The following is a 57,671-nucleotide window of genomic DNA, read 5'->3' as shown; positions in this document are numbered from 1 at the left end:
CTGACAAAATTCGCATCCCTGTCTTTCTGACGCACGGTGAAAGCGATTTAGCCGTTAGGTTTGATCAATACATAAGGATGAAACGGCGGCTGGAAAGTGCGGGCGTGGACGGAACGTATATGAGCTTCGAGGACGAAGATCATTACATGTCCAATCAAGCCAATCGTCAGGCCATGCTCAAAGGGATCGAAGCGTTCCTGATCAAAGTGAACGGGGAAAGTCCGTTCATTAAATGATAAATCTAAGGCGGGGTAACGCGCTCGGCGAAGGGCTCAAAACGCCGCGTAACAGGGATGAGAAAGCGCGATAATTTGCGACAGCGCAGAAATAGATTTGCGCTGACGATCCCACCGTCTCCGGCTTTACAGGGCTTAGGTTATATTGCTACGCAAGCGTGTATTTGTGAAACAATGAGGTTTTCGATGGGACGCTTTAAGTTGGGTTTAGCCACTCTCGTGAGCGCGGCTTTAATCGCTGTATCGACAGGCATGACAGTCGCCGCTGCACCAGATGCAGCCCAATTTGGACAACTTCCTGCGGGCTATGATGCGGCGATCTCGCCGGATGGAACGCGGGTCGCGATTATTCGAGCGGTTAACGGGGAGTATGTCGTTCAAATCGTGTCTTTGGATGGTGAATCCCTTGACGACAATGGGGCGCTGACGCTCGGTGAGGGAGCCAAGCCAAAATGGATTAAGTGGGCCAATAATGACCGCGTTTTCGTATCACTCTGGGGGTCTGTCGAAGTCGGTGGCACACGTAGAACAACGGGCAGTCGGCTATAAAACGCGGCTTTCAATAGCACGCAGAACGAACTCGCTATTACGGTAAGTTCGATTTATTCGATCGACGCCGATACGCTTGAGGGACGGATACTGGTTCGGCCACAAGGATTCAGACAATATAATGACGTTGTTCTCGACTGGTTGGAAGATGATCCAAACCATATTCTTATGGAGTTTGCAGGCGACGACTCTAACCAGATTTATCCGGACGTGCGTAAAGTCAATGTTGCGACCGGTCGTGACCGTGTGGTGCACAAAAATAAATTTAGTATCACGGATTGGGTCACGACAACGGATGGTCAAGTCATTGCGGGGTCTGGTTTTACGGGCTCCAGCGGAGCAACCCCACAAACGATTGTGCGTGATCCTCAGTCCGGAGAATTTGAAGATATTTCAAAATATAAGGGATTAAACCTTGATGTGGATATTGTCGCTGGTTTTCCCGATATGACGCGATTGGTCGTGCGGGCTTACCGCGATCAGAACACACGCGGTTTGCATATTTATGATCTGGTCGAGCGTGCGTTCACCGAAACGATTTTCCAAAACGACACGTTTGATGCGCGCGGCCCACTATTCTCATCCGACGGGACAAAGATTGTTGGTGCGACCTATGCGTCGGACGTGCCTGTTAGAACTCTATTGCCCGGATATGGTCAAGTTCTCCTCGAAGCTGAAAGCAAATTGGATGGCTACGCGGTCCAGCTGATCGATCAATCGAAAGACGGACAGATTATTTTGATCCGAGTCAGCAACCCCTATGATCCGGGCGGACTTAATGTTTACCAATCGGGACAGCCTTTTTCGTTGCTGACGCTGAACTATCCTGGGGTCGATTCGCAATCGCTTGGGAATGTTGTCTCGGTCAAATACACGACACGCGATGGCTCGAAAATACCGGCCTATGTGACGTTGCCGACGCAGGTTCGAGACAATTCTCAGATCAAGGATTTGCCCTTTATCGTCTTGCCTCATGGTGGGCCCTATGCGCGGGATTTCAAGACGTTTGACTGGATGGCGCAACTCTTTGCGGCGCATGGTTACGGGGTCTTGCAGATGAATTTTAGGGGTTCGACTGGATACGGCGAAGCGTTTGAACGCGCCGGACGGGAAGATTGGACACTGATTCAAGACGATGTGGAAGACGGCACGCGGTATCTAATCGAAAAAGGTTACGCAGACCCTGACCGAATCTGTATCGCCGGGTGGTCATTTGGCGGTTATGCCGCCTTGATGGGGGCGGCGAATGATCCGGAACTTTACCAATGCACAATCGCAGTCGCGGCTCTCACAGATGTGAAGAGTTTCTATCAGGACCAGCAAAAATTTGCCTTTGGCAGAGGCAGCGCCCGTCGCTTTTTAGGGACTATGCTGGAGGATAATACACTCCGGCGTGCGAACAGCCCCGTCGATCGGGCGGAGGATATTAAGGGCCCCGTTTTGCTCGCCCACGGGACGCTCGATTCCGTCGTGAATTATGACCAATTCATCAGTATGGATCGCGCCCTTGCGGGCGGACGTGGGCATGAACGGTTAAGCTTTGAGGGCGACGATCATTACCTCAGCATTCAGAGGTGCCGTCAGGAGCTGGCGGAAGCCATGATCGACTTTGTTGAAGATAACCTTGGAGAAAGTTCGCTGGGGGCTGAGTAGCCTTAAGCCGAACAGCTGGCCCCGCCGAGGACGCAGAATTTGGCGCAGTGCGGATGGTTGAGAGAGACCGTCTGCGCCGCCTCATCCAGCGTAGCGCCCATGTCGAATTGCACGTCATCCCAGAGTAGGGTGCAAGCCAGAACGCGCGCTTTGGGTTCGCCTTTGCGTCGGACGACCATGCGCGACGTCGCGCACATCATACTGTCTGGATGGACCGATAGGATGTCCCAACAGGCGGTGGTGATTTCAGGGACGTCAACTGTGTCATCCATTTCCGGGAATAACATGAGTGCGGCCGGATCATCGGCCTTAATCGGCCAGTTGTGATTATGGATTAAGGCGCGGTAGCCATCGCGGGCTTCGGCGTCTGAGTCAGAAAAGATAGCGCGCCCGGCAATGTGCATAGAAAACCCCTGTTCCGCGAGCCAATCCAGACCCGGCAGGGCTTTGGCAAAGGCGCCCGCGCCGCGTTCCGCATCATGCCCGGCTGCAGAGTAATGATCGAGACTCACCCGAAGCGTCATTTTTCCAGGAAAGCGCGTATTGAGATCCAAAAGCCCGGCTTTTACGCGCGGCCGCATCATCGGCCGCATCGCATTGGTCAGGATGAGGAGGTCATGCCCGCGTTCTAGTGCCATTTCGCACAAGCGGATGGCATCGGGATTGAGGAACGGCTCACCCCCGGTAAAGCCGATCTCAATGGCGTCGGGTAATTCGTCGAGAAACGGGCGTATGTCGTCGGGTGTCAGGTAGATAAAATGATCAGCGGTTGGACTGCTCAGAATGTAGCAATTGGCGCACTCAATATTGCACAGTGAGCCCGTGTTAAACCACAGCGTCTTAAATCCTTGAAAAGCGACAGTGGCGCGGGGCTCGCCTTTCGCCGTGATGTGAGGGTCGAGAAATTTAGCAGGGTCGAGAAGCGCGTTCATCGGGTGTTCCTAGCAGGCGAGACGCCTGAGACTAGGGACCATTTCATCACGAACAGGTCAAGACAGCGGCGTAAGACCGTCCGGAGAACGGGACACGCGAAAGACATCCCTGAGAATGTCCGCGTTTAATGTTTCGCGCACGGTGCCTTGTCCCACGATGCAGCCCCCCGCCAGAATGAGCGCCTGATCGCAATAGCGTTCAGCGAGTGACAGATCATGCACGGACACAATGACGGTGCGACCCCGTCTCGCCTCGGATCGCAATGTATCCATAATGCGCAGTGCGTAATGCGGGTCGAGCGAGGCAGTCGGTTCATCCGCTAGGAGTACGGGCGCATCAACCGCTAGCGCCCGCCCCAAAAGAACACGGGCTTGTTCGCCGCCTGACAGTGTTCCGAAGGGACGGTCTGCAAAGGGGCCTAAGCCCAGTGTCTCGATGACAGCCGCAACGCGTTGCTCTGGGTCTTGAGCTCCGAAAGGAAAGCGACCGAGTGCGATAATGTCTCGAACCGAACTCAGCGCAGGACCCGTTCGGGTCTGTGAAAGATAGGCCAAATTTCGCGCGCGCTGACGCGGATCAATCAGGGTTTGTCCAGCCACAGAGAGCCCCTCGACGTCGGCGCGCACGGCCCCGACGAGCGCCTTGATCAGCGTTGATTTCCCAGCCCCGTTTGGCCCAAGCAGCGCGATGATCTGTCCGGCTCCAAAATCGAGGCGTCCTGTCTCAATGCCGCCGCCGTTCGGGTAGCGCAAGTGGACGCGGTTGACGGAGAGGCCGCTCATGACGGAGTCTTACGCAAGGCGAGATAAAGGAAGAACGGTACACCGATCAGGGACGTGACAATACCGAGGTAGAGCGGTGTTCCGGGTCCCGCCGTGAGGCGCGCGATTGTGTCTGTTGCTAACAGGAACATGCCCCCGGCGACGGCAGACTGCCCGATCAATGCGGCCGGGTCAGGTCCAGATAGTCGGCGCATAATGTGCGGCACAAATAGACCGACAAACCCAATCGCGCCGGCCAATGCCACGCCTGAGCCGATACACAGCGCTGTTCCGACGACGATCAAGGCCTGTACGTGCCGCAGCGATACGCCGAGACTAGACGCCGTATCTTCCCCCAAAGATAAGGCGCGGAGGGACGGCCCCGACCGCCAGAGCGCCACCAGGCCCACAAGGGTCAAGGGAACGGCGAGGCTGAGCCCGCCTGCGTCGACATTTTCCAAGGACCCCATCAGCCAATAGGTTAATTCTGACAAGGCCCATGGATTAGGGGCGAGGTTCATGAGCAAGCCCGTGATGGCTGTAGCGAGCGCACCGATGCCGATCCCGGCCAAGATTAATCCGCCCGCGCCAACGTGGCGGCGCGCCATGATCGCGATGATCGTTGCGCCGATTAAGGCCCCGCCAATCGCCGCAGGCATGAGGAAATAGGTCCAGCCGAAATAGAGCGCGGCAACGGCACCGAGCGCCGCGCAAGCCGAAAATCCTAGCAAACCGGGCGCGGCGAGGTCATTGCGGGTGAAGCCTTGTAAGGCGGCCCCCGATGCGCCCAATCCTGCGCCCACAGTGAGCGCACCAATCGCCCTGGGCAATCGCACCTCGCGCATAATGGCATTGGTGGCCGGCTCTGCCTGTCCCAACAGTCCGTTGATCGCGGCTGACAGATCGATCGGCGCGGGACCCACTAAGAGTGACGCGATGAGGCCGATTAAAGCCAGCCCGATGAGCAGCGCGCGGATCATAGCGCAGTGATCGCCGTATTAAGTTGCCGAGTCGCCTCAATCAGTCCGGGTCCGGCACAGGGCCAGAGTTTGCCGGGTATCTCTACACGGGGGCGGTCGGCTAGATAATGGCGCAAAGCTGAATGGCGCACCGCGCGGTCGCTAACTCCAGCATAATGAGAGCCAAAAAAGCTCGTAACGATTAAGTCCGGATCAAATTGCAACGTATGCTCAATCGTCGGCGTGTGCCATCCAGGTGTGGTGTTGACATTTAGGCCGCCCGCCGCGGTGATAACGGCATCAACAAATGTGCCCGGCCCCGCACTGCCGCCAGAGCGAGAGAGATAAAGCACCCGAGGTTGCGGGTCAGGGCGCGGAAGCGACGAAAGGCTCGCTAGCGCGGACTCAAAGTTTGAAATGTCCACGCCGAATTGCTCGGACAAGACGGTCGCGTTCATGCGGACCGTTTCGAAATCTTCGCCCCATGTGAGGTCCAACATGTCCTCACGGCCAAAACTTGGGTCGCCCGGACCAGTCACTAAAGCCATATTTGTGCCGACAAGAATTTCGCGGCTGGCCCACAGACGGGGATGCTGAGCCATCGCGTCATCAGCCGTCGAAAGTTCGCTTCCAGCTTGCCATGACAGCGCGCCGATACGTTCCGGAGCCAGTGCGATTAGATAACTATCCGCGCAGAGTGAAGTGCTACCAATCTGTGTTCCTGTGGTCGGTTCGCTCTGTTGCGCCGAACAAGCGCCGACAGCCGTCACCCCCAGCGTCAGGCCGATCAGGCTGCCCCTGATGGGAATATAACGGGCGAGGCGAAGCATGAGGACGGGCAGGAACTTTCAATGCGGAGGCGGGCCTTTAAGTGGGCTGAAATCGCGCTGCTGTCACCCATGCTTTCAGAACTTTTTTTGGGCCAGCGCTCATCCTAGCGCTCCACTCTGCCAGAAAAACGCGCGTTTACGACGTCTTGGCGGGCACAGGGTATTCAGGCAGACTGTCTAGCGCCGTTCTGAGCGAGTGTCCCCATTGAGTCGATATTTGTGAAAAGGCGGGGTCCGTATCGTTGATGCGGAACATACGTCCTTCGCGCAAACTTCCAGTCTCATAAATATGCGAGTCGAGCGGCATACCAACGGAGAGATTGGCTTTGAGGGTGGAGTCAAATGACACGCAAAGCAGCCGGATCGCCTCAGCGTCGCTCATCGATGGATCAAAGGCCCGGAGAATAATCGGCCGCCCATATTTGGTCTCGCCGGTTTGGAAAAAAGGCGTGTCGTCTGTCGCTTCGACAAAGTTGCCTTCTGGGTAGATCAAGAAAAGGCGCGGGGCCATTCCGGCGATCTGGCCGCCCATGATCAGAGTCGCGCCAAAGGGCGAGTTAGATGTGGGGCCACCCGATGCAGAGGTCGAGACGACTTCTTTCAACGTGTCACCGACAAGCCGCGCTGCTTGGAATAGGGTCGGCACATGCATCAAATTCGGATTGCGGTCCTTGGGCGCCTTGGAGCGCTCATCCAATAGGCTTACAACCGCTTGCGTGGTGGCGAGGTTGCCCGCGGTCATCAGGGTGATAACTCGCTCACCCGGCTCGGACCAAGTGAACATCTTTTTGACGACTGAGATATTGTCGATGCCTGCATTAGTGCGGGTATCGGACATGAAAATGAGGCTGTTATCGAGCTTAAGGGCGACACAATAGGTCATTGGAATTTACCTGAACGCACAGCGCGGACACCAAATATGATGGCGCTATTGCTGGACTTGAATGGACACGACGAGGTCGGCCGTCGTCACGGCGCCAATTACAATTCCGTGGGTTGGGGTGCAATCTTTATAGTCAAGTCCGTGCGCTATTTTTACATAGCGCTCATCAGGACTAATCCCGTTTGAAATATCAAAACCGATCCAGCCGAGCCCGTCAACATAGGCCTCGGCCCACGCGTGGCTGGCGTCTTGTTCGACCTGATCATCCATCATGAGGTAGCCACTCACGTAGCGGGCCGGTACGCCCATCGCGCGGGCGGCAGCCAGAAAAACATGGGTGTGATCTTGGCACACGCCCGTTCCGCGCTCAAAAGCGGTAGCAGCGCTCGTAGACACATCTGTCGTACCGGGTGTGTAGGGCATGGCGTCCAAAATATTATGGCTGAGCGTATGGAGGTCGCCAACGTCCACAACCGCTGTTTTGCTCGTCCACTCACCCAAAGCGGTGATCGCGTCAGTTGATGACGTTAAATCTGTTCCGCGCAGAAAAAAACGTGGGTCCAGAAGCGTCTTAATGGGCGCGATGATCCGGTCCGGCGTTCGGGTCTCAACCTCGCCGACGACTGTAATCGCGACGCGGTCCGATCCGGGGAGGGGTTCGATCAAATCGATATCTGTGCCCAAATGATCGTTAAAACGTGCCTGAGGGCGCGCGCCGTCTAAGTTAAGGTCCCAGGACAGGATAGTTTGCGTGTCGTTGGATTGCGGGCGCATCCGCAATTGCAACAAGGCATAGCTTGCGGGCTGGGAATAGACATATTCTGTCCGGTGTTCGATTTTGAGCCGCATTTAAGGTTGGAACCTGTAAGAGGTTTCGATCTGAGCGGACAATTCAGAATTGCGCGCAATCAGGTCGATGAGGAATTCGTGCAGGCCGAAGCCGATGATGGTTTCACTGCTGGATCCGTTAATATGGTCATTATGAAGGATGGCCATGTCGAGGGCCGCGTTCGAGGCCTCAGAGTTGGCCTTCATTTCCGCCAAAGTTGTCCGGATCGTTTTATAGCAAAAGGCGATGGACCGGGGCAGACGGATGTCGTGGACAAGAAAGTTCACAATTGCCGCGGCGGAAATGTCGCCACCATGCAACCAATGGAACGACCGTTCGGCGGACGCGCAGCGCAAGATCATCTCCCATTGCACATGGTCGAGCGGCGAACCGACAGACGCGCTGGACGGGAGCAGCACATAATATTTCGTGTCCAGAATCCTTGCCGTATTATCGGCCCGTTCGATCATCGCGCCGAGTTCCATAAAGCGGAAAATATCATTGCGTAGCATCGTGCCGTTCATCGTGCCCCGCACGAGCGCCGCTTGCTGGCGGATTTGGAATAGGAGCTCTGGCAGTTCCTGTTTGCCCTTATAATTATCGAGCGCGATGTTGAGTTGCAGCCACGCGCCGTTGACGGCTTCCCATGTATCAATGGTCAGCGCGGTGCGGGTCATGCGCGCGTTTTGGCGGGCTTCGGCGAGCGAGCTGCGAATACTGCCGGGATTATCCCGGTCGCAGACTAGGAATTCGACGACGCTGTCTGTGCGGAAATCGTCATGGGTTTTCAGGTAAGCCTGCGTTGCGCTGGATGTGGTCAGCACGGATTCCCATTCGCTCCGTTGAGTGCGGGACCGGGTGAGAGACATGCGAAAACCGGCATCAACGAGGCGGGCCGTATTTTCCATTCGTTCCAAATAACGCATCATCCAGAATAAACCGGACGCGGTCCGGCCTAACATGGTTTGATCTGACGGTGTGAGACCCACGCCTGTCTGTTGGGTTTGTGACTGGCTACTCATCTGTCAACACCCATGTATCCTTGGTTCCGCCGCCTTGGCTTGAATTCACGACGAGCGATCCTTCGGTCATCGCGACGCGGGTTAACCCGCCGGGAACAACGCTAATTGATTTTGATGAAACGAGCACAAAGGGCCGTAAATCGACATGACGTGGCGCGAGTCCCGCTTTGGTCAGGACAGGGACGGTGGATAAAGCCAAGGTCGGTTGCGCGATGTAATTGCGCGGATTTGCGATCAGTTTGGCGCGGAAGGCTTTGATCTCGGCCCTGCTGGCGGCGGGCCCGACCAACATACCGTAACCGCCTGATCCGTGGACTTCTTTGACCACCAGTTGGGCTAAATTATCGAGCACGTAAGCAAGCGAGTCTTTATCCGCACAGCGCCATGTTTGGACGTTTTTCAGGATGGGTTCCTGGCCAGTATAAAATTTGATGATGTCGGGCATGTAGGAATAAAGCGCCTTGTCATCGGCGATACCAGTGCCGGGGGCATTGGTAATGGTAATGCCGCCCGCGCGGTAAATATCGAAAATACCGGGCACGCCCAACATGGATTCCGGATTAAAGGTCAGCGGGTCTAGAAAGTCGTCATCAACCCGGCGGTAAAGCACATCAATCGGTTGAAAGCCGCAGGTCGTGCGCATCGCAACTCGGCCATCGACAATGCGAAGGTCGCCGCCTTCGACTAATTCCACGCCCATTTGATCCGCAAGAAACGCATGTTCATAATAGGCCGAATTATGCACGCCGGGAGTCAGGATCGCGATGGTCGGCTTTCCGGTGCAGGCCGGCGGTGCGGATGCGGCCAGAGATTGGCGCAGCATCATCGGATAGTCGCTGACATTTTCAACGCCGACGCGCGAAAACAGCTCCGGGAACATGCGCAACATCGTCTCGCGGTTCTCCAGCATATAGGACACGCCGGACGGGGTGCGCGCGTTATCTTCGAGCACGTAAAACTCATCCGGCCCGGTTCGGACCAGATCAGTTCCGACGATGTGGGTGTAGATACCGCCGGGCGGATCAACGCCGATCATTTGCGGAAGGAAGGCTTCGTTATTATCGATTAGGCTGGCAGGGACGTGGCCCGCGCGGATGATTTCACGGCGGTGGTAAATATCATGGAGAAACGCATTGAGCGCTTTGACGCGCTGTTCAATGCCGCGTTGGATTTTCTTCCATTCGCGCGCGCTAATGATCCGAGGCACGATATCGAACGGGATCAGACGTTCATCCGCATCCGTGTCGCCATAGACATTAAAAGTAATGCCTTTTTTGCGAAAGAAGCGCTCGGCTTCGGCAGATTTCTTCAAGAGTTCGGCTTTGTCGACACCGGCGACCACGGCGTCATAATCTTTATAAGCGGGGCGGACCTCACCGTCGGGTCCGAGCATTTCATCGAAAAAGACGAGTGGTTTTGTCATTATCTTTATGACGCATATAAAAGGGCGCATATCAAGCGAGGATACCGTGATTGCGCAACAATCACCGCTCAGTGCGCTTTTCGGGTCGGTTTCCACTGTCCAGAATACTGTGTTGGTCGCGGCGGCGGCGGTCGCGGGCGGAATGGGCTGTATTCAAACTGTTCCATAGAATGCTAACGCAGGTCGGCAGGCAAACGAACGGCTTCATATTTTCCGCGAAAGATCCCTATGGTAAATCCGTCATTCGACATCATTGTTTTCGGTGCGACCAGCTTTGTCGGTCAAATCATGACACGCTATATGAGCACGCAATTCGCTGATGGCTCCGTCCGATGGGCGATTGCTGGGCGCTCAGAAAGCAAACTGCAGACCCTCAGTGACGATGTCGGCCTCACAAATATTGACATGATTGTGGCGGATGCCACGGACGACGCGGCATTACAGGCGATGTGCGCGCGAACCAAAGTCGTAATTTCAACGGTCGGGCCTTACGCGCTCTATGGCGATGCGCTGGTCAAAGCCTGTGCGGAGTCAGGAACGCATTATTGTGATCTGAGCGGTGAACCGCAATGGATCCGTAAGATGCAGTCGCAATATGAAGAGACGGCCCAAAAATCCGGTGCGCTGATCGTGCATTGTTGCGGGTTTGATTCAATACCGTCTGACCTTGGTGTGCATTTCTTACAGCAGAATGCGAAAAAATCGCACGGCCAGACGCTGGGTAGAATTAATATGCGGGTCGTGAAAATGAAAGGCGGTCCATCCGGCGGCACCGTCGCCAGTATCATCAATATGGTCAAAGAAGCGGCTGGCGATCCGGATCTTCGCAAGCAGCTCAAGGACCCTTATAGTCTCTGTCCGCCTGATCACGATTTTTCATCGCGGCAGCCCGATGTAAAAGTCGCCTATGATGATGACTATGGGAGTTGGATTGCGCCCTTCGTCATGGCCGCCATCAATACTCGTATTGTGCACCGCTCGAACGCGTTGAGCGATGCGGGCTATGGGTCCGACTTCTTGTATGAAGAAGCGGTTGTGACAGGCAAAGGCGGCCGCGGGAAACGTATGGCGCGGGCGAGTGCGTGGGGGATGGGGGGCTTTATGGTTGCGTTGGTCGTGCCGCCCGTGCGCTGGGCGTTGGAAAAATTTGTCCTGCCAAAACCCGGTGAAGGCCCCAGCGAGAAAGCCCAATTAGAGGGCGAATTTAATCTTCTGTTTATGGGCGAAACGGACGCGGGCGAGATGATGAAAGCGCGCGTCACGGGCGACCGCGATCCCGGCTATGGTTCGACGGCGAAAATGTTGGCGCAGGCGGCGGCTTGTTTGGCGCAGGATATTCCAGACGGCACGCAGGGCGGGTTCTGGACACCCGCCACCCTCATGGGCGATGCGCTGATCGCGCGTTTGCGCGACCATGCGGGTCTTACCTTTGAAATGGAATAAGGCTGAGCGTGAAAGGGCGCGTCGGGATTAAGCCCGGTCTGCTTGCATGACGAGCTTTTTATAGTCTTGCAGATCACCATCATAGCGTTTGGCGCGACCTTTATTGACGAGCCAGAGGCGGTCCGCCGTCGCTTCGGCCAGATAGACATCGTGGGTGATCAATAAGACCGCGCCGGGAAAGTCATTAAGCGCGTAAATCAGGGCTTCGCGGCTATCGATATCCAAGTGCGAAGTCGGTTCGTCCAAGATCAAGACATGCGGTTTATCGAGCGACATCAGGCCGAGCAGTAACCGAACTTTTTCGCCCCCCGAGAGTTTCTCGACATTGGTTTCCACTTTTTCATGCGGGAAGCCCATCGCGGCCGCCGCGCCGCGCGCTTTGCTTTGCGGGGTGTCCTTGGGCAATTTTTGCGTGATGTGATCGAGAACTGTTTCCCCGGCCGTCAGCTCATCCAGCTGATCTTGAGAGAAATAGCCAATGCGCAAACTGGCCGAGGCTTTGCGATGCCCTGTCATGAGGGGTAGGCGCTGGGCGATAGATTTGACCAGCGTCGTTTTACCCTGACCATTGGCGCCGACGATGGCGACGCGGTCATCCGGGTCTAGCCGTAAATTGACTTTGGACAGGATTTTCGCGTCAGAGCCATAGCCTAAATCCGCGTCTTCCAATTGCAACATCGGCGGGGCAAGTTTTCCCTTTGGCGCGGGGAATGAAAATGGCGTCGTGCGCTCTGAGATCGGGATTGCAATCTCTTGCATTTTCTCGAGCTGCTTGACGCGAGACTGGGCCTGTCGGGCTTTTGAGGCTTTCGCCTTAAAGCGGTCCACAAAAGCCTGAAGGTGGGCTTTATCCGCGTCTTGTTTAACCTTTTGCGCTGACAGCTGCGCGGTTTTGGCGGCGCGCAGGGTCATCCAATCATCATAGCCCCCGGTCGTGATCATCAGTTGTTGATGTTCGAGTGCCAGCGTATGGGTGACGGAGCGGTTCAAGAGTTCGCGGTCATGGCTGACCATAATGACTGTATGCGGATATTTCTGGATATAGCCTTCGAGCCAGGTCGCGCCTTCAAGGTCAAGATAGTTGGTCGGCTCATCGAGCAACAAAACGTCAGGTTCTGAGACGAGCACACCGGCAATCGCCGCGCGCATGCGCCAGCCGCCTGAAAACTCTCGAGTCGCGCGGTGGAAGTCCTCAGTTTTAAAGCCCAAACCCATGAGCACGATGGCCGCGCGTGTATCTGCGTTCCACGCATCCATGTCTGTCAGGCGCTCATATATTTCACCCAATTTATCGGGATCGGTTTCCGTCTCGGATTCTGCCATGAGGCGGTGGCGTTCCTGATCCGCCGCGAGAACGACTTCCATGATCGTTTCGTCCGTCGCTTCGACCTCTTGCGCGACCCAGCCAAGGCGCGCGCCTTTGTTGATACGGATCGACGCATCTTTGGTCGGGGCCTCAACCTCTTCGCGGATCAAGCGGAGCAGGGTGGATTTGCCCGTGCCGTTACGTCCAATCAGACCGACCTTCCACCCGGCCGCAATTTGCGCGCTGGCATTTTTGAACAAGGGACGGCCCTGAACGGCATAGTCTAGATCTGTAATCGATAACATGCGCGCTCCCCTAAGGAGTAAGCGAGAGAACGCAAGTCTAGCTGACTGCGAGAATGTCAGTGGTCAGCCGATCCGCCTGCGACCTGTCGACGATATTTGCGATGAATTATGTAATAGGGTGGCTTACATTTTAATACCGATTCACCCCACTCAGGATCAGACATGACCCATGCACTTGTCATTCATGGCGGCGCGGGCGCGCAGCCCGGAACGGACTATACGGCTCAGAGGCGTCACATGCGTGACTTAATCACGCTTGGCGATGAGCGACTTAAAGCCGGAGACAGCGCTTTAGATGTCGTTACGCAAATGGTTGAACTGCTCGAAGCGTCTGGCCTTTATGTGGCGGGAAAAGGGTCCGCGCCGAATACGGACGGATTGTTTGAACTGGATGCCAGCATCATGGACGGCGCGACGCAAGCAGCGGGGGCGGTGTCCGCAATCCAAAATATGGTCAGCCCGGTGCGCGCCGCAAGACTGATCTTAGAGGATGGCCGACATGTGATGATGACGAGCGCGGGCGCGCGTGATTTCGCGCTCGCAAAGGGACTCGCCAGTGTCGACGATCCTGACGCCTATTACACGGAACATGAGGGTCACGGGTCTGGGGCTGAAAATGCGGATCACGGCACCGTCGGGGCTGTTGCATTGGATATGAACGGAGGCCTAGCGGCGGCAACGTCGACGGGGGGCATCTTTAACAAACGCCCGGGTCGTGTTGGCGACACGCCTTTGATCGGGGTCGGAACGTGGGCTGATGATCAGGTCGCGATTTCTTGCACCGGACACGGCGAGCCGTTTATTCGCACTTGCGCCGCCCATGATATCGCCGCGCAAATGCGCTACGGGGGAACGGATATGAACGCGGCAGCGCGCGCGACTTTGGATAAGGTCAAAGCGTTTGGCGGCGACGGCGGCCTTATCGCGATTGACCGGGCCGGGACCATCATCATGCCGTATAATTCCGAGGGCATGAAGCGGGCCGCAATCTCGAGCCGGATGGACTTAGTTGTGCGCGTCTTTGAGCCGGAACCTTAGACGCTCACAGCCTGCCCAGGCCGCCAATTTTCAGCCTGCAACTTCTGGATCAACCCTAAGGGCTTGTCTCGGTTTTCGTAAATCAGCAGGACGAGCAAGTCGCCGGGCTGCGCCCACGAAAAGGCTTTTGCGACGGCCTCGACTTCGGTTTCGGCATTGAAAATTTGGTCTGTGGGATAGTTCATCTCGGCCAAATACTGTCGGATGAGAGCCGGGACTTCGCCGGGCTTTCGTCCCCGCAATTTAGACGGCATATCGCGGACGATGATGGCATCCGATGCGGCGTCGCGGATGATTTTCGTCAACTGGTAGATATCAGCATCACTGCGATCGCCGCCCTGACCACACATATAAAGGCGGCGTTTGGCGGGTAGCGTGTTTAACGCCTCGGTTAGCGCTGACAGCCCGTGCGGATTATGGGCGAAATCAACGACCACGTTGACACCGCCGACGTCAATAAAATTACCGCGACCGGGGTTATCCTCCGCCGTACTTTCGAAAGCTAACAGTCCCGCATTGATGGCATTGGTGTTCACGCCGAGTATGCGCATTAAGAGGATCGCGCCCAAGGCGTTGGAGACATTATAGAGTGCAGCGCCGCCTAAAGCGGGAACAAACTCTTTTACAGGTAAGATTAGGGTAATCTTGCCATTATGGGACACGGCGAAATGGTCGTCCATGACGAAGGCGGCATACCCGGTTAAAGGCACATCGCTCTCGCTCAGAGATAAGCCGTACCAAGCGACATCACCCGGAAAAGCCTGCCCCCGAGATTTTAGGCACGCATCATCCGCATTCAAAATAAGCGTGCCGCTTCTCTCGACGGCTTTGGACACAGTGAACTTCGCATCGGCTAACTGTTCAACGGTATGGATGCCGTATTCGCCAAGATGATCGGCGGCGATGTTGGTGATCAGACAGGCTGTGGCGCGCGGAACCGGAAGACCGCGGCGCAGCAAACCGCCTCGGGCTGTCTCGATCACGGCGAGGTCGACGCGCGGGTCGCGTAGGGCGAGGCGTGCCCCCTCCGGCCCGGAATAATCGCCCTTTGCAATAGTCTCGTCGCCCACACGCACCCAGTCGCTGGTCGAAAAACCAAGGGTCAATCCCGCCGCGGCGCCGATGGCGGCCGCGATCCGCACCGTGGTGGACTTTCCATTCGTGCCTGTGACCATAGCTGCGGGGACGTCAGCAATATCGGCCCAGTCGAACTGACCGGGTAAGGGTAACGCGTCTCTTGGCCAGCATTGGCTTGTCTTGCCAAGACCCAAAGTCACGGTCTCTTCATCGAACAGGCAGGCAACCCCTTTGCTGTGTGAGGCGGCGTGTAGGGCTCGAAAAACGGGGTCTCTTTCCTGTGCAATGTCTTCTTTCAATTGGCCAATCGCGAAATTTAAATCAGGTGAAACCTCACCCGCAATTTCCGCGCAGACTTGTGCCCACGCGGCTTCGACAATCTCCGTTGCGGCAAACAAGCTATCAATAGGCGCGGTGATGGCGAGGGTCGCGCCGCCCTGATAAGGCCGCACGGCAAGGGTTTCATCGGGCCAGCCGACAGCGTCCAGCAAGGTGCGGACGTGAGTGGCCCAGCGCGCAAGGGCGCTGTCCTTCACATGGTCGTCCACACTGATCTCCGCAGCTGCGCCCGGACGATCCAGAATTAAACTGGGCCCCGTCAGTCGTCGTGAATCCGTCAGTTGCATGATCGAGATCAGTCTGATTCTTCCGGTTCACTTGCCAAGCGAACACCGCGCTTATCCCGCACGAGTTTCATACCCTCCAGATTGACGGTGATGGCTTGATCCTCGTCTTCGTCGGCGGGACTGGACCCATTATCGGTGGTCTCATACGTGCCGGTGGGGCTCGCATTATCCATCCTGTTGGAGGTAGCGGATTCGAAGTCAGGATTGGAGTTGTTGGGTCGATTGAAATAGATAATTTGCTTCCAACAGCGGGTGATTTCGTCACCAAAAATAACGAGGAGATCCCCCGGTGCCGCCATTTGTAAGGCGGCGTCAACGGCATCTTCTTCTGAGGGTATGACGCTGATATCTTCTTCAGCCACGCCATTGTCTAACAAGGCAGCCTTCATCAGCTTCGGCACTTCGTCCGGCCCGCGACCGCGTAATTTGTCATCGCGCTTACAGATATAGTGATCGTAATGGCCTGCAATTATCCGGGCGGTCTCTGTGATGTCTTCATCGCGACGGTCCCCCGGCAGCGCGAAGACGCCAATCCGTTTGCCCGCAGGGGTGAGCTGATCAACAAGGTTGGTCATAGCTTCGAAAGCCGCCGGGTTATGGCCGTAATCTAGGATGACTTTAAAGGGATGTTCGTCAAACACATTCATCCGGCCCGGCGCTTGAGAGAAGCTGGTCGTGAAAGAGGATAGTCCGAGGCGGATGTCTTCCAAGCTTTTGCCCATGCTAAAGGCGATTGCGGCGGCAAACATGGCATTATTCACATTATGCATCGCCCGCCCTTCCATGGTTGCGGGGATCAAATGCGTCCACATCAAGGGGATATGCGCGCTCTTCTCGTAGATGGTGATCATATGACCGTTGATCCCTTGTTCCAGCACAACAGCGCGACCGCCCACCCGGATATGTTCTTTCACCAGCGGGTGGGTCGCATGCATCGTGACGTAACAGATGTTCTTGGCCTCGGTATGTTCCGCCATACGCAAGCAGTGTTCGTCGTCTGCATTCAAGACAGCCGTGTCGCGCGCAATCTCGACGACGAGGCGTTTGACCCGGGCCATGTCTTCGAGCGTGTCCACGCCTTTCAGGCCAAGGTGATCGGCTGAGATGTTCAGCACAGCGCCGATGTCGCAATGGCGATACCCCATGCCGCTGCGCACCATTCCCCCGCGTGCGGTTTCTAACACAGCCACATCAACCGTCGGATCGCGTAGCACCATTTGCGCCGAAATGGGGCCGGTGAGGTCCCCTTTAACCGTGAGGTTTCCGTTAATGTACACGCCGTCGGTTGTGGCCAGCCCCACCGTATGGCCGCTCATTTTACAGATATGAGAGATCATGCGCGCAGTTGTCGTTTTGCCGTTAGTTCCCGTGATTGAAATCATCGGAATGCGGGCCGGAGAGTTTTCGGGGAACAGCATATTCATGACGGCCCCGGCCACGTCGCGTGACTTTCCTTCTGAGGGAGACACATGCATCCGGAAGCCGGGAGCCGCATTGATCTCGCAAATCCCTGCTCCATTATCCTTGTAGGACTGCGAAATATCGAGCGACAGGAAGTCGACCCCGCCAATATCAAGACCGATGGCCTTGACCGCCCGGATCGCCATTTCGCGGTTATCTGGATGGACGATGTCCGTGACATCAATAGCGGTGCCGCCTGTTGAGAGATTGGCTGTCGAGCGCAGATAGAGTGTCTCTCCATCGGCGAGCACAGTCTCTGCTGTGTAATTGTGTTCCTCAAGATGTTCGATGGCTTTGGTGTCGAGCTCTAAACGGGTCAGCGCCTTTTCGTGACCAACCCCGCGGCGAGGATCAGAATTAACCTCATCGACCAGTTCAGTCACCGTGCTTTTGCCGTCACCAACGACATGACCGGGGACGCGTTTTGAGACCGCCACGAGGTCATCATTGACGACCAACATGCGATGATCGAACCCTTTAATGAAGGTCTCGACAATGATGCTGCGGCTTTTGCTATGCTCTTTCGCAAAGTCGAACCCTTCGAGAATATGTTCGTCTTCTTCCAGCTCAATCGAGATGCCGCGGCCATGATTGCCGTCTAGCGGTTTGATAACGACAGGACCGCCAAGCCGCCTCGCGGCGCGCAGCGCCTCATCACCGTTGCGAACGAGAATTTGACGTGGAACAGGCAGGCCGAGGTCGGCTAGAATTTTATTGGTTTCGTCTTTATCAGACGCCAACTCCACAGAAATATAGTTCGTCTCGCTCGTAATCGTGGCCTGAATGCGTTTTTGATAGCGGCCGTGACCAAGCTGAATCAGGCTGTAATTATTCAGCCGCATATAGGGAATGTCGCGATCTTGCGCGGCTTTGACTAGCGATGCCGTACTCGGCCCCAATGCCAAACGCTGAGCGCTTCGGATGAAGCTCTCAAGTTCTGTATCAAAATCAAAATCGTCAATCCGGGAGTCAGGGTCGACGAGGGTGTCTGGAAGCAGGGAGGTCAGAAACTTGAGCGCAAGGTCAGCAGCGTCCAGACCGACCCGTTCTTCCTCAAACTCAAAGATCATATTATAGACGCCGGGCTCTTCATCGGCGCCGCGTGTTTTGCCAAACGTAACGTCCGCGCCAGCAATATTCTGGATTTCGATCGCGACATGTTCCCAAACATGGCCGAACCATGTGCCATTATCATCGCGAAGCCGGCGAATGAATCCCCCGGGTTCGCCATAAGAGCAGCCATGCTCATGTAAGCTCGGGAGAGCGGCGATGAGCGGTTCGATGAAGCTGTCCCCTAAGCGTCCAGTCGGCCAATCTTCCAGCACACCAATATCGATTTTGTGGCGGATGACGGGAAAGAGCGCATAAACATTTGGCCCTCGATAAACAGACGTCTCAAGAATCTTCATCGGTCTCTCCCAACGCCCTGTGTCCGGACACTATCCAGAAGCGGGCTTCGCTTCGCGCGTGGAGAGATCGTAGCGCCCCCCCTCCAATAATATGTGCAGCCTTATGCCAATTAAGCAAACAGGTTTTCCACGACCCACGTCAGCCATGGAGGAATGCTGCAAATCTGTCGGGTCAATGACGGTTAATCCACCGCTCCCGAGAACTTCGATGACATTATCCGGGCCAATGAAGGCGGCTGTGTCTTCATCGACGCCTAAGCCAACGGCGAATGGATTATAGGCCAAGGCCGATAGCAGACGCCCTAATCGGCCCCGCTCGCGAAAATGCTGATCAATGATGACCTTGTTTGTGAGGCCTAATCCGGGCGCAAGTGTCGCCAGGCCACTTTTTGGTGTTGCGCCGCCGCGCCCAAAGGCGATCATATGTTCGGGAATAAAAGCCGCGCCCGCAGATGTGCCGGCAATGTGGACCCCTTCGGCGTTCGCTTTACGCATCAATTTGGCGACAGACGTTCCGCCGATGATGGTCGAGAGCCGAAGTTGATCACCGCCTGTCATGAAAATGCCGGTCGCATTCTCTAGCTTGGCGAGTTTACCCGTGTCTTCGCAGTCTTCGCGGTTATCCAAGGAGACTATATCGACTGTGTCGATGCCGATTTCCGTGAAAATTTCTTGGTAGCGGTCCCCTGTATCTTCGAGACGGGACGCCGTCGGGATGATGACGATACGCGCCTTGCGGCCTCCGGACAGCTCAACGAAGCGGTTAAGGATCGAGGATGTCTTGACCTTCTTCTCACCTCCGCCAATCGGAATGATATACCCACGATTTGAGGGGTGATCTACTTTAGCTGGGCACACAATGTGGGTTTCCTATTAAGCCGTGTCGCGCGATGGCATGCCCTTATTAGGGGGTCCAGTCTTTAAATGACTGCTGAGGGCGTTCTGAGAGCTTATACGATATTATCAAGCGGCCCATTGGATTTAACGTATATTCTTCGCGGTTCCACGCAAAGCCCCGTTGTGAAACAGGGGCGCCGCATCTGTCGCAAAGAGGGTGGGTCTTACAATTTCACACGCAACGGAACGTCAATATTTGTTCGGTTAATCGCGTGAGATAGTAGGATGACGCTCGGGTCAAAGAGTCTGTGGAGGCTGTTATTTTTAGGGGCTATCTATCGCCGAACCCAACCAAAATTATCCGGAACATTAAGGCCGGAAGGCAAAATGAGTTGACCAAATTGCTTATTTCCTTGATGAAAATCAATAGACTGAAGGGTTCAAATAGCCCGAAAATAACGGCTACACCTTTTCAGTTTTAGACCCTAGTATGAGCCCAATTACATCCACTCTCAGTGAAATGAAGTTTAATGTCGCGTTCACCAGAGGCGAAAATTGCGCCAAATTCCTATGATTTTGAAACGACATCGCTCGTAAAGCCGACAGGCTTTCGCGAATATGATGCGCGTTGGTGGTTTGGTGGGGCGGGCCATGAAAAAGACCCAGAGTTAAACCTCTATGGCGTACGGGCGCTTGGGGAGGGGCTGGGTACCCTTATGCATGAACGCGGTGTCGATCCTGTGATCGCCGTGGGTCATGATTTCCGTCACTATTCTCTCAGCATTAAGATGACGCTCATTGCGGGTCTGATGAATGCCGGCATTAAAGTTTTGGACATTGGCTTGGCCCTGTCACCGATGGCGTATTTCGCGCAGTTTCACTTAAAAGCGGCAGGCGTCGCAATGGTTACGGCATCGCATAACTCAAACGGTTGGACCGGCGTGAAGATGGGCATCGAAGCGCCACTGACCTTTGGGCCGGATGAGATGGCGCGTTTGAAAGCCATCGTGTTGAACGGCGAGACCAAAGCCCGCCACGGTGGGTCCTACGAATTTGTCGAAGGCGTGCGCGAAGCCTACATCGCTGACGTCGCAGCTGGTGTGAAACTCTCCCGCCCCATCCGCGTTGTTGCCGCTTGCGGTAACGGCACAGCGGGCGCGTTTGCACCGGAGTTACTAAAACGTATTGGTGCTGAGGTTGTTCCGGTTGAATGCGATCTGGATTACACTTTCCCTCACTATAACCCGAACCCGGAGTCGATGAAGATGCTCCATGCGATGCGCGACGCGGTCAAAGAGCACGGCGCGGAACTGGCGCTCGGTTTTGACGGTGATGGCGATCGCTGCGGTGTCGTCGATGATGAGGGCGAAGAGATTTTTGCGGATAAAGTCGGCGTTATGCTCGCCCGTGATTTGTCGGCCATTCATGAGAATGCGCAATTTGTCGTCGATGTGAAATCGACGGGTCTCTATCACACCGACCCGGTTTTGCAGGCCAACGGCGCAAAGACGGATTATTATAAAACCGGTCATAGTTATATCAAACGCCGGGTGAATGAGCTGAACGCGTTGGTTGGGTTTGAAAAATCAGGCCATTATTTTTTCAACGCGCCAATCGGGCGCGGCTATGATTGCGGACTCGTCTCCGCCGTCGCAATCCTGCAAATGCTCGACCGTAATCCGGGGAAGTCGTTCGCGGACTTACGCCGGGCGTTACCGACAACCTACGGCACCCCGACGATGAGCCCGCATTGCGCGGATGAAGAAAAATACGGCGTCGTGGACCGCTTGATTGCGGGCGTGAAAGCCGACGCCGATGCCGGAAACACAATTATCGGCCAACGGATTGTCGATGTGAACACGGTCAATGGCGTCCGTTTTACATTGGAGGATGGCAGTTGGGGTTTGATCCGGGCCAGCTCGAATACACCGAACTTGGTCATCGTAGTTGAAAGCCCAACGGCCAAAGAGAATACGGTCGGACTGTTCCGGGATATTGAACGGCGACTGGCCGACTATCCGGAAGTCGGTGCGTTCGATCAAAAAATATAATCTGGGAACAATAAATTATAATCTGTCTCGTTAAATTGGCGCTAATATGACGAACATGCTTACCCCTTCCGCAGACACAGCCGCTCTGACTCCGGTCAGGGCTTGGGCGGACCGCTGGCTTTTTGACACGGTTCTTCCGCATTGGCTCTCCGTCGCGGGTGATCCGGACGTTGGCGTTTTTGTTGAATGTCTGGATGCGGACACACAGCCCATGCCGGACGTGCCGCGTCGGGGTCGTGTCGCGCCGCGACAGCTCTTTACCTTTGCCCGCGCACAACGCTTGGGATTTGACGGGGGCGACACGCTCGGCGCGCTGTTGGAGACAGGGGCAAACACACTACTCACCGTCAGCAAATGTGACAGGGCTGGATTTGCGAGCAAGATAGACGCCAAAGGCGCCCCCCTTAAAGCGGAGGCTAAGCTTTATGATCATGCGTTTGTCGCGCTCGCCGGGTCAGAACTGCGCGCGCTGAATATTCACGGAGGCGCAGATCTGGCAGATTGCGCGTTCGGACTGATCGATGACCGTTTCCGCGATACGGATCATGGCGGGTATCACACGCAAGCGGGCCGTTCTGGACCGAAGTTGGCGAACCCGCACATGCATTTATTGGAGGCGTCATTGTTGCAATATTCCGTGACCAACGCCCCGATGGCCCTCGCGCGAATTCAAGAGATTGTCGCGCTTTGTCGCGCGCATTTCATCCTGCCGGGCACAGGGTTGATCGCCGAAGAACGCGACGTTGATTTCAGTGTCGCGGGCGCCGGCTGGGTTGAGCCGGGCCATTGTTTTGAATGGGCCTATCTTCTTTTCTGTGCGGCAGATGCGCTGTCTGATGCGAGCTTGGGAGAGGACGCCCGCGCTTTGTTTGTGCGAAGTGAAGCATTTGTCGAAGCGGACGGTTTGGTCATGGATGTCGCGGGCGCGGCGGAGCCAACTTACCGCTTGTGGCCGCAGTTGGAACGGTTGCGCTGTTTGGCAACATTTGGGAAAAACGCCGCGATTGATCCGCTGCTCTCGACCATTATTGATTGCTATCTGTCGCGAAGTGGCGATGCGGGTTGGATCGATAAAGTGGATGCTTCGCGCGCGCCGATGGGCGACCGTGTTCCGGCATCCATGCTCTATCATTTGCTGACCGCAATTCCAGTTGTGACACGTCCTGACGCGACGGCAATGCTTACGCAGTCGCGCGCTTAAAGCGGCGGCGCGCCAAAGCTGATCGCGTCAAGCGCGAGCTGACGGCTTTCACCCGGCGCGAGGACTGGCTCATTTGGCGTCATTAAGAAGACGGGGTGGTCCTCGTAATGAAAGACATCCAAGGTAGGCGCCGTTGTGACGGTTGCTGTCTGGGTTTTCACGCGTAACAAACCAGATTTTATTGTGCTGAACTGCGCCCGCGCCCGTCCATAAGTCGCGCCATTATGCAAAGCGATATTGATCATAGCCCAGACGGCGCGCGGACCAAAACCGCCGCGCTTCATCAGACTAAAATATTCTTTGTACTTGCGTAGCCCCGGCGCAGCCGTCTTTGTGCCATCATACCAACGCGTAATCGACAACGTGTCTGGAATAGCCTGAAATTTTGCGCCAGACAGATAAAGCCTCTGCCACAAATCCCAATCCATCGTGAAATGCCGGTCTGGGTCAACGGGAATGGTGAGGGTTCCCGGTGTGTCGAGGTCCACTGCTAACAGTGCTGCGCGCGCGATAAAGGTCGAGGGTTGCGCCAAAATATTGTCGCGCATCAAAGCAGGGCCAACAGCGTCTCCGCCATACCCGAAACGGATTGTTTCATGGTCCAGAATATGGGTGTGGCCATGCACGACGTCGGCGTCTGTTTGTGTGAACGCATGCATGGCGCGGGACGTCGCGTCGGGGTGCAGGATATCGTCGTCATTTAACCAGCCATAATAGCGGGCGTGAATGGCAGACCAACCTTCATTGATTGCATCGCTTTGTCCGCCATCTGGGCCGATCCTGATGTAGCGGATAATGTCGCTAAATTCCGTAAGAACGTCCTGTAAATCCGGGGAATCCTCAACGGCACAAATAGCGACTGCGACAATCGACGATTGTGCCGCTAATGATCGCAAGGAGTGTCGCAGCCAAGGATGAGGGCCGGGCCCGACCGGGACGACAAAGGCGAAGTCCGGCGTTGGCGATTTGATATGCGGCGACGACGTCATAGAGCATGGCCCATGCCCATCGCCGGCTCAAATGGAAAGAGGGAAAGGTGGCGATAAGCGCTAAGTGTTATCGTCCAGTCCCCAAACGCGGCGGTGAAAGGCCCAAGCATCCCCGATCACCAGATCGGGTGTGGAGCGCACAGTTTTAAAACCCAACAGGCGTTCTGCTGTTGACGTGTCGGCGAGCAAAGTCGGCGCATCGCCCGGGCGTCGCGGATGCTCATCACAGGGCACAGGGTTGCCGGTCACACGTTCGACCGCGTCGAGGATTTCGCGCACCGTGAAGCCAGTTCCACTGCCGAGATTGCAGACGAAACTGTCGTTTCCGGACAATAGCCGATCTAACGCGGCCAGATGCGCCACCGCGAGATCGCTGACATGGATATAATCCCGCACACATGTGCCGTCGCGTGTCGGGTAGTCAGTGCCAAACAGTTTCATCCGCCCGCTCAGGCCCGCCGCCGCTTTCAACGCATTGGGGATCAGGTGGGATTCCGGATCATGTTCCTCACCGATTTCGCCGTCGGGGCTCGCGCCGGATGCGTTGAAATAGCGGAGCGCAGCGTAGGACAGATCTTCCGCTTTGCTGACATCGGACAAAAGCGTTTCGACCGCCAATTTGGTTCGTCCGTAAACGCTGACGGGTGTTTGGGGCTCGGATTCTGTCAAAGGCAGGGTTTCAGGTTCGCCATAGGTCGCGCATGTCGATGAAAAGACAAGCGTATTGACGTTGGCGCGTTTCATGGCTTGCAGCAGCGAAATCACACCACCGACATTATTGTCCCAAAATCGCAGCGGCTCGATCTCCCCTTCGCCGACTTCGATACAGGCGGCAAAGTGGATGACGGCGTCGGGTTTATGATTAGCAAAGGCGGCATCAATATCGGCAGCGTTGCGAATATCTCCGCGATGCAGTGGCCCCCATTGCACGGCATGTTCATGGCCGGATGACAGATTGTCGAAAACGATAGGCGTGTCGCCTCGCGCGGCCAAGGCCTTACAAATATGTGATCCAATATAGCCAGCCCCGCCGACAACTAAAACTTTGCGCCCGTTCATAATAGTGGTCCTGCCCTTTGAATTAAATTAGGAAATGATCTGGTTACATGACGCCGCGCTGAGGCGTGATTTTAAGCGTCGTCTTCACCGAGGCGCTGCCCGAACTGTCCGGATTTAACGAGTGGTCGCCACCAATCCTCATTCTGCAAATACCAAAGCGCTGTTTGCTCGAACCCCTCATTCCAGGACACGGATGGCGTCCAACCCAATTCGTCGCGAATACGATCCGCATTGACCGCATAGCGGCGGTCATGACCCGGGCGGTCTTTGACATAGGTAATTAGCTCCGCATGGTCTTTACGGCCTGTCGGGCTGTGGGTGTCCATGATCGCGCAGAGTGTGCGGACAAGCTCGATATTGGTACGCTCATTATTGCCGCCAATATTATACGTCCGGCCGGATTTGCCATTTGTAAGCACTAGCAGCAGGGCTTCGGCGTGATCTTCGACATAAAGCCAGTCGCGAATATTCTCACCTGTGCCATAAACCGGAATCGGATCGCTGTGCAGTGCTTTCAGGATAACGACAGGGATCAGTTTCTCCGGAAACTGCATGGGGCCGTAATTGTTCGAACAATTCGTCAAAACAACGGGTAAGCCGAATGTGCGGTGCCACGCTCGGACAAGGTGATCAGAGGACGCTTTGGACGCCGAATAGGGCGATGACGGATCATAGGCCGTTGTCTCTGTGAAGGCTGGATTATCGACGTCCAAATCGCCGTAAACCTCATCGGTCGAGATGTGATGAAATTTGAATTGCGCCTGACGGGTTGGGCTCAGCCCAGCGTAATGTTGACGGGCCGCTTGCAAGAGGTTGAGCGTGCCAACAACATTGGTCTCGATAAAGTCAGCCGGACCTTCAATGGATCGATCGACATGCGATTCCGCCGCCAAATGCATGACGCAATCCGGGTCGTAGGTTTGAAACGCTTGCGTGACGGCATCGGCATCGCGAATATCGACTTTCGTGAAGTCATAATCCGCGCGACCTTCAAGATCCGCTAGATTTGCCGGGTTCGCGGCATAGGTCAGCGCATCCAGATTGATGACGTGATGGCCCTGCTCAATGGCCTTACGGACAACAAAGGACCCGATGAAGCCGCAGCCTCCCGTAATTAATAGTCTCATCATAAATCCTTCTTACTGATCTCGAATGGACTGACGAAGTCGGCAATGGCCGGAGTTTTCGTATCGTGGTCCGATAGATGAATGTTTGAGCGGGGCGCCCCCCAATGAATGCCGAGGTCCGGAGTGGGTGCCATAAATAGGTTATAGCGAAACGTCTCCATGAAATACCCGCGAAAGCCTTCACGCGTGTCGGGATGGAGCAGGGCGGAACCCGGGATATCAAAGCGTTGGTAAGTCATAGAAAGGCGCAAAACTGCAGGGGTGCAATATTCAAGCGCCCCTGCCTGTGCAACCTCGTTTTACGAAAAAGACAAGGCTCAGAATTGATGGAAATTACCGCCAAACCGCTTCAAAATCCCCTCTGCAGCGCGAGTCAAAAAATACACACTCGCAGAAATCCGAATTCAGGACCGTCTTAAAATTGCCCGAATTCGCAGATAAAAGAAACGGGTTCTATACCGTAAATTGAACTTAGCGTCTAAAGAGTTTGTCAAAGCGTGTGTTTCGACTTAGTGGGGCATTAGTCTTCAAAATAGGCGACTTTATCAACTGTGCGATGTTGATCGCCGCGTATTCACGGAGCTTTTCTCTTGAACAGTCCTAAATATCTTTTTCTATCAACGGCGGGTGGGATTGATGCGCCTGCGACCTTGTCGACTCAAAAGCTGTTGAAGATTGCGGGTGAAAACTCCGGCAATTTTATGTTTCAATATGCGGCGGACCGCCTTTTAGGGGGTGAGCATGTCTTTGTTGGCGAGTCAGGGATTGCCTATACAAATACAGGCGCGACCTCTGGCGCTAGTCACCTGATCGTGCCGTCGGCGAACCATTTCCGCATTGGCGCCGATTGGTCCGGCTTGGTCGCCTATATTAACGGGACAGGCCTGCCATCCGTACTGCTTGGATTGGGTGCGCAAGCACCGAAAATCGACGGTGTTGGTGACGAGTTCATGCAAAAGATGCTGGATACGCCGGAACTGCAAGAATTGGCGCGCTGTCTGATAGAGACGTCGACTCTCATCACGGTTCGGGGTGAGTTTTCTAAAGATGTTTGCGCAGCTTTTGGGCTTCCTAAAACTCTGCCTTTGGGCTGTCCGTCATTGCTGATCAATCCGAATAAAACGCTGGGTCAAACCGTCCAAAAGAAGATCGATTCTGCTATTGTCAAAATGCGCGATACGGGCGCAGTGAAACTGGCGTTTACAGCGGCCAGCCCCTTCGAAATTATGCATAGCTACAAGCTCGATATCGAACGGGTTCTCTTTGACCATACGAAGCGCATGAACGGAATCTATATTCAACAATCCGGTGGTCTGGATACAGTCGCATTTTGCATGCGGCGCTTTGAGGAGGTCAAACTATCAGCGGCCTTGTCATTCCGGAGTATTCTGGATCCTGAATCATCGCTCGAAAGCTTCTTTGACTATATGAAGGATCGCGCCCGTATTTTTTGGGATGTGGATACATGGATGGCAGGGGTCAGGCCTTTTGATATTTGTATCGGCACGCGACTTCACGGCAATATGGCGGCGCTTGCGGCTGATGTACCCGGTATCGTGATTACCCATGATGCGCGGACGTCGGAATTGGTCAAGACGATGTGCTTGCCATATTTGGATGCAAAACATTGTGTCGAGGGGGCAACCTTCGAGGAGATGTTGGGCCACGTTCAGTTCGACGCGGATGCATTTGATGAGAACCGGGTCCGAATTGCGAAAGCGCTCCGCGAAGCCTTCGAGTCCAAAGGTTTGCAGCCAAGTGAGCATTTGCTACATATGAGTGCCGATTTGGCGGCAGAAACCAAAGCCGCTTAAAATAGACCGACGTCGCCATGACTGAAAAGCTCTCTCAAAAACCACTTCACGTGGCCTCTTTATCGCAGCCGCCATCGGCTCATTCAGACCCGATAAAAGCCCCTGCACCAGACGCCACCCCGGCGATCAAAAAACGTGTGCGGCGGGACTGGGCGGATGATGTTGCGGTCGAAGATTTGCCGCGTATTTCGATGGTCGTTCCCTGTTTTCGAGCGGCGGAAACGCTTCCGCGTACGCTCGAAAGCCTGAAAGATCAGAAGTACCCAAACCTGCAGATCATCGTCATCGATGGTCATTCTGAGGATGGGACCATTGAGGTGCTTGAAGATTACCAAGACATGATCGATTATTGGATCAGTGAGCCCGATAAGGGGCAGGTCGATGCGATCAATAAGGGCTTCGATCAAGCCGATGGAGAGATCTACGGGTGGCTTTGCGCGGATGATTCCTTGCGGCCGGGGGCTTTACGGCGCTTAGCGCGCGAATTTTTGCGTCGCCCTGATGCCGACGTGGTTACGTCGGGCTGCCTCCGAGTTTTTGACGATGGCACGGAAGTCCGGACCCAACCTGACCCTAAATATTACGATGACTTGTTTATCAAAAACACGATTGAGCAGCCGTCGACATTGTGGCGTGCGAGCTTGCATAAGTCGATTGGTCCGGTCAGCAACCGATTGCGTTATGCGTTCGACTGGGAGCTTTGGTGCAAATTCAAGGCGGCGGGCGCGGTCTTTACCTCGCTACCCTCTGTCACTTCGATTTACTATTTCTCCGACAGTAACTTGACCTCGACGGGCGGACGAAAAATCGCTGACGAAATGTTTAAAATCGTTGCGGATTACGGCCCTCACAACGGCAAATTGGCAAAAGTATATATGCGTCTCTACAAGCGTTACGACCTGAAGGGTTATTACGACGCGGAAAATATGAGTATGCGATCAAAGTTCTGGTTTCGAGTTTCGCTCTGGTTACTGCGTAAGCGTTACGGGGTCCGAAACCTTAATCTTTACAATTGGAATTTTGCTTCCCGCCAAGAACGCGGCCTGACTTGGACGACAGGTTAGGGCTGGATGTGCCTCGGAAAAAGTCCTGGTTTTTTCAATTTATGACAAACAATAAACCTTGAACGCACTGGCGACGCATGCGAAAGTGTCGCGTCTTGACAATCGTGTCAATATCCAACTTTTTAGTGGCGCCCATGACCTATAATGTACACTGTGAAGTTTCACCGAGTCCTTTCAGCGCGGGAGATTTGATCACGATATCAGCGGCCGCCGGGTCCGATTTTTATGCCAATCTTGAGGACTGGGACGGAGAGTATAAACTCTATCTTGGCGTTGAAAATGACGGCCGGTCCGTCACAGTCAATGAACTTGTCAAAGGAGATTGGAAAAGAGGCGTGGTCTTAAACACGCCAGCCGCGTCTGCGACACACGGCGTCTATCTCTCAGTTTCATATTATGAGAATGGCGCCTATCACATCGGCCTAAACGGCAGCAGCATTGTTATGCCGTCGACGGTGTCACCCTCGGCTATCCGCCAAGTCGGCAGTGAGGAAGCATCCTTGGATGTGAGCCTACAGCGTAGAAAAGCTGTATCGGAACCTGATGCTGCGGAAGATGATCTTGCCAATGAAATGTTGGCTTGATGTAGCGCGCAACACGCAACATAGTATCATGTTGATAGTGTAACCTCACGGACTGAATATCTGACATGACCTCACGACAAGATAAACCGTCTGTCCAACAGGGCGCTATGATGCCTGAAGCCTCAGTGATTGAATCCTGTGGCGAAGATTTATTGATCGCCAGAAGTTTAGGAAAACTCGAATCTGCGCGGTTTACGTTGCAGACCTTGCGAGGTGAGTTTCAAGCTTTACGCTCCGGACGAAAGTCATTGAGCGCAAAGCGGTTAGATGTTTTGCAGGGATTTACGAATGAAGCCCTGACGGCATTAAACGATCTCGCATGGCGGCTACAGCTTCGTATTAAGGATGGCGACAAACGCAGAGTCGGCGTTCTCGCGATTCAAGATATTGAAGCGCTAAAGAGTGGGGCTTTAACTCTCCCGATGACGGAAGATGCGCTTGCCAAATTATCGAAAGACGACCTGATCACAAAATATCGGGAATTGGCTCTGAGAAGACGGATTTTGTCAGAGGAATTCAATAAAATGTCTGATAATGCAATCGCCTTACAGCGGTCGCAATATTATCGTTTGTCCAAGCGTTTTGGCTTGCGAGGCACAGCACGGATCGACAGCATGGTTGATACAGCCTGCGCATTGGACACCCTCGACAGCTAACAGGCTATGGATTGCATTCTCATGATGATCATCGATTATTAATCATGGAAATATTAAGGATAAACTTATGTCTCATACAACGCATATATCACTCGCAATCATTGCTGCTTTCGCGCTGTCCGCGTGTTCTGGTGACGATACAAAATCCCGCGCGGATAGGACGCAGAATGTTGCCGTAGAGCCGATTGCTGATGTTGAGCCGGTGGCCCAAGTTGAGCTCACGCCTGAGCAGCGGAACTTCAATCAGCGCAAAATGGATCTGAAAAAGATCAATGACGCTTTGCAGGCGTATCATGCTGACAATGGGAGTTACCCTGTTACTCAAGCTGATGGCTGGGCGTCTGTGTCACCGACGCCTAGGGCGAAGAATAGCGAATGGTTGCCCAGTTTGGTGCCAAGTTACTTGGCCGCTGTTCCCACAGACCCGGAAACAAAACTCGCCACGAAGTCTTCGATCTATCTCTATAAATCAAATGGGACGGGCTATAAGCTAATCGTGAACCAAGCGCCTGATTGCAATCTCCTGACCGCGACCGATATGGCGAAAGCCGATCCGAAGCGTATGGGCGGTGGACGTTGTTGGGCTTGGGGTTACTTCACGGCTGATTACGCGCAGTCGTGAGTATGAACGCTGATGCCTCAAAGTTAAATGCGGTGTCGGTGCGTCGTATGAAGCGCAGAGTGGAATTGGGCGTGCAGCGTGCAACGAGTCGCTTGGTCTCTCCAGAAAAACAGGGTGAGGCTGAAGCGCCGACACGCAAGCCACGTCTCGCAATTTTTCGCCGACATTCTTTGTTGGACGGAAAGCCGGTCAATTACGCCAAACGTCCGGGCGAAGCGGAAGCTCACCCATTTTTCGGGAAGCCTCCGTTCAACGTCGGTGATAATTTTGTGTCGCTGGCGCTGGCTCGCATTTTGGATGTGGAAGATTTTTGTGTCCTCACGCACGAAGCGCCAGAACATTATTTTGACTATGTGAACGAACATTGCGACGCGATTATTTTCGTCGCGCAAAACTGTCTCTTTCCTGGGTTCTTTGGCAAGTACCTTCCTGCGCGCTTCATTGAAAAGCGGATCAAAATCCCGATCATTTTTATGAGTTTGGGTTTGCAGTTTGGTTTGGAGGAAACCCCGCATCTAGAAGAGGCGGATGTCGCCTCGCTTAAAGCTTTGCATGAACGGTGCGTATCAAGCCAAGTCCGCGGTGAGCAATCGGCTGATTTATTGTCGCGCTATGGTATTACCAACACGCGTGTTGTGGGGTGCCCGAGTCTCTTTTGGTCCCTCAATCGCGATCATAAAATCGCGAGCCCCTCTTTTGATCGGGTCGGGTGGACGATTACGAACATGGGTTCACGGCCCGAACTTGACGCGTTTCAAACGGAAGCGATGAGCCAGCTCGGAAAAAAAGCCAAAGCGTTCATTCCAATTTGCCAAGGCGGCGAAGTTGTCTTGCAGCGGCACATCATTGCCCGCGATTGTCTGTCTGTCGGTCCGCGAACCACGACCCGTATGCAGTTGACGAAAGGCGAAGAGCCTGTCCTCCATCCATTTGCGGATGTGTCCCATGAGCCTTGGAGTCTTTTGGACTGCAAGATTGAGCCCTATGACACAAAACTTCTCGAGCAGCAGGTCGATCATATTTATTCAGGCTTACCCGCACGCGCGCGTCGGGCAGTGGTAGAAGATAGTTTCTTCTCGTTCGAAACCCACGAATATATGAGGAACGCGAAGTCACTTTCTCTCATGGCTGGAACCCGTTTACACGGAAACATCATGGCCCTTAGCCAAGGCGTTCCCGCCTTGTTTGCCTGTCACGATCGCCGGGTTGAGGAAATGGCCGATTTGTTTAATGCGCCACGCTTTGATATTCGCAACCCTAAGGGCGCGTTCCATCTCAAAAACTATGATTGGTCCGCGACCAATACGCAATATCGTGTGCTCTATGATCGATTTGTTGATTTCCTAAACGAGAATAAACTTGCCCACCGTCTCTGAATCTAATGCAAGCCTAACTGTCGAATCGAATTTGCAAAAGCAGATTGTCTATAGTTCTGGGCCGTCGACATTTCAGGACGTTCTTTCAGATATAAAAGACGGCCTGTCGCGGACACCACTATGGGCGCAATTCGCCACGCGTGATCTGCGGGGCCGCTTTAGTGGGGCGGCGCTTGGGTCGCTCTGGTTCATTATTATGCACCTGTTGATCGTGAGTGGTCTCGCCGTGATGTACTCAAAGATACTGGGTACAGATCTGCGTGAGTACCTGCCTTATGTTGCTGTCGGTTTGACCGTGTGGAATATAATAAACGGCATAATTAGCGATGGCGCTGGCGTGTTCCCAGCCAACCAAGTCTATTTGAAGCAGGTCAAGCTACCGTTTTCTTTCTTTATATTCCGGATTAATCTCAAACATCTTCTGATATTTTTCTACCAGTGCACGGTCGTGATCGGGATGTATGCGCTCCTGAAAATGGGGCCGCACATGATCATGTTGCTCGCAATTCCAGGCTTTATGCTTCTGCTTCTCTTTCTGCTGTCAGCAAGTTTGCTGGCAGGCATTGTGGCCACACGGTCGCGTGATATGAATGGTTTAATCCAATCGGCGCTGCGATTTGCATTTTTCCTGACGCCTATTTTTTGGGATGCAAGGCGGTTAGGAGAATATGCTTTCCTGATGAATTTTAATCCGTTCTATCATTTCTTGGAAATTGTCCGCGCGCCCCTTCTCGGTAATTACCCGACAGCGGTGAACTATTACGCGTGTATAGGTATGACGGCCATTACAATTGTATTGACGTTATTCGCATTCAAATATTCCATGAAGAAATTGGCGTACTGGATTTAGTTATGACGTCCGAATTCTCTCAGACATCAAGCAACAAAATCGTATTCGAACATGTTTCGGTTCATTTCCCGTTGCTGCATGGACAATCGGTCCGAGCAGATAAAAATACGGCAAAGACGCGGGGCGGAACCTTGGTGACAAAGGGGGCGCGTGTCAGAAGTCTGACCGCACTCAATAATGTTTCTTTCCGTATCGGCCAAGGCGAACGCGTTGGTATCATGGGCGAAAACGGATCTGGAAAAACGACATTGCTCCGTACATTGTGTGGAATTTACTATCCACATGAAGGCGAAGTACGCATTCGCGGACGGGTTTCGTCCATGTTGGATTTGCATTTGGGCTTCGATAATGACGCCTCTGGCCGGGATAATATTTGGGTGCGGGGACGCCTACTGGGGTACAATAGCGCGCAAATTGAAAGCCGTATTCCCGAGATATTAGAGTTCTCTCAACTCGGCACATTCCTCGAATTGAAAATGAAAGTTTACTCGTCTGGCATGCGGATGCGATTGGCATTCGCGATTGCGACAAGTTTTCCAGCGGATAATTTGATCATGGATGAATGGCTATCGGCGGGCGACAAAGCTTTCCGGTCCGTCGCAGAAGAGCGAATGGTCGGCCTTGTAGAGAGTAGCGGATCGCTTGTGATTGCCACGCATAATCCCGGGATTCTGAGACGGGTCTGTCAGCGCGGCATTATCCTGCACCGAGGCGCCATCATTTTTGACGGCGCTTGCGAAGACGCGATTGAATTTTATCAACGTGAAATTGTCTTGGGAGGCCGCAATAAGCGCGAGCTGGCGCCTTTGGTAGGGAACGCCGAGAATGAGCCTCTAACCGAACCGACCCTTGTAGAGCCTCAAGCCTTACTGGATCGTCGATTGTCAGACCTTGAGTCGATCACAGCGGCCCTGCACGCCTATTTCGCGGATATGGGTCATTATCCGACAACTGAAGATGTGTGGTTTGGAATTGGCCGTAACCGCCTTCCACCTGAGGAGTGGATCCCCGGACTGGTGTCGTCCTATTTAGACGAAGTGCCGCGCGACCCTGCCGGGATGCCGGGCTTGGATGATCCGCAATATATATATAAGTCCGACGGGGAGGGCTTTAAGTTGCTCGCTTTGAAGACTGGAGACGTCGATCAAGTGCGAGAGCTCGGAATGCTTAGCGCTATCGACCCTAAACGGCCGTGGGCTTACGGATCGTGGACGGAAGGATATGCGGATGCCTAAACCAAACGCGAAACCAGAATTATCCGTAATTATGTGTACCTATAGTCCGCGGCCAGACCTATTGGTTCGGTCGTTGCGGGCACTGGCATCCCAGACTCTGGACACGTCACGCTATGAATTAATCATCGTCGACAATAATTCAAAACCCCCTTTGGATAAGGCGCGGCTGGAACGTCTCGCCGGTAGAGAGATCAAGCTCGTTGTGGAAATGCGTCAAGGCCTGACGTTCGGGCGGGTGTGTGGGTTTGAGACGGCGCGGGCTGACCGCGTTTGTTTTATCGATGATGATAATGAGATTAACCCGGCCTATCTTGAAACCGTACTGGCGATTGCTGCAATGGAGCCCAACCTCGGTGTGTTTGGCGGAATTTGCCATGGCGTCTTAGAAGGCCGTGCCGGCTGGTTTAAAAAGTCGCTGCTCCCGCATCTCGGTGTGCGCAATATCGGTCTCATTGAACGGACGGGTGAAGGCCATGAATGGGGCGAGCATGAACCCATTGGCGCGGGGATTGTGGTCCGCCGCGAAGTCGGTCAACTCTATTGTGATTTCGTCAATAATGTCGCTTCTGCGGCTGGCTTGGGCCGAACTGACGGACAATTATTATCAGGGGAAGATTCGCTTTTATCGCGGATGAGCGCCCTTTTGGGGTTCCCGGTCGCTTATCGACCGGACTTGCAACTTCGACACCATATTACGGCGCCCCGGCTAAAGTTGAAATATCTCAGCAAGTTGATGGAGGGGCACGGCCGATCTTACGTCATTCTTCAGCGCATCATGGGTCATAATATTCCGGCAGTCCCGACGGAGGGCATGACACGCCGATTGATCGTGAATTTCCGTCATCGGCTTAAGAATAACGGCATCCGCCATGCTTTATCGGATGTTTACTGGGATATCGGCTATGCACGTCAGACCCGATTGGAAGCCGCCGAAGGTGACACATTGGTTGATTTTTTCGACGGCTGGACGGCCCCGAGCCGAACCACCTGATTGCGGTCCGGCGATCAGAGCCTTACGCGGCGTAACCGCGAGAGAGCACAATGATCCCCAAGATGATGAGCGCTGTTCCGCCGAGCTTAGCCGCATTGAGCGTCTCCCCAAAGAGGGGGACGGAAATCAGCAAAACCAAAACAAACGCAGAGCTCATAAACGGGTAAGCGTAGGAAATTTGGAACTTCGTCATTGCCATCATCCAAAATAATGAGGCGACAAAGGCGGCGGTCAGTCCGCTAAATATCCAAGGGTCAGTCAAGATCAACGTGACGAGCCGGATAATTTTGCCAAATGTTGAATCGGGCATATCCAGATTTTGGTTCATCCGCCATTTCAGGACAATCTGGCCGTAGACGGTAAAGGCAATACAGCCCGCAATATAAAAATAGCCCATAATCAGTTGGCATTCATGTCATTATAGGTGAGAATTTCATCGACGATATAAATCGGACGCTGCTTCGCCTCATCAAAGGCTTTCGCAACATAGACACCGACAACGCCAATTGCGAATAAAAGACAACCGAACATAAACCACAAGGACACCATAATGCCGGTCCACCCTTGAACGGGCACATCAATGAAGAAGTAGCGAAGCACGAACGTTAACGCGACAAAGACCGACAGAACGGCAATGGAAAAGCCGATTTTCAACAGCATACCCATGGGTTTATTAGAAAAACTGAAAATAACATCAAAGGCCAGCCGCACTAACTTCGTGAGACTATAAGATGACTTTCCTTCCTCACGCGCCGCATGGCTAACCGTTAATTCTTTTGTTTTGAACCCAAGCCAGCGGGCATTGACGGGCAAGAAGCGCAGCTGTTCATTAAAGCGGAGCAGGGCATCAATCACTTTGCGACTATAAATGCCGAAATTTGCAACCCGCGAGGTCTGATGCGTGTCGGTCGCGTAGGACAGGATTTTGTAAAAAACGGATGACCCTAGTTTTTTGAACGCGCTGTCCTGACGGTCCTCTCGGCTCGCAAATATAATGTCATAGCCTTCTTGTGCGGCGTTAAATAACGCCGGAATTTCTTCGGGGAGGTCCTGCAGGTCACAGTCCATGACGACGACCCAATCCCCTTTGGAGACATCAAGTCCGGCTGTTATCGCGTAATGTTGTCCGAAGTTTCTGGAGAGGTTCAAGGCTTTTACCTTGGGGTCCGTGGCGATAATGTTCAGAATAACCTCCCATGATCCCTGCGGACACGCGTCATTGACGAGAATAAGCTCGTAATCAACGCCCGTAATTGAGTTCACAGATTCCTTAATACGCGACGCGAGCGCAGCTAAGCGCTGGGGCGCTCCATAGGTCGGGACAACAATGGATAGCAGCATAAGAAACGTGACATTTAAGGGAAATTTCATCGCGTACTTATCGACAAATGCGGACTCAAGCAACCATTCAACAAGCGGGCAAAGTTTGAACGCCGGCTGAAACGGACGCGTCTTAAATTCTCGCGATCCATCGCCTGGTCGCCATCATATACCCCCGCCTACGTAAAAATCGCGAGCCTAGAAATACGGATTAATGGGCTCGCTTTACGGGGCGAAGAAAAAGAGCATCCTTGCATTTAGAGGCGCAAGCCATATTCTGACATCGTTTTATCCTATCTGTTGGAACCAAAACATGTCATAGACGCCCGATTTTTATCAAAGCCCCACACTGTCTCTTTCTTATTTACACCCCTCGCAGGCGCAAAAACATATTACGCTCAATGAATCCCTTCGTAGATTGGACGCGCTGGTTCAATTAGTGGTGCAAATGCGGTCGTCCTCACTGCCAGCCCGTCCGGATTTTTCTTGAAATACCATTGATTTAGAATAAAATTTTTTGTACCGGATTTTCTATTATCCATTAAATACCACAATCTAGGTTCTTGTCCGGTATATGGACGCTGAGCCTACATGGCGGGTGGTTCGGGGGCGTTGGGGCCAGGGACTGACAATGATTCCATGATGTCAAATCAAGCTTTATTATACATTGCTGTTACGACTTAGCCGCAACGCCGTATTTTTCTAAGGTTTGCGCGCAAACCACTCACGGATCAAAGGCACATCCGATATCCGCGTTGTGTATCTAGGGGGCAGATGTTCCTGCCGCATGGTTGTCGGTTTCTTGAACCCTTTGCGGGCCAATACGAGGCTCTTCTTCCTGTATCGACCGTTCACGGCATCAAGAGCGATTATCAATTCAGGGGACCGTGTTTCGACAGGATCGAACAGCATCATGGGGAGGTCTGCGATGGGCTAAAGATCATCTAGCATCACCCCCGTCTTTGCACAATTGTATTTCCCCTGATTGAGCTCCAATTCACGTTTCCATGCCGTTTCTGCACACGCAATGCAGCGCTCACCAGATCAAATGTGTCATTCGACATGGGTATGAGGCGTGTCGTTCGACTGACGCGGTGGTTGGGCTTATCCGTTCGAAAACGGGACGTGTTTTAAAAGGCTGTCAGCGATCCTACCACAAGACTAAGTTGTCTGAGCTTTACCGCTGCACGGGTCGCATGAGCGGTCAGGGCTTCCAAGAAGGTGTCGATGTCGAGCGTCGGCTGTCAATCGACCGTGTTAGGGTCATAACTTTGTGCTGTGGCCCACGATATACAAACGCGATGCAGGGTTTGCCCCGCAATTCTGCAACAGTGCGTTCCGAAACAACTGTTCCACCAGTTCCAACATATCTACATTCTGAACCACAGCGACCGGTAAACTTCGGATTCTCTGTCGTAGACATGACCCGCCCCCGTCCGAAGGTCCACATGCTTAGTTAGAGCTCGGCGTTTATGAGGTGGATGGTTTGAGTGGTCCAATCTTTATAGCCTCTAATTTGGAAAAACCTCCAATTTGGACACCGAGTTCCAAGAGTGGCGCCACGCTGGGCCTAGCGGGTGGAATGGGTCCTATTGACAAAGCCGCGAGGGCTGGTTGTTTCAATTTTGTTAAGCGCCTTCAATCGTACAATCGCCTCCAAGGTCCCGTCTAGATTGCGCAACCGTGACTTTCTGGACGGATGATTAGACAAGCTCATAAAACTAATCTCGTGAAGCGTCGTCAATCGGGAAATAAACTGATACGACGCCGCAGGATCGAATCCACTCCTTGCTAAAATAATCGCTGCCGCACTGTCGGCGTCTAATTCCATGATCCGTCTCTTGCGTCGATTAATGGATCCGTTTGCTTGACCCTCCGCAATCATTTGTGGATGGCCCAAGATCATATGGGACAGTTCGTGTGCCATAACAAAAGCGAGCTCATGCTCATTGCGTGTAAACTCGATCAAACCATGGCTGATTTCAATCCCGTCGACCCGCGTCCGCGCCACCCGCTGTCTTTCGTCCGTGACGTGAATGGGGCGATAACACTCCAAAGGAATGTCATAAGGAATTGTAAACTCCTCGTCCACGCGGGCGACCGTCAAACGGCCCAAGGCAAGCTGAATTTGTAGATCAATATCAGTGTGGGCCAGGGCGCGCCCATTGCTGCCGATTATCTTATCCCCAGCCTGGAGGAGTTTTGCGAGGTCGGGATCTTCGATCCGCCATATTTGCGGCTCTGGGCCAAGTTTAGGGAAAATCGCCAGCATGGCGCCTGTCTGCGCGTGACGATAATCTGAAAGCCTATGTGTTTTAAACCCAGGGCGGCGCCAGCGATTTGCGCAATCAGGTCCTGCGCCATCGGCAAGGCGCCGCATGACGGTGTCTAGCGTCTCCTCGAGAACAGCACGAGGAGACGGAGCAATACTTTGTTCTAACTCTTTAAGGGCGCTGCGTCTGAAGGACTCAGGGGCAGGCTGAGCTTGCGTTGATGTTGGAATAGCGCAAACCACAAACAGTAATGCACAGAAGATACGACTTTGGTTTTGTAAGAGTTGGCGCAGCCTCATTAATCTGTTGCGATCAATGTCCGGTATGACATCTCCGAGCGCCCGGTAAACGCAAGAGCGGTAGTTTCGTTGAGGTTAAGCGTTGGGTTAAGGGCTGCAACTTCTTCTAAAAAACGCTTAGGTCGCTTAAAGTTCTTACTGTCACGGTTGACGGTCAGGCCAATAGATTCAGCAATTTCATCCACGAAATGCACGCAGTTTCGTGTGTTCAAGCTGTAACGACTGCCCTCGCCATCGCTCCACCTCTTCCGAACCAACCAAACCTGTTCCAGCTGAGCAGAGGTGAGCGCAACGGTGAAGTGAGGGTTTGAATTACGAACAAGGCCAGGTTCGGGTGTGCGGACCTCACCCTTCACCGAACCTATTAAGATCGCTGGGGAGATTTTTTTTGCGGTAAAACCAAATAATTCTTGGGTCCCATTCGGATTAGCGACGTCAGCTTTGAGTTCCACAAAGGCATGTGGAAAGTATTCACCAAATTCGTGGCTATAGAAGGTCAAAAATGCAACAGAGTCCGAAGACGCGGACTGGGATCTATCGGCGACCTCCGCGGGGGCGCTCAGATCATTTTCGAAAGCTGGACTGGCTAATCGAGATTGTGGCTCAGTCGTGGAAAGACATCCACCCAATAAAAAGTAGCCAGCGAAGAAGAGGCTGACGAGCAATGCATGGGTAGATCCAAACCGTTCAAGATGACATTCTTGAATTTTGTTCATCAAAATTCCTTTGCTCGATATTTTGGAGTTGCATTGCCGAAGGAATAAAGGTATACCACATAGGAAATCTAATCGAAAGGTCTACCGCCATCATGTTTTCTTTTAAAGAAACACTACTTTCAGCAGCATTTTTGAGTGCCATGACCGTGTCACCGGCATTCGCTCAGCAACAGCCTGCACCAGCATTGATGCAGGGCTCATCTCACGTTGGTTTAGTCAGCGGTAATGTGATCATTAAACGGTCAGGTGAGTTCTCGGTAGCGCAAAACTCAAGCGCTGTTTTAGATGGTGACGTTGTAATGACTCTAGAAGGTGGGTCCGCAAGCGTAACTCTTGCGAATGGCTGCGCTGTTGACCTCTTGGCCGAGCAGAGCGTTTTGGTGAAAACATCGGAAGATCGTTGCGACAGCGCGCTCGTTATAGGTGACAGTGAGTTTTACTCTCAGGAAATCGGTGGGGGGCTTTCATCTGCCCTTATAGGTCAATTGTTTGCGGCTGCTGTCGTTACTGGCATGGTCGTAGCAATAGCATCCGATGGTGCCGATAACCCCACAAGTCCTTAGTTGTGTGTCTGAAGTTCAAATTTTAAGAAAACGCCTCATTTGAGGCGTTTTTTTTATCTTAAAGGCCAGATGGATTTGACAAAATTGACTAGGGCAGCCGGACGATAGGGCTACTTATAGAATATCTTCAAAAGATATCTGCTCTTTCGCTGTTATGTTTCGGCTCGTTCTTTTGGGCACCGAAAAGGACGCCTAGGACACCCTTTAGACCTGAACATGATTTTATGGCGAGCCGGCGTGTAAGAGCATAAAAAGGCTGCTAATCGCTGTTCAGACCGCCGTGATGCGCCCCTAGTTTTGTGGACGCTTCGCTATATCACTTTGCCATCACCTCAAATTCAACGGCTGACCGCTTGCCGTGGTTAGCATGCAGTCGTTTTGGGTTGTACCCAAAGGGCGGCCACGAGAAAACCTCGATTTAATGGAACATGCCATGACAGCATTGTTTACGAGATTCGTATGTTTTCCGCCTGATCCGCTCGGTTTTGAGCTGAAGGAAATAATTTTCTGCCACACTACTGCACCCCTTCGGGCAGGTTGTGAGCTCATAGCAGTTCCCACGCTGGCTCATTCTGGTTTTCAGATTGTGAACCGTCAGGAACTCCACGCGCCCATGGCTGGTTTACTGTGAACCTTGAACGGCCTGGACTTTGAGCGCATCAGTTGGCTTACGGCGCCAAGCAACCATTAGCAGAGAACTCAAGTCCGGCGATGTTTGTAGCCGCGAATGCGTCGAGCAGCCGACATCTTTGCGGGAGTACAGTTCGATGACGGCGGCCAGATAGGGCCAGCCTTTATACGTTCGAACATAGGTAATGTCTCGTTCGCCACCCTAGTGCCGATGGTGGGCAGGCTCACCCCAGACAGTGTCAGCTGTATCAACCTTAAAGTCCTTCTATACCTGATTAGCTGCGACAATCGTGGGCTTGAAGCCATGCTTTCCCAGACGGTATCTATCGCCGTTTCAAGCACGTAATCCTGCACCTAGCACGAGCTTGGCTACCGAGTGGGCCGCGCAATGCTCGCCCAAGCTAAGCAGGACTGTAGCCATATATGCAACCGATCCCCTGCCAGGACGGATTGATAAGGCCCATCAGGCGGCGAGTGCGCTTAGCCTGTCATCACAATCCAGGCTTTAGCCACGCATAAAAGCCGTTCGCATGAACCCCGAGTACACGCCAAATGGCTCGCATCGAAAACTCTTTGTGGTGCAGCTTCATTAAGGCGTACTCCACCGTACCTCGAGAGTAATCCTTCGCTGTGCTCTGGGCGCGAAGAATGACGTTGTGGCCTTCTTAAAGATGTTGCACTCCTAAGTGATGCACCGTAGTTCCGCCTTTAGCCGTATGGACATCAATGCGTCTGCGGAGACAACAACGTCATCCGTTTGGCCTTCATATCGCTAGACATAATCATAAAGGGAACTCGTGTTCACACCCAGTCTCCCGGCAACCGACGTAACACTGTGTCCTTTGTCTTGACCTACGCCACACCTACCAATTTAGACTCTTCTGTCAGACGTCAGCGCCTTTGAGACAGATTCGAGACAGGGCTAAGCGAGAGTTGTTGTTGATCTTCATCCGAACGGAGTGAAGCATGAGACAGACTAATAATTCGCCCAGTAAGGGATTTGTCTATGCAATTGCGAGACATCGCTTGAAGTATGAAAAATGTAGGTATAAAGAACAGGTTAACTTTTCTTGGGGCTGAAATGTTAAGCATTTTAAAAAGATTGTATCCAGTATTTAAGCGAACTGTAGATAGGCTCTTAGCCGCTTTACTTTTGCTCATCCTATTTCCAGTTTTAGTGTCTACTTGGATTGCAGTTAAGCTAACATCTAAAGGGCCAGGGTTGTTTTGGTCGTCTCGTATTGGCCGAGATGGCGATGCATTTCGCATGCCAAAATTCAGAAGTATGACTGTTTGTTCGAAGATAATGGCGCGCGAAGTGGCGTCAAATGAAGACTTCAAAATGACGCCAATTGGCAATTTTCTACGCAGAACCAGCCTTGATGAATTGCCTCAGTTATTATCAATCGTTAAAGGCGATATGAGTTTTATTGGGCCGCGCCCTCTTTTGCCCTGCGATGATGCAATAACTGAAAGAGCAAAATATTCCGATCTATGTAAGGTCCGACCCGGTATAACAGGCTTGGCTCAAATCAATGGTAGAAACAGCGTTTCTCCCCGAAAAAAGGCTCGGTATGATGCTTTTTATGCACGGAAGTTTTGCCTTGTTCTGGACGCCAAAATCGTGATTGAAACATTGAAGATAATTCGCAGAACGGATCTAATAAAGTAATGAAAACTAACGGCCGCCGAACTCTAGGTCTCAATCAAGCGTGATAAATACGAGATCGATGTCCGGTCATGACCTGACATGGACTCAAATAGGGTTTTCACTCTTGAATTCATCATACTTCGATGTCTCTCTTGGTGCACTTTAACTGCAGATTCATATCACGACGCCAGTCTATAGACGTGCGTTTGAATGGGTTGCGCTTCATCACTGCTCGAAACGCCTACAATTTGCTATTTGGTGAGACGGTAGCGCTCGACGCAGCATAAGCGCGTGGAGAGCGATCTGTGAACGGAACTCCGCCAGTGCATGCAAGAGATCAGCTAACTGCACCTCCGGTATAGGTTTCGGCATATGCGCATCATTTTGAAGCGTGAAGGCTGGACTGTCAGGAAGAGTATCGCCTACCGGATATGCTACAGTGTGGAAGCCTCTGTTCGCGGCGCAAACAGACCCGCCGGCGGAAGATATCAACGCATCGGCGAAGCCGGCTGCAACCGACGCAGTTGGGCCAAACATGGTCCATGGACGTTAAATCCGATCGGGGGGCATCCGGGCCCAGATCAGACTACTGACGGTCAGCGAAGACGAACCTGCCTATGGGTAGATTCTAACACAAACGGGTGCGCTCGGGGGCATGTTTTGGCCGTCCGTGTTTATGAGGGCTCTGTGAGAAACTCGACTTTGTCCTCGATAAGAAAAGCAGCAGTAAGCGCGCCGTTTTCGATGTATACACCGGTATCAACAGCAATGCGATTAGGTCGATTTTCAGCCTGATCCACAATTGTGTGACCGTGGATGACCTTTCTGGGAAACTCTCCGCGATAAGACAGAAATTTTTCTCTGATCCAACGAAGGTCTTTATTGCTCTGGTCTTCCAGAGAAACTCTGGGGCGAAGACCCGCGTGAACAACGACATAATCTCCGAAAGAGTGATAGGGTTGGAATTCCGAAAGGAAATCGACGTGAAGCTTTGGGACGAGTTCTTGAAGTCGGAATAGGACCTGTTCTGGGTCAATGGGGAGAAGACCTAAATTATCAACGCCGTACGACCTGGCCGTATCTCGTCCTCCCCAATCGAACCACCGAATCATGGCACGTAAGCTCCCGTTAAGAACGTCTAAAAAGACCTCCTCGTGGTTTCCCATGATAAAGACGGTCTTTATCTTTGGGTGTGTGTAAAGACGAAGTCGTTCGACGACTTGAGCAGATTGTGGACCACGATCAATGAGGTCGCCAACAAAAACGAGAGTTGTCGACACGGACGGGTGAACGTGAGTTGCCCGCCTTTCAATCTGCTCTAAAAGACGATTTAATGGATCAAGACAGCCGTGGATGTCGCCGATGACATAAACACATTGGCCTTCAGGGGTGTAAAAGCTCTTGGGTGGGGATGGTTGTCTCCGAAACACTGACTTGAACACGTTTTACATACCCTCTTCTGAAGTAACGATGTAAATCATGTGGTGACAAAGAAAACCTCGACATACAGTCGATCGCCCCTGAGCGCGCATTCTCGAAAATTCTTTCAAGATTGAGTTGTCATCGTCGTTAAGGATTGGTTCCTGATCAGCGGTCAGTCTCAGCAAAGGGTCGTTCCAAGATGCGGCAAATCTGCGGAGCGGAGCGTAGAGTGTCATGAGGTTTGCCTGCGGATGGCTACTACTAATGAGGCATCCATTAAGCCTCGGAATGTTTATTTCACTGACGTCTCGCCGAGGTCCGGCTTCGTCTATCTGGCCTTTGTGATGGATGTTTTGCAAGGCCTATTGTCGGCCGGCGCGTCAGCGACGCAGCTTACGGCTTTTGTTCTGGGTGCCCATGAGCATGCGCTGTCTCAGAACAGGCTCGCCCAGCAAAAACGATCTCGTCCATCACAGCGACCGCGGCGGCCAAAATGTCTCGATTAAATACACGGAGCACCTCCGCACGCCGGGGTCGAAGTTTACGTCGGGAGCGTGGTTGACAGCTATAGGCGCGAAGCCGACACGGAGGGTTGTAGTTCTATGCAAGAAACAATCAACGCGCTTTACAACGGACGAGGTCATTCGCTGGTCAGGCCTGTGGACGCCCTTTGACGGGGTCGAATTCGCCACCCTCGAATGGGTGGACTGGTTGTATCACCTCAGGGTGCTGAAACATTCCGCCGGCGGAGTTCGCGGCAAACTATTACGCTAATCTGGACAAACGTCCCGTGGCCGCGTAACAAAATCTGAAAAGTTTCCGACAAACTCGGGGCGTTTCACTTGTCGACGAGAACCGAACGTGAAAGTGTCAATCCTTCTATGAGAGACCGACCTGACCTTGCCTCACCCCGATCCCGTCTCGACACCAAGCTCGTCAATCGAGCTGTTTTCGCGTGGAAGAACAGACCATAACAAGCTCGCCTATTATCTTTTTCGGTTCTGGATTCTCGGGGTCCCGCTTGCGCTAATCGGCCTGTCTCTCGGGATTGTCTTCAAACAAGATTACAGACCGTCTTACCGAGCGGAGAGTTTGATCGCATTGGAACGCTCTGCCGGAGCAGAAGAGACGTTAGATGTTTTGCAGGAAGCGACCCTGCTGCAATCCGAGTCAGTCATATTGCAAAGCCGAAATCTGCGTAATGCCGTGGTCGGCCGTCTTGAGCTCGACGAGAGGCTAAAGGCCCTACCTGACTGGGAGGGCAATGAACCGAAGACTGACCGAATGCGACGCGCCGCTGACTTCGTTGATGAAGTGCTGAGCGTGCGTGAACAGATCAGTCACCGCACATTGCGTGTGGCTGTCGTGACGCCTGATCCCGATATATCTGCTGATATCGCGAACGCAGCCGCTGATATCTTCATCGAGGCGCGAGCTTATCGCAGTCAAGAGCGACGTGAGCAAGACCGGCTCGCTCTTGAAGAGAGCATTCAGACGCTCCGGGGTGAGTTAAACGCAAAAGAGGAAAAACTCCTTGCCGAGATCGAAGGCAGTAACGTCAATGAAGGCGGATTATCTCGAACGGCTCTCCTGCAGCAGCTTATTCGCGCCGAAAGACAAAGCTCCCGAATGCGCATCGAAGCTGAGCGTCTAGAGAGTTTAAATCCCGTCTTACTAGCCGGAGTCGACCCCGATTTAGCGAAAATTCGCATAGAACGCGGCCGTCTACAAGATGAGTATAAGCGTCTAGGTGAAGATTTGGGGCCTCGACATCCGCGCATGACAGCGCTGAAAGGTCAGATCGACGCGTTGGATACACAGTATCAGTCAGAAATTGCGGAGCGTCGAGCCACAGCACGTGACGCGGTTGAGGCCTCTTTAATTGAAGAAGCGGATCTGCAGGCGCAATTGGAAGACACGGAGAATGGTTTGCGACAATCCGTTCAGGTCGAAATTGCAACGAGCTCACTCAAGCGCGATTTAGATGCGTTATACGTTCAGCATTCGCGAGCTGTCGAAGCTCTGGCGGAACTTCAAAGCCAAAGTCCGCCGGATGCGTTCTTTACGATCCGTGAGCGAGCTGTCGTACCGGCGGCTCCAGTGACTGTGCTTAAACCATTCTATCCTTGGGTCGGGCTGGTGACTGGCGGATTCCTCGGGTTTATTCTTTTTGCCCTTCAGGACCGGTTGCGAGACCGCGTGTCTCATCCCAGAGATGTCGCCGATAAGTTGGGGCAAAAGCTGATCGGCGTTGTTCCCAAGGAAAAGTCCCGCGGCAAGGTCGCCTCCGCCTATTTTGACCCCCAAGCGCCAATCGCAGAAGCTGCCGCCTCCATTGTCGCCCGCTTAGTTCGTAAAAAAAGCGTGGGTCAGGCACTCGTCATCCATATAACCAGTACACGCAGCGGTGAGGGCAAATCGACTTTGGCACTCGCCCTCGCTCGTGCCTTTGCCAGTACGGGAGATGCTCTGTTGTCGAATTCTGAAGAAAGTGAGGATAGGCTCGAACTTACCACTCAGAGTGACGAAACGACTAAAGTTTCACGTAAATCGTTTAGCGGACTTCGCACCTTGATTATCGATGCAGACATGCGCCGACCGTCCTTCCAGACAGACAGCAATTCCGAAATCGGCCTGGAAACGGTCCTTAAAAATCTAAACCTGATCGATAAGGCAATTCGTCCGACGAGCAACAAGGCGCTTTACCTGCTGCCTTGCAATTCTGTGGCGGACAATCCGGCGGGGCTACTGGCAGGCAATAATTTTTCATCAATGATCAACCTGCTGAAACCTGTGCTTGATGTGATCGTTATCGACGGTCCCCCGTCTCTGGGATTGGCAGACGCCGCCCTGATCGGACAGCGTAGCGACATGAGTCTCTATGTTGTCGAACAGAATAGATTGCGTCGTGATCACGTCGCGGCGTCGATCGAGCGGTTAGAAGAAAGCGGATGCAAGATCGGTGGCGTCATTCTGACAAAATTCGAACTTGCTGGGTTGGGGAATGCAGACATGTATCGCTATACCTATGGCAATGACTCCTATGCTTACGGCGACGATAAAAAGCGCGGCCTGGTCCAGCGCATCAAGAAATCGAACCGCTCAATAAACTTGAATTGATAACCCCGAAAGTTTGTTGGCTTGCCCCAGCCTATGCGTTTTGATCTAAGTTTTGAATTAGGGGAAGTCCGTTTGCCCGCGTTGGTTTATAACCGTTTTCTCGTCCCTGAACCCGCTAGCCACTTCGTGACGATCAAAGCAGGGTTGGTGATGAGGTCGTGCGCCTTTGAGAGTTGATAGGTCAGCGGTGCGCCGACCCCGCGTCCCCCTACAAACTGTTCGTTGTATAGACTAATTCCAAGGCGGCAGATCTGCATTGCGGCTCTGTGGGTTACCGTTTGCGGTCCGGTTGAAGGTGTCTGCCAGATAGGCGTGGGGATTAAAAACGTTCAGTTTTCGTAACCTACGGCGCGGGTGGATCTGTACGAGTTGGCCAATGTTGCGGGTTTGATACTGTTGAGTTTGCAAGCTTTGATCGGCGAGCAACAGGTGGCCACACTCTTGCCGCCTGTCTAAGGCCCCAAAAACAGATAGTTCTTCCTCCCAATACCGTGCGACCGCATAGCTCGGCACTAATAATTGTCCACCGATGACTTAGAAGTTAGAAGTTGACGTCAATGAAGCTTTTAATGAACAATGGCCGTTAATTTGGAAGCCGACAGCAAACTTATGAGAGACAATATGCACCCTGCGACTTTGAATGCGGGTCCAGTTGCGAAAACTGCAAGAGCGGACCGCGCTGATGTCAAGGTCAGTTACGAGTTTTTCCCGCCAAAGAACGAAAAAATGGAAACCGCACTATGGGACTCCATTCGTAAGCTGGAGCTCCATAACCCCGACTTTGTTTCCGTCACCTACGGCGCAGGTGGATCGACGCGAGAGAGAACACACAGAACGGTCTCGCGTATGGTTCAAGAAACTAATCTGCGCCCCGCCGCGCACCTAACATGCGTCGGATCGGACGTTTCGGAAATTAATGAGATCGCGAACGACTATTGGGATAGTGGGGTACGACATATAGTTGCCTTACGGGGTGATCCGCCCGAGGGTATCGGTAGACGATACGTCCCGCATGCCAAAGGTTTTGCCTATGGCTCAGACCTGGTCGCCGGCTTGAAGAAGGTCGCGGATTTCGAGGTTTCTGTAAGCGCATATCCGGAGCGGCATCCCGAGAGCCCGTCATGGGACGCTGAACTCGACAACCTCAAACGTAAAGTCGATGCGGGAGCAACACGCGCCATTACTCAGTTTTTTTTCGAAGCTGAAACGTTTCTGAGATTTCAAGACCGCGTTCAGGCCGCAGGAATAGACATACCCATTGTTCCCGGCTTGATGTTACAACCAAATTTTCAAGGGCTCAAACGTATGTCTGACATGTGTGGGGTTCGTGTGCCTGAGTGGTACGCTTTTCTTTTTGAGGGTCTTAATGAAGATCCGGAGACGCGTAATTTACTGACGTCCTCTTTAGCGCTTGAGCTAACGGCGTCTCTTTTCGATGCTGGCGTTCGTCATTTCCATCTATATACACTCAATCGCGCCGGACTTGCGGTGTCTGTTAGCCGCATTTTAGGGAGACACTCTCTTAAGCGGATCAAGGAGTAATCGAGTGAACAGATGGACCCATATCGAAAAAGCGGTCAAAGAACGCATAATCATCCTGGACGGCGCCATGGGCACCATGTTGCAAAAGCAAAACCTACAAGAAGATGATTTTCGCGGTGAGCGGTTTGCTGACTGGCCGACGTCCTTAAAGGGTAATAATGATCTTCTAGTGCTGACAAAACCCGATGCCGTCGAAGCCGTTCATAATTCATTTTTGGGCATCGGTGCTGATCTTATTGAAACGAATAGTTTTAACGCCACGTCGATCAGCCAAGCTGATTATGACATGTCAGACCTAGCGCCTGAAATTGCACGCGCCTCCGCGCTCGTCGCACGAAAATGCGCGGATGAGTGGACGTTGAGAACGCCTGAAAAACCGCGTTGCGTTTTGGGGTCAATCGGGCCGATGAACAAGACGCTCTCCCTATCGCCAAAAGTCGAAGATCCTGGGTTTAGGGATGTCACCTTCGATGAGGTCAAGGGGAGTTATATAGGCCAGATTGAGGCGTTTATCGACCTTGTTGATGCTCTGCTCATTGAAACTGTTTTTGATACGCTCAATTGCAAAGCGGCGATCGCAGCCGTAAACGCCGTTTTCGACAAAGTTGGCTATAAGAAACCCTTGTTGATTTCAGGGACCATCACCGATGCATCCGGTCGCACATTATCGGGACAAACTCCCGAAGCGTTCTGGACGTCAATTGCACACGCGGAACCCTTCGCGGTCGGACTTAATTGTGCGTTAGGTGCTGGCGCTATGCGCCCGCACGTGATGTCACTCTCAAAAGCGGCTGCCACCTATATCTTGGCGTTTCCAAATGCCGGCCTTCCCAATGCCTTTGGCGAATATGATGAGTCGCCAGACGATATGGCGGCGCAGATTAAGCCTTGGGCTGAGGACAAATTGGTCAATATTTTGGGCGGTTGTTGCGGGTCGACGCCCGAGCATATTGCGGCCATTGCCGCTGCGGTCGACGGGGTCCCCGTGCGGTCTATTCCACATATAGCGCCGACATTAAGACTGTCTGGCCTCGAGCCCTTTCTTATTCCAGCTTGAACCACTGATAGGCCGTATATCGCCAAGACGTGCCGCAGGCTGTCGATCATCAGTCTGCCAATTTTGCGAAAGATCGACACGAATGACGTCAACAGCTCAATTTATCAATATTGGTGAACGCACCAATGTTGCCGGATCTATTCGTTTCAAGCGAATGATCGTCGATGGCGATTATGAACAAGCCTTGTCTGTTGCCCGCCAACAGGTCGAGTCCGGCGCTCAAATCATCGACATAAATATGGATGATGGTCTGATTGACGCTGAAGCCGCCATGACGCGTTTTCTTCAGCTTCTCGCGGGTGAGCCGGATATTTCGCGCGTGCCGATCATGGTCGACAGCTCTAAATGGTCCGTGCTGGAAGCTGGCTTAAAATGCATTCAAGGAAAAGCTGTCGTCAACTCGATTTCGATGAAAGAGGGCGAAGCGGAATTTCTGGGTCACGCCCGAAAAGTGCGTGCGTTGGGAGCGGCGGCGGTTGTCATGGCGTTTGACGAAGATGGCCAAGCTGAAACTGCCGATGACAAGTTCCGTATATGTCAACGGGCTTACAAATTGCTGACCGAGGAAGCGAATTTCCCACCGGAGGACATCATTTTCGATCCAAATATTTTCGCAGTCGCGACGGGTATCGAAGAGCATAATAATTATGCAGTGGCGTTTTTCGACGCGTGTAAGCGGATTAAAAAACACCTGCCACATGCGCGAATTTCTGGGGGGCTCTCCAATGTAAGCTTTTCGTTTCGGGGCAACAATCCTGTCCGTGAGGCCATGCATAGTGTGTTTTTATATCACGCAATTCCGGCCGGGCTGGACATGGCTATCGTCAATGCGGGTCAGCTTACAATTTATGACGATATCCCTGAAGAGTTGCGCGAACGGGTCGAGGACGTCATTCTCAACCGCCGTCCGGATGCGACAGACCGCCTTGTCGATATTGCAGAAAGATACCGCGGCGATGGTAAAGCCAAGGCCCGGGTGGTCGATGATAAGTGGCGGCAGGAAACTGTCGGAAAACGCCTCGAGCACGCGCTCGTGCGCGGTATTACAGATTATATTGTCGTGGATACGGAAGAAGCCCGTCAGGCCGCCGATCGCCCGCTTCACGTTATTGAGGGCCCCCTCATGGACGGCATGAATGTCGTCGGCGACCTCTTCGGCGCGGGCAAAATGTTCTTGCCTCAAGTCGTGAAATCAGCTCGCGTGATGAAGGCGGCTGTAGCGCATCTAATGCCGTATATGGAGTTGGAAAAGGAAGAAATGGGCCTTGTCGGCAAGTCAAATGGCAAGGTCGTCATGGCAACCGTGAAAGGCGACGTGCATGATATTGGCAAGAATATTGTCAGCGTTGTACTGCAATGTAACGGCTATGATATTGTTGATCTTGGCGTGATGGTGTCTTGTGATACAATTCTCAAAGCGGCCCGCGAACATGATGCGGATATGATTGGCTTATCGGGCCTGATTACACCGAGTCTGGACGAAATGGTCTTTGTCGCGACCGAAATGCAGCGCGAAGGTCTAACGATGCCGCTTCTCATTGGCGGCGCGACGACCTCAAAAACCCATACAGCCGTCAAAATTGAGCCCACTTATAAAAACGGCGCGACCGTTTACGTCACGGATGCGTCGCGCGCCGTCGGTGTCGTTGGCGCTCTAATGGGTGATGGAAAAGACACTTATGCGGCAAACATCCAAGCGGATTATATAAAATCACGGGCGTCGCATTACGCCGGCCAAACGAAAAAGGTCCGGCTTAACATTGCAACGGCGCGAGACAATGCATGGACAACGGACTGGAATAATTACACGCCGCCCAAACCCACATTTACGGGTACGCGGACTTTTAAGAATTATGACTTGGCAACGTTACGCCCGTTTATTGATTGGACGCCGTTTTTCGCAACGTGGGAACTTAAAGGCCGATACCCGGGCATTCTTGAGAGCGACCGTTTCGGCGAAGTTGCCCGCGATTTGTTCAACGATGCCAATGCCATGCTCGATAGGATGATTTCTGAGCAATGGGTGAAAGGGAATGCCATTATCGGCTTCTGGCCTTGTGAGCGGGACGGCGATGATATTCGTGTCTTCACGAATGAGAGCCGAACGGAGACGCTGGCGAATTTTCATGGCCTGCGACAGCAAATAAGCAAGACAACGGACCGGGCGAACTTTTGTATTTCCGATTTTGTCGCTCCGGCTGATGATTATGTTGGCGGGTTTTGCGTCACAGCGGGCTTAGACGAAGATCATCGCGTGCAGACCTTTAAAGACGCGGGCGATGATTATAACGCCATTTTGTTCCAAGCCCTGTCGGACCGCCTGGCCGAAGCTTTTGCGGAGCACATGCACCAGCGCGTCCGCCGCGAATTCTGGGGTTACGCGCCTGACGAGACCTTCTCAGGCGAGGATTTAATCGCGGAACGTTATGCAGGGATCCGTCCGGCACCCGGATATCCGGCTCAGCCGGACCATACGGAAAAAGCGACGTTATTCCGGATATTGGACGCGACAAACGAGACTGGCATCAGCCTCACTCAGAGTTTCGCCATGCATCCGGCCAGTTCAGTGTCGGGTCTGTATCTCAGCCATCCCGACAGTGTTTACTTTGGCGTTGGGAAGATCGAAAAAGATCAGGTTGAAGATTACGCCGTCCGTAAGGCAATGGACTTAGATGATGTCGAGCGTTGGTTGGCGCCGATCCTCAATTATGATCGCGCGGGGTAGCGAACGCTGGGCGGCGAGACTATCGCCGCCTCAACGCATGTGTATTCGCGTGAATTTAGCTCAGCGTGACGAATGAGGCGGGACGCGCGCCAAAATGAGAAATAACTTCTGCGGCGCAAATAGAGCCCCATTGTCCGCAAGTGGCCAAATCTTTGCCTTGCGAATATCCGACTAGAAAGCCGGCGGCATATTGGTCTCCCGCGCCTGTCGTATCCACGACTTTGTCGATCGCAACGGCGTCTACCACATGCTGGTCGCGGCCATTGACGATGATGGAGCCTTTTTCGCTCCGGGTGACAGCTGCGATAACGTCCAGTGTCGCGAGCGTCTTGATCGCGTTGTCAAAGTCAGTTTCATACAGCGAGATGATCTCAGCTTCATTTGCAAACAGGACGTCCACATGATGTTCGATCAAATGTTTGAATGAGCCCCGATGCCGATCCACGCAAAAACTGTCCGACAGGGTCAAGGCAACCTTGTGGCCCTCGGCTTTCGCGATTTCAGCGGCCTTCACGAAGGCGGCTTTGGCCTTGTCTGTATCGAACAAATACCCCTCGAGATATATTAGCTTTGATCGTTTGATCGCGCCGCTATCAAGCTGCGCCGAGGAGAAATCCGTCGAAGCTCCCAGAAATGTATTCATGGAGCGCTCGCCGTCTGCCGTGACCATAATCAAGCAGCGCGCTGTAGCGAGACCTCGATCTGCCGGTGGAACATTATAGCTTACCCCTGCGTCCTCCAGACCGTCAATGAAGCGGTTACCCATTCTGTCATTGTAAACCAGGCCCAGATAGGCGGTCTTCGCGCCCAGCATGGCCGCGCCAACGATCGTGTTCGCGCCCGAGCCCCCGGCGATTTCTGTCGGGTTAGCGGATGCGACGGCTTTGGTCAGCGCAATCGCCCGGTTTTCGTCAATGAGCGTCATTCCGCCTTTGGCAATGTCGTGGTCGCCTAAAAACTGATCATCGACGGAGGCAATCACATCCATAATGGCGTTACCAATGCCGAGAATATCGTAATGTTGGGACATTTTTAGCTCATTCTATCAAGTTTTTCGGCTGAGGGCCTGAGTTGCTGGTGTACCGTGCGGCTTCTTACCAAGAAACCTTCTTCACATATAACGATTTCTTTATATTGTTTTTCCGAGAAAGCTTCGTTAAAAGGCCTCAACATTTTCATCGGAAAGCCTCCTCTCATGAGTGCACACGACTACATTGTAAAAGACATTTCCCTCGCCGAGTACGGCCGTAAGGAACTCGATATTGCCGAGACTGAAATGCCGGGCCTGATGGCGCTGCGTGAAGAGTTTGGCGAGAGCAAGCCCCTGAAAGGCGCCCGCGTTGTCGGCTCGCTGCATATGACGATCCAAACCGCGGTGTTGATTGAAACACTGACGGCGCTAGGCGCGGATGTGCGCTGGGCGTCGTGCAATATCTACTCGACGCAAGATCACGCCGCGGCAGCAATCGCGGCGTCTGGTGTTCCTGTGTTCGCCATCAAGGGCCAATCACTGGAAGAGCATTGGGATTATCTTGATAAGTCATTCTTGTTCCCTGAGGGCGCCAACATCATTTTGGATGATGGCGGCGACGCAACGCTCTACGTTTTATTGGGCGCGCGTGTCGAAGCGGGCGAAACAGACCTGATCGAAGGGGAGCCAGGGTCTGAGGAAGAAGCCGCGATTTTTGCACAAATCAAAAAGCGCATGGCCGCAAGCCCGGGTTGGTTTACAAAAACGCGCAACGATATTGTCGGCGTGTCTGAAGAAACGACCACGGGTGTCCACCGTCTCTATGAATTGCAGCGCGAAGGCCAACTGCCATTCCCAGCGATCAATGTGAACGATAGTGTCACAAAGTCAAAATTCGATAATAAATATGGCTGTAAAGAATCGCTCGTCGACGGCATCCGCCGCGCAACGGACACGATGATGGCGGGCAAAACCGCCGTTGTCCTCGGTTACGGCGATGTCGGCAAAGGCTCAGCCGCGTCGCTTAAAGGCGCGGGCGCGCGGGTGAAAGTCACCGAAGTCGATCCGATCTGTGCCTTGCAGGCGGCGATGGACGGGTTCGAAGTCACCTTGTTGGAAGATGCGGTTGCAACGGCTGATATTTTTGTCACCACAACAGGCAATAAAGACGTGATCCGCCTCGAGCATATGCGCGAGATGAAAGATATGGCGATTGTTGGCAATATTGGTCACTTTGATAATGAGATCCAAGTTGCGGCGCTCAACAATATTAAAGTGACCAACATTAAAGATCAGGTTGATATGTACACCTTTCCGGGCGGAAAGCGGATGATCCTGCTGTCCCAGGGACGTTTGCTCAACCTCGGCAATGCGACGGGTCACCCCTCTTTCGTGATGAGCGCATCGTTCACCAACCAAGTGTTGGCGCAGATCGAATTATGGGAAGACGCCCACGCGGCGATGAAGAAATATGGCAACGAAGTTTATATGTTACCCAAGCATTTGGACGAAAAAGTTGCTCGTCTTCACTTGGAAAAAATTGGCGTGAAGCTGACAGAAATGACCAAGGAGCAAGCCGATTATATTGGTGTGCCCGAGCAGGGTCCTTACAAGCCAGAGCATTACCGCTACTAGGTTTTCGCTAAACCCCGTTTTCCGGGCGCGGCGGGAAATCCGCGCCCTCTCATTCCAGGCCCTGATAAAAACAAAAAGCGCAGAGCCTTAAAATCCTGGAACCATCATCATGTCTCGCGAATCCTACGAATTTACCTCTGAATCTGTCTCAGAAGGGCATCCTGATAAAGTCTCGGACCGGATCAGCGATGAAATTGTTGATCTGTATTTTCGCGAAGCGATCAAAGAAGGCATGGACCCTTGGAAGGTACGTGTGGCCGCGGAAACGTTGACGACGACCAATAAAGTCGTGATTGCGGGCGAAACACGCGGACCGGAATCTATTACACCGGACCGGATCGAAGCGCTAGCCCGCGATGCCATTCGCGATATTGGTTACGAGCAGGACGGATTTCACTGGGAACATTGCGACATTGATGTGCTGCTGCACCCGCAATCCCTCCACATTGCCCAAGGCGTCGATGCGGGCGGGGGCTTGCACACAGAAGAGGGCGCTGGCGATCAGGGTATCATGTTCGGTTACGCGTCACTTGACGTGCCAGGCGCACTGATGCCGGCCCCTGTCCACTATTCCCACCGCATTCTTGAACGGCTCGCCTATGCCCGCAAACATGAAGGCCAGGACTGGCTAGGGCCGGACAGCAAGTCCCAAGTGACCGTGCGTTATCACCATGGTCGCCCGGTTGAGGCGACGGCGATTGTTTTGTCGACGCAGCACCTCGACGACACGCTCACCTCCTCCGACATTCGCGAACGGATTGAGCCTTATGTGGCGGAGGTTCTGCCGTCCGGCTGGATTACGGACCGCACCGTCTGGCACGTCAATCCTACGGGTAAATTTGTCATTGGCGGCCCAGACGGTGATGCGGGCCTGACCGGACGCAAAATCATTGTCGACACCTATGGCGGTATGGCGCCGCACGGGGGCGGTGCATTTTCGGGCAAAGATCCGACGAAAGTGGACCGGTCCGCGGCCTATGCGACGCGTTACCTCGCGAAAAACCTGGTTGCGGCGGGCGTCGCTCCGTGGGTGGAAATTCAGGTCAGCTACGCCATTGGCGTGGCCAAGCCGACGTCAATCTACGTCAATGTCGATGATAATAATCCGATCAAAGGCGACAAGATCGAAACTATCATCCGTCAGGTCATGGACTTAACCCCGCGCGGCATCCGCAAACATCTCGACCTCAACAAACCGATCTACGCGCCGACGTCAGCCTATGGTCATTTCGGCCGTGACCCCGGCCCGGACGGTGAGTTTTCATGGGAGCGCACGGACTTGGTCGATGAGATTAAGGCGCGGCTATAGGGCTGGCAAAGGGGCACTCTCAGCGGAACATACCCTTGAAGTGATGGGATAGCGGTTGCGCCTGATCCTGAACCCATTCCCCGACTTCCAAGCGTCTCGGGACTCCATCAAACTATCCGTGATGATATACGTCCGCTTTCTTGTGTCGCTAAGGAATGTTGAAGATCTGCTGCAGGACCGAAGGGTTGACGTGCGCTATGAGAGTATCCGACTCTGGCTTAAACGGTTTGGTTTGGTGTTCGCTAAGTAAGTTTTGTCGACAAGTTCAGCGTATCTGTGCCAGAATACAATGGAAGCTGCACCACGACGAGGTCTTTGTGAGGATCAACGGGGTCCGACATTACCTTTAGCGGACTGCCTCATAGGGTGGGGTCAATATTGAACGGGTCGCATTAGTCCCGAATCCGAGCTAAACGTCACGGCCATCTCTGGCTTTGTGCGCTCCAAAAAATAGGTCATATCAATGAAAGAGACTATCCTCGTCACCGGAGCCGCGGGCTTTATCGGGTTCCATGCATCACAAAAATTGATGGCGTCAGGCTTCCGCGTGCTTGGTGTCGATAATTTAAATGACTACTATACCCCTGCGCTCAAACAAGCGAGACTGAACGTTTTGAAGGCGCAGCCAAACTTCGAGTTTTCCGAACTTGATATTTCCGATCACGACGCATTATTCCGGGCCACTGAGGGGACTAGTCTTACACACATCTTGCATCTCGCAGCACAGGCAGGAGTGCGTTACAGTCTCGAGAACCCTCGCGCATATGTGGACAGCAATATTGTTGGCCACCTCAATATTCTCGAGTTGGCCCGCCACACACCAGGGCTAAAACACCTCGCTTATGCAAGTAGCAGTAGCGTGTACGGCGACCGTGATGGTGGCCCATTTCATGAGAACGACAGTGTTCGCAAACCGGCCTCACTCTATGCAGCGACGAAATTAGGCGGAGAGATGATGGCCGAAAGCTACGCATCGCTTTATGGAATACCGCAAACCGGCCTTCGGTTTTTCACTGTATACGGTGCCTGGGGCCGTCCTGACATGGCCTATTTTATTTTCACCGATCGCATTCTAAACGATCAGCCGATTACCCTCTTCGCGCCAGACAAAATGCGCCGTGACTTCACTTTCGTAGGCGACATAGTGCGGATCCTCCCAACCTTAATGCGCATGCCTCCGAAAACAGGTCACGCTATTTACAATCTTGGAAATAACAATCCCAACACACTGATGGAGCTT

At 53.2% G+C, this 57,671-nt stretch carries 48 protein-coding genes and 1 pseudogene (2 of these 49 running past the window's edge); 25 read left to right on the top strand and 24 right to left on the bottom strand.

What is annotated here, in order from left to right; genetic code table 11:
• From IE105_RS02975 to IE105_RS02965, 3 genes are all read left to right on the top strand, one after another.
• Positions 1–236, top strand: the end of a protein-coding gene (locus tag IE105_RS02975) for a S9 family peptidase (RefSeq protein WP_189495267.1). 1,072 nt of this gene lie to the left of the window's left edge; the window shows 236 of its 1,308 coding nt (coding positions 1,073–1,308); its start codon lies beyond the left edge, outside the window; the stop codon is at positions 234–236.
• Between the two features lie 186 nt (positions 237–422).
• The gene (locus tag IE105_RS02970; protein ID WP_189495265.1) at positions 423–785 is read left to right on the top strand and encodes a hypothetical protein; all 363 of its coding nucleotides are present in this window, start codon (positions 423–425) and stop codon (positions 783–785) included.
• 168 nt (positions 786–953) lie between these two features.
• Positions 954–2,438: an alpha/beta hydrolase family protein gene (locus IE105_RS02965; protein WP_189495263.1), complete on the top strand. Its 1,485-nt coding sequence runs from the start codon at positions 954–956 to the stop codon at positions 2,436–2,438.
• Positions 2,439–2,440: 2 nt separating this feature from the next.
• Here the strand turns inward: IE105_RS02965 and IE105_RS02960 are convergent, their stop codons facing one another.
• From IE105_RS02960 to IE105_RS02925, 8 genes are all read right to left on the bottom strand, one after another.
• Positions 2,441–3,370, bottom strand: a complete 930-nt coding sequence (locus IE105_RS02960) for a radical SAM protein (protein WP_189495261.1) — start codon at positions 3,368–3,370, stop codon at positions 2,441–2,443.
• 57 nt (positions 3,371–3,427) lie between these two features.
• Positions 3,428–4,153, bottom strand: coding sequence for an ABC transporter ATP-binding protein (locus IE105_RS02955; protein ID WP_189495259.1), 726 nt, complete (start codon positions 4,151–4,153; stop codon positions 3,428–3,430).
• Positions 4,150–5,112 carry a FecCD family ABC transporter permease gene (locus IE105_RS02950; protein ID WP_233353959.1) on the bottom strand — a complete coding sequence of 321 codons (963 nt, stop codon included), beginning with the start codon at positions 5,110–5,112 and terminating at the stop codon, positions 4,150–4,152. The genes IE105_RS02955 and IE105_RS02950 overlap by 4 nt, the downstream gene beginning before the upstream one ends.
• Complete coding sequence (locus IE105_RS02945) at positions 5,109–5,921, bottom strand: substrate-binding domain-containing protein (RefSeq protein WP_189495257.1); 813 nt, start codon at positions 5,919–5,921, stop codon at positions 5,109–5,111. The genes IE105_RS02950 and IE105_RS02945 overlap by 4 nt, the downstream gene beginning before the upstream one ends.
• Before the next feature lie 136 nt (positions 5,922–6,057).
• On the bottom strand, positions 6,058–6,804 hold the full coding sequence (locus IE105_RS02940; protein ID WP_189495255.1) for a proteasome-type protease: 747 nt from the start codon (positions 6,802–6,804) through the stop codon (positions 6,058–6,060).
• 45 nt (positions 6,805–6,849) lie between these two features.
• Positions 6,850–7,653 (bottom strand): transglutaminase family protein, encoded by an 804-nt coding sequence (locus tag IE105_RS02935; protein WP_189495253.1) that lies wholly within the window; start codon positions 7,651–7,653, stop codon positions 6,850–6,852.
• Positions 7,654–8,655 (bottom strand): alpha-E domain-containing protein, encoded by a 1,002-nt coding sequence (locus IE105_RS02930; protein WP_233353957.1) that lies wholly within the window; start codon positions 8,653–8,655, stop codon positions 7,654–7,656.
• A complete protein-coding gene (locus tag IE105_RS02925; RefSeq protein WP_189495251.1) occupies positions 8,648–10,078 on the bottom strand; it encodes a circularly permuted type 2 ATP-grasp protein in 1,431 nt (476 codons plus the stop codon). The genes IE105_RS02930 and IE105_RS02925 overlap by 8 nt, the downstream gene beginning before the upstream one ends.
• Before the next feature lie 46 nt (positions 10,079–10,124).
• Between IE105_RS02925 and IE105_RS15495 the strand changes: the two genes are divergently transcribed.
• The gene (locus IE105_RS15495; RefSeq protein ID WP_267904651.1) at positions 10,125–10,247 is read left to right on the top strand and encodes a hypothetical protein; all 123 of its coding nucleotides are present in this window, start codon (positions 10,125–10,127) and stop codon (positions 10,245–10,247) included.
• Positions 10,248–10,306: 59 nt separating this feature from the next.
• A complete protein-coding gene (locus IE105_RS02920; RefSeq protein ID WP_189495249.1) occupies positions 10,307–11,521 on the top strand; it encodes a saccharopine dehydrogenase family protein in 1,215 nt (404 codons plus the stop codon).
• A gap of 27 nt (positions 11,522–11,548) precedes the next feature.
• Here IE105_RS02920 and IE105_RS02915 read toward each other — a convergent pair whose 3' ends face one another.
• Positions 11,549–13,132, bottom strand: coding sequence for an ABC-F family ATP-binding cassette domain-containing protein (locus tag IE105_RS02915; protein ID WP_189495247.1), 1,584 nt, complete (start codon positions 13,130–13,132; stop codon positions 11,549–11,551).
• Between the two features lie 162 nt (positions 13,133–13,294).
• On the opposite strand from IE105_RS02915, the gene IE105_RS02910 reads away from it, so the two are divergent.
• Entirely contained in the window at positions 13,295–14,170 is an 876-nt protein-coding gene (locus tag IE105_RS02910) for an isoaspartyl peptidase/L-asparaginase family protein (protein WP_189495245.1), read from the top strand.
• Here IE105_RS02910 and IE105_RS02905 read toward each other — a convergent pair.
• Genes IE105_RS02905 through IE105_RS02895 form a run of 3 tightly spaced genes read right to left on the bottom strand, consistent with a single transcriptional unit; the run spans position 14,167 to position 19,601 of the window.
• Positions 14,167–15,873, bottom strand: a complete 1,707-nt coding sequence (locus IE105_RS02905) for a Mur ligase family protein (RefSeq protein WP_189495243.1) — start codon at positions 15,871–15,873, stop codon at positions 14,167–14,169. The two genes, IE105_RS02910 and IE105_RS02905, sit on opposite strands and share 4 nt — an antisense overlap.
• Positions 15,874–15,881: 8 nt before the next feature.
• The gene (cphA, locus tag IE105_RS02900; RefSeq protein ID WP_189495241.1) at positions 15,882–18,743 is read right to left on the bottom strand and encodes a cyanophycin synthetase; all 2,862 of its coding nucleotides are present in this window, start codon (positions 18,741–18,743) and stop codon (positions 15,882–15,884) included.
• A gap of 30 nt (positions 18,744–18,773) precedes the next feature.
• A complete protein-coding gene (locus tag IE105_RS02895; RefSeq protein ID WP_189495239.1) occupies positions 18,774–19,601 on the bottom strand; it encodes a cyanophycinase in 828 nt (275 codons plus the stop codon).
• 509 nt (positions 19,602–20,110) lie between these two features.
• Between IE105_RS02895 and IE105_RS02890 the strand changes: the two genes are divergently transcribed.
• Together IE105_RS02890 and IE105_RS02885 are read left to right on the top strand one after the other, a co-directional pair.
• Positions 20,111–21,631 (top strand): phosphomannomutase/phosphoglucomutase, encoded by a 1,521-nt coding sequence (locus IE105_RS02890; protein ID WP_189495237.1) that lies wholly within the window; start codon positions 20,111–20,113, stop codon positions 21,629–21,631.
• 46 nt (positions 21,632–21,677) lie between these two features.
• Positions 21,678–22,832, top strand: a complete 1,155-nt coding sequence (locus IE105_RS02885; protein WP_189495235.1) for an AGE family epimerase/isomerase — start codon at positions 21,678–21,680, stop codon at positions 22,830–22,832.
• On the opposite strand, the gene IE105_RS02880 is transcribed toward IE105_RS02885, so the two are convergent.
• The 4 genes from IE105_RS02880 to IE105_RS02865 all read right to left on the bottom strand — a co-directional run bounded on the left by IE105_RS02880 (position 22,829) and on the right by IE105_RS02865 (position 26,246).
• A complete protein-coding gene (locus tag IE105_RS02880) occupies positions 22,829–23,821 on the bottom strand; it encodes a glycosyltransferase (protein WP_189495233.1) in 993 nt (330 codons plus the stop codon). The two genes, IE105_RS02885 and IE105_RS02880, sit on opposite strands and share 4 nt — an antisense overlap.
• Before the next feature lie 60 nt (positions 23,822–23,881).
• A complete protein-coding gene (gene galE / locus IE105_RS02875) occupies positions 23,882–24,880 on the bottom strand; it encodes a UDP-glucose 4-epimerase GalE (protein ID WP_189495231.1) in 999 nt (332 codons plus the stop codon).
• A gap of 71 nt (positions 24,881–24,951) precedes the next feature.
• Positions 24,952–26,007 carry a dTDP-glucose 4,6-dehydratase gene (gene rfbB, locus IE105_RS02870; protein WP_189495731.1) on the bottom strand — a complete coding sequence of 352 codons (1,056 nt, stop codon included), beginning with the start codon at positions 26,005–26,007 and terminating at the stop codon, positions 24,952–24,954.
• Entirely contained in the window at positions 26,007–26,246 is a 240-nt protein-coding gene (locus IE105_RS02865) for a cupin domain-containing protein (RefSeq protein WP_189495228.1), read from the bottom strand. Before IE105_RS02865 ends, rfbB begins: the two co-directional genes overlap by 1 nt.
• A 351-nt stretch (positions 26,247–26,597) precedes the next feature.
• On the opposite strand from IE105_RS02865, the gene IE105_RS02860 reads away from it, so the two are divergent.
• From IE105_RS02860 to IE105_RS02820, 9 genes are all read left to right on the top strand, one after another.
• Positions 26,598–27,821 carry a polysaccharide pyruvyl transferase family protein gene (locus tag IE105_RS02860; RefSeq protein ID WP_189495226.1) on the top strand — a complete coding sequence of 408 codons (1,224 nt, stop codon included), beginning with the start codon at positions 26,598–26,600 and terminating at the stop codon, positions 27,819–27,821.
• 17 nt (positions 27,822–27,838) lie between these two features.
• Positions 27,839–28,885: a glycosyltransferase family 2 protein gene (locus tag IE105_RS02855; RefSeq protein ID WP_189495224.1), complete on the top strand. Its 1,047-nt coding sequence runs from the start codon at positions 27,839–27,841 to the stop codon at positions 28,883–28,885.
• A gap of 188 nt (positions 28,886–29,073) precedes the next feature.
• Entirely contained in the window at positions 29,074–29,469 is a 396-nt protein-coding gene (locus IE105_RS02850; protein WP_189495222.1) for a hypothetical protein, read from the top strand.
• A gap of 65 nt (positions 29,470–29,534) precedes the next feature.
• Positions 29,535–30,125 (top strand): hypothetical protein, encoded by a 591-nt coding sequence (locus IE105_RS02845; protein ID WP_189495220.1) that lies wholly within the window; start codon positions 29,535–29,537, stop codon positions 30,123–30,125.
• A gap of 67 nt (positions 30,126–30,192) precedes the next feature.
• Entirely contained in the window at positions 30,193–30,747 is a 555-nt protein-coding gene (locus tag IE105_RS02840; protein ID WP_189495218.1) for a type II secretion system protein GspG, read from the top strand.
• Between the two features lie 2 nt (positions 30,748–30,749).
• Entirely contained in the window at positions 30,750–32,123 is a 1,374-nt protein-coding gene (locus IE105_RS02835; protein WP_233353984.1) for a polysaccharide pyruvyl transferase family protein, read from the top strand.
• Entirely contained in the window at positions 32,107–32,973 is an 867-nt protein-coding gene (locus IE105_RS02830) for an ABC transporter permease (RefSeq protein ID WP_189495214.1), read from the top strand. The genes IE105_RS02835 and IE105_RS02830 overlap by 17 nt, the downstream gene beginning before the upstream one ends.
• A gap of 2 nt (positions 32,974–32,975) precedes the next feature.
• Complete coding sequence (locus IE105_RS02825; protein ID WP_189495212.1) at positions 32,976–34,208, top strand: ATP-binding cassette domain-containing protein; 1,233 nt, start codon at positions 32,976–32,978, stop codon at positions 34,206–34,208.
• The gene (locus tag IE105_RS02820; protein WP_189495210.1) at positions 34,201–35,199 is read left to right on the top strand and encodes a glycosyltransferase; all 999 of its coding nucleotides are present in this window, start codon (positions 34,201–34,203) and stop codon (positions 35,197–35,199) included. Before IE105_RS02825 ends, IE105_RS02820 begins: the two co-directional genes overlap by 8 nt.
• 22 nt (positions 35,200–35,221) lie before the next feature.
• On the opposite strand, the gene IE105_RS02815 is transcribed toward IE105_RS02820, so the two are convergent.
• The 5 genes from IE105_RS02815 to IE105_RS02790 form a co-directional block, all read right to left on the bottom strand.
• Positions 35,222–35,596: an EamA family transporter gene (locus IE105_RS02815; RefSeq protein WP_189495208.1), complete on the bottom strand. Its 375-nt coding sequence runs from the start codon at positions 35,594–35,596 to the stop codon at positions 35,222–35,224.
• Positions 35,597–35,598: 2 nt separating this feature from the next.
• Positions 35,599–36,570 carry a glycosyltransferase family 2 protein gene (locus IE105_RS02810; RefSeq protein WP_233353955.1) on the bottom strand — a complete coding sequence of 324 codons (972 nt, stop codon included), beginning with the start codon at positions 36,568–36,570 and terminating at the stop codon, positions 35,599–35,601.
• Between the two features lie 651 nt (positions 36,571–37,221).
• On the bottom strand, positions 37,222–37,434 hold the full coding sequence (locus tag IE105_RS02800; RefSeq protein WP_189495206.1) for a DUF4113 domain-containing protein: 213 nt from the start codon (positions 37,432–37,434) through the stop codon (positions 37,222–37,224).
• 655 nt (positions 37,435–38,089) lie between these two features.
• On the bottom strand, positions 38,090–38,899 hold the full coding sequence (locus tag IE105_RS02795; RefSeq protein ID WP_189495205.1) for a M48 family metalloprotease: 810 nt from the start codon (positions 38,897–38,899) through the stop codon (positions 38,090–38,092).
• 191 nt (positions 38,900–39,090) lie between these two features.
• Positions 39,091–39,807 (bottom strand): hypothetical protein, encoded by a 717-nt coding sequence (locus IE105_RS02790; protein ID WP_189495203.1) that lies wholly within the window; start codon positions 39,805–39,807, stop codon positions 39,091–39,093.
• Positions 39,808–39,899: 92 nt separating this feature from the next.
• Between IE105_RS02790 and IE105_RS02785 the strand changes: the two genes are divergently transcribed.
• A complete protein-coding gene (locus IE105_RS02785; protein ID WP_189495201.1) occupies positions 39,900–40,370 on the top strand; it encodes a hypothetical protein in 471 nt (156 codons plus the stop codon).
• Between the two features lie 1,711 nt (positions 40,371–42,081).
• Entirely contained in the window at positions 42,082–42,672 is a 591-nt protein-coding gene (locus IE105_RS02780) for a sugar transferase (RefSeq protein WP_189495199.1), read from the top strand.
• 653 nt (positions 42,673–43,325) lie between these two features.
• Here the strand turns inward: IE105_RS02780 and IE105_RS02775 are convergent.
• On the bottom strand, positions 43,326–44,081 hold the full coding sequence (locus tag IE105_RS02775) for a metallophosphoesterase family protein (protein ID WP_233353983.1): 756 nt from the start codon (positions 44,079–44,081) through the stop codon (positions 43,326–43,328).
• An 892-nt stretch (positions 44,082–44,973) separates the two neighbouring features.
• On the opposite strand from IE105_RS02775, the gene IE105_RS02770 reads away from it, so the two are divergent.
• The gene (locus IE105_RS02770) at positions 44,974–47,193 is read left to right on the top strand and encodes a GumC family protein (protein WP_189495196.1); all 2,220 of its coding nucleotides are present in this window, start codon (positions 44,974–44,976) and stop codon (positions 47,191–47,193) included.
• Between the two features lie 231 nt (positions 47,194–47,424).
• Here the strand turns inward: IE105_RS02770 and IE105_RS15610 are convergent, their stop codons facing one another.
• Positions 47,425–47,706 (bottom strand): transposase domain-containing protein, encoded by a 282-nt coding sequence (locus tag IE105_RS15610; RefSeq protein ID WP_373299034.1) that lies wholly within the window; start codon positions 47,704–47,706, stop codon positions 47,425–47,427.
• Between the two features lie 108 nt (positions 47,707–47,814).
• Here IE105_RS15610 and metF point away from each other — a divergent pair, with 108 nt between their 5' ends.
• Positions 47,815–48,735, top strand: a complete 921-nt coding sequence (metF, locus tag IE105_RS02765; protein WP_373299041.1) for a methylenetetrahydrofolate reductase [NAD(P)H] — start codon at positions 47,815–47,817, stop codon at positions 48,733–48,735.
• A gap of 67 nt (positions 48,736–48,802) precedes the next feature.
• Positions 48,803–52,517, top strand: a pseudogene (metH, locus tag IE105_RS02760) (methionine synthase).
• A gap of 55 nt (positions 52,518–52,572) precedes the next feature.
• On the opposite strand, the gene IE105_RS02755 reads toward metH, so the two are convergent.
• Positions 52,573–53,547 (bottom strand): adenosine kinase, encoded by a 975-nt coding sequence (locus tag IE105_RS02755; RefSeq protein WP_189495194.1) that lies wholly within the window; start codon positions 53,545–53,547, stop codon positions 52,573–52,575.
• 165 nt (positions 53,548–53,712) lie between these two features.
• Here IE105_RS02755 and ahcY point away from each other — a divergent pair, with 165 nt between their 5' ends.
• The 3 genes from ahcY to IE105_RS02740 all read left to right on the top strand — a co-directional run.
• Positions 53,713–55,122: an adenosylhomocysteinase gene (gene ahcY / locus IE105_RS02750; RefSeq protein WP_189495192.1), complete on the top strand. Its 1,410-nt coding sequence runs from the start codon at positions 53,713–53,715 to the stop codon at positions 55,120–55,122.
• 109 nt (positions 55,123–55,231) lie between these two features.
• The gene (gene metK / locus IE105_RS02745) at positions 55,232–56,431 is read left to right on the top strand and encodes a methionine adenosyltransferase (RefSeq protein ID WP_189495190.1); all 1,200 of its coding nucleotides are present in this window, start codon (positions 55,232–55,234) and stop codon (positions 56,429–56,431) included.
• A gap of 463 nt (positions 56,432–56,894) precedes the next feature.
• Positions 56,895–57,671 carry the 5' portion of an SDR family NAD(P)-dependent oxidoreductase gene (locus tag IE105_RS02740; protein ID WP_189495188.1) on the top strand. It continues 207 nt past the right edge of the window, so only the first 777 of its 984 coding nucleotides appear in the window; the start codon lies at positions 56,895–56,897; its stop codon lies beyond the right edge, outside the window.

The sequence above is a fragment of the Algimonas arctica genome (genome assembly GCF_014652695.1).
In the GTDB taxonomy this organism is placed as follows: domain Bacteria; phylum Pseudomonadota; class Alphaproteobacteria; order Caulobacterales; family Maricaulaceae; genus Litorimonas; species Litorimonas arctica.
Note: the sequence above shows the minus strand (reverse complement) of the source record. Positions and strands in the feature narration are given on the sequence as shown.

Bases quoted from the DNA above. Each gene is read 5' to 3' on its own strand.
- IE105_RS02915 (WP_189495247.1), bottom strand. From the start codon at position 13,132: ATGTTATCGATTACAGATCTAGACTATGCCGTTCAGGGCCGTCCCTTG.
- IE105_RS02865 (WP_189495228.1), bottom strand. From the start codon at position 26,246: ATGACTTACCAACGCTTTGATATCCCGGGTTCCGCCCTGCTCCATCCC.
- IE105_RS02925 (WP_189495251.1), bottom strand. From the start codon at position 10,078: ATGACAAAACCACTCGTCTTTTTCGATGAAATGCTCGGACCCGACGGT.
- IE105_RS02845 (WP_189495220.1), top strand. From the start codon at position 29,535: ATGACCTCACGACAAGATAAACCGTCTGTCCAACAGGGCGCTATGATG.
- galE (WP_189495231.1), bottom strand. From the start codon at position 24,880: ATGAACGGGCGCAAAGTTTTAGTTGTCGGCGGGGCTGGCTATATTGGA.
- IE105_RS02880 (WP_189495233.1), bottom strand. From the start codon at position 23,821: ATGACGTCGTCGCCGCATATCAAATCGCCAACGCCGGACTTCGCCTTT.
- IE105_RS02885 (WP_189495235.1), top strand. From the start codon at position 21,678: ATGACGAACATGCTTACCCCTTCCGCAGACACAGCCGCTCTGACTCCG.
- IE105_RS02790 (WP_189495203.1), bottom strand. From the start codon at position 39,807: ATGAACAAAATTCAAGAATGTCATCTTGAACGGTTTGGATCTACCCAT.
- IE105_RS02910 (WP_189495245.1), top strand. From the start codon at position 13,295: ATGACCCATGCACTTGTCATTCATGGCGGCGCGGGCGCGCAGCCCGGA.
- IE105_RS02825 (WP_189495212.1), top strand. From the start codon at position 32,976: ATGACGTCCGAATTCTCTCAGACATCAAGCAACAAAATCGTATTCGAA.
- cphA (WP_189495241.1), bottom strand. From the start codon at position 18,743: ATGAAGATTCTTGAGACGTCTGTTTATCGAGGGCCAAATGTTTATGCG.
- IE105_RS02810 (WP_233353955.1), bottom strand. From the start codon at position 36,570: ATGAAATTTCCCTTAAATGTCACGTTTCTTATGCTGCTATCCATTGTT.
- IE105_RS02795 (WP_189495205.1), bottom strand. From the start codon at position 38,899: ATGCGGCGCCTTGCCGATGGCGCAGGACCTGATTGCGCAAATCGCTGG.
- IE105_RS02950 (WP_233353959.1), bottom strand. From the start codon at position 5,112: ATGATCCGCGCGCTGCTCATCGGGCTGGCTTTAATCGGCCTCATCGCG.
- IE105_RS02785 (WP_189495201.1), top strand. From the start codon at position 39,900: ATGTTTTCTTTTAAAGAAACACTACTTTCAGCAGCATTTTTGAGTGCC.
- rfbB (WP_189495731.1), bottom strand. From the start codon at position 26,007: ATGAGACTATTAATTACGGGAGGCTGCGGCTTCATCGGGTCCTTTGTT.
- metF (WP_373299041.1), top strand. From the start codon at position 47,815: ATGCACCCTGCGACTTTGAATGCGGGTCCAGTTGCGAAAACTGCAAGA.
- IE105_RS02955 (WP_189495259.1), bottom strand. From the start codon at position 4,153: ATGAGCGGCCTCTCCGTCAACCGCGTCCACTTGCGCTACCCGAACGGC.
- IE105_RS02755 (WP_189495194.1), bottom strand. From the start codon at position 53,547: ATGTCCCAACATTACGATATTCTCGGCATTGGTAACGCCATTATGGAT.
- IE105_RS02970 (WP_189495265.1), top strand. From the start codon at position 423: ATGGGACGCTTTAAGTTGGGTTTAGCCACTCTCGTGAGCGCGGCTTTA.
- IE105_RS02930 (WP_233353957.1), bottom strand. From the start codon at position 8,655: ATGAGTAGCCAGTCACAAACCCAACAGACAGGCGTGGGTCTCACACCG.
- metK (WP_189495190.1), top strand. From the start codon at position 55,232: ATGTCTCGCGAATCCTACGAATTTACCTCTGAATCTGTCTCAGAAGGG.
- IE105_RS02835 (WP_233353984.1), top strand. From the start codon at position 30,750: ATGAACGCTGATGCCTCAAAGTTAAATGCGGTGTCGGTGCGTCGTATG.
- IE105_RS02960 (WP_189495261.1), bottom strand. From the start codon at position 3,370: ATGAACGCGCTTCTCGACCCTGCTAAATTTCTCGACCCTCACATCACG.
- IE105_RS02940 (WP_189495255.1), bottom strand. From the start codon at position 6,804: ATGACCTATTGTGTCGCCCTTAAGCTCGATAACAGCCTCATTTTCATG.
- IE105_RS02935 (WP_189495253.1), bottom strand. From the start codon at position 7,653: ATGCGGCTCAAAATCGAACACCGGACAGAATATGTCTATTCCCAGCCC.
- IE105_RS02780 (WP_189495199.1), top strand. From the start codon at position 42,082: ATGTTAAGCATTTTAAAAAGATTGTATCCAGTATTTAAGCGAACTGTA.
- IE105_RS02945 (WP_189495257.1), bottom strand. From the start codon at position 5,921: ATGCTTCGCCTCGCCCGTTATATTCCCATCAGGGGCAGCCTGATCGGC.
- IE105_RS02920 (WP_189495249.1), top strand. From the start codon at position 10,307: ATGGTAAATCCGTCATTCGACATCATTGTTTTCGGTGCGACCAGCTTT.
- IE105_RS02815 (WP_189495208.1), bottom strand. From the start codon at position 35,596: ATGGGCTATTTTTATATTGCGGGCTGTATTGCCTTTACCGTCTACGGC.
- IE105_RS02800 (WP_189495206.1), bottom strand. From the start codon at position 37,434: ATGATGCTGTTCGATCCTGTCGAAACACGGTCCCCTGAATTGATAATC.
- IE105_RS02855 (WP_189495224.1), top strand. From the start codon at position 27,839: ATGACTGAAAAGCTCTCTCAAAAACCACTTCACGTGGCCTCTTTATCG.
- IE105_RS02840 (WP_189495218.1), top strand. From the start codon at position 30,193: ATGTCTCATACAACGCATATATCACTCGCAATCATTGCTGCTTTCGCG.
- IE105_RS02965 (WP_189495263.1), top strand. From the start codon at position 954: ATGGAGTTTGCAGGCGACGACTCTAACCAGATTTATCCGGACGTGCGT.
- IE105_RS02890 (WP_189495237.1), top strand. From the start codon at position 20,111: ATGTCGCGTTCACCAGAGGCGAAAATTGCGCCAAATTCCTATGATTTT.
- ahcY (WP_189495192.1), top strand. From the start codon at position 53,713: ATGAGTGCACACGACTACATTGTAAAAGACATTTCCCTCGCCGAGTAC.
- IE105_RS02820 (WP_189495210.1), top strand. From the start codon at position 34,201: ATGCCTAAACCAAACGCGAAACCAGAATTATCCGTAATTATGTGTACC.
- IE105_RS02905 (WP_189495243.1), bottom strand. From the start codon at position 15,873: ATGCAACTGACGGATTCACGACGACTGACGGGGCCCAGTTTAATTCTG.